General features: G+C 72.9%; 62 protein-coding genes (2 of these 62 running past the window's edge). 39 read left to right on the top strand and 23 right to left on the bottom strand.

Features of this window, described 5'->3' with window-relative positions; genetic code table 11:
* Positions 1-238: the start of an amidohydrolase gene (locus QHG49_RS30145; protein WP_301491968.1), read on the bottom strand. The gene continues 1376 nt to the left of window position 1, outside the view; only the first 238 of its 1614 coding nucleotides appear in the window; it begins with the start codon at positions 236-238; its stop codon lies off the left edge, out of view.
* An 80-nt stretch (positions 239-318) separates the two neighbouring features.
* Positions 319-987 (bottom strand): TetR/AcrR family transcriptional regulator, encoded by a 669-nt coding sequence (locus QHG49_RS30140; RefSeq protein WP_301491965.1) that lies wholly within the window; start codon positions 985-987, stop codon positions 319-321.
* Between the two features lie 94 nt (positions 988-1081).
* On the opposite strand from QHG49_RS30140, the gene QHG49_RS30135 reads away from it, so the two are divergent.
* From QHG49_RS30135 to QHG49_RS30125, 3 genes are all read left to right on the top strand, one after another.
* Positions 1082-2542: a cytosine permease gene (locus QHG49_RS30135; protein ID WP_301491964.1), complete on the top strand. Its 1461-nt coding sequence runs from the start codon at positions 1082-1084 to the stop codon at positions 2540-2542.
* Between the two features lie 40 nt (positions 2543-2582).
* Positions 2583-2942 (top strand): DUF779 domain-containing protein, encoded by a 360-nt coding sequence (locus QHG49_RS30130; RefSeq protein WP_145486100.1) that lies wholly within the window; start codon positions 2583-2585, stop codon positions 2940-2942.
* A 75-nt stretch (positions 2943-3017) separates the two neighbouring features.
* Positions 3018-4256 carry a phosphodiester glycosidase family protein gene (locus QHG49_RS30125; protein ID WP_159699180.1) on the top strand — a complete coding sequence of 413 codons (1239 nt, stop codon included), beginning with the start codon at positions 3018-3020 and terminating at the stop codon, positions 4254-4256.
* A 5-nt stretch (positions 4257-4261) separates the two neighbouring features.
* Here QHG49_RS30125 and QHG49_RS30120 read toward each other — a convergent pair whose 3' ends face one another.
* The 5 genes from QHG49_RS30120 to QHG49_RS30100 form a co-directional block, all read right to left on the bottom strand.
* Entirely contained in the window at positions 4262-4456 is a 195-nt protein-coding gene (locus QHG49_RS30120) for a hypothetical protein (RefSeq protein WP_111585455.1), read from the bottom strand.
* A gap of 139 nt (positions 4457-4595) precedes the next feature.
* The gene (locus tag QHG49_RS30115) at positions 4596-5669 is read right to left on the bottom strand and encodes an acyl-CoA dehydrogenase family protein (protein WP_301491960.1); all 1074 of its coding nucleotides are present in this window, start codon (positions 5667-5669) and stop codon (positions 4596-4598) included.
* Positions 5666-6847 carry an acyl-CoA dehydrogenase family protein gene (locus QHG49_RS30110; protein ID WP_159699186.1) on the bottom strand — a complete coding sequence of 394 codons (1182 nt, stop codon included), beginning with the start codon at positions 6845-6847 and terminating at the stop codon, positions 5666-5668. Before QHG49_RS30110 ends, QHG49_RS30115 begins: the two co-directional genes overlap by 4 nt.
* A complete protein-coding gene (locus tag QHG49_RS30105; RefSeq protein ID WP_145486104.1) occupies positions 6844-7809 on the bottom strand; it encodes an NADPH:quinone oxidoreductase family protein in 966 nt (321 codons plus the stop codon). Before QHG49_RS30105 ends, QHG49_RS30110 begins: the two co-directional genes overlap by 4 nt.
* Positions 7810-7898: 89 nt before the next feature.
* Positions 7899-8474: a helix-turn-helix domain-containing protein gene (locus QHG49_RS30100; protein ID WP_159699189.1), complete on the bottom strand. Its 576-nt coding sequence runs from the start codon at positions 8472-8474 to the stop codon at positions 7899-7901.
* 186 nt (positions 8475-8660) lie between these two features.
* Here QHG49_RS30100 and QHG49_RS30095 point away from each other — a divergent pair, with 186 nt between their 5' ends.
* The 7 genes from QHG49_RS30095 (at position 8661) to QHG49_RS30065 (ending at position 15789) form a co-directional block, all read left to right on the top strand.
* Positions 8661-10199 carry an ATP-dependent DNA ligase gene (locus tag QHG49_RS30095; RefSeq protein ID WP_159699192.1) on the top strand — a complete coding sequence of 513 codons (1539 nt, stop codon included), beginning with the start codon at positions 8661-8663 and terminating at the stop codon, positions 10197-10199.
* Positions 10196-10669 (top strand): NUDIX domain-containing protein, encoded by a 474-nt coding sequence (locus tag QHG49_RS30090; protein ID WP_145486107.1) that lies wholly within the window; start codon positions 10196-10198, stop codon positions 10667-10669. The genes QHG49_RS30095 and QHG49_RS30090 overlap by 4 nt, the downstream gene beginning before the upstream one ends.
* 77 nt (positions 10670-10746) lie before the next feature.
* Entirely contained in the window at positions 10747-12132 is a 1386-nt protein-coding gene (locus QHG49_RS30085; RefSeq protein ID WP_301491957.1) for an NADP-dependent succinic semialdehyde dehydrogenase, read from the top strand.
* A 26-nt stretch (positions 12133-12158) separates the two neighbouring features.
* Positions 12159-12392, top strand: a complete 234-nt coding sequence (locus QHG49_RS30080) for a DUF6213 family protein (protein ID WP_145486109.1) — start codon at positions 12159-12161, stop codon at positions 12390-12392.
* Between the two features lie 559 nt (positions 12393-12951).
* Positions 12952-14016, top strand: coding sequence for a type III polyketide synthase (locus tag QHG49_RS30075; protein ID WP_145486111.1), 1065 nt, complete (start codon positions 12952-12954; stop codon positions 14014-14016).
* The gene (locus tag QHG49_RS30070) at positions 14013-15236 is read left to right on the top strand and encodes a cytochrome P450 (RefSeq protein ID WP_159699195.1); all 1224 of its coding nucleotides are present in this window, start codon (positions 14013-14015) and stop codon (positions 15234-15236) included. Before QHG49_RS30075 ends, QHG49_RS30070 begins: the two co-directional genes overlap by 4 nt.
* Positions 15237-15243: 7 nt before the next feature.
* Positions 15244-15789, top strand: coding sequence for a cupin domain-containing protein (locus tag QHG49_RS30065; RefSeq protein WP_086806826.1), 546 nt, complete (start codon positions 15244-15246; stop codon positions 15787-15789).
* Between the two features lie 109 nt (positions 15790-15898).
* Here the strand turns inward: QHG49_RS30065 and QHG49_RS30060 are convergent, their stop codons facing one another.
* The gene (locus QHG49_RS30060; protein WP_159699198.1) at positions 15899-17128 is read right to left on the bottom strand and encodes an acyl-CoA dehydrogenase family protein; all 1230 of its coding nucleotides are present in this window, start codon (positions 17126-17128) and stop codon (positions 15899-15901) included.
* A 171-nt stretch (positions 17129-17299) separates the two neighbouring features.
* On the opposite strand from QHG49_RS30060, the gene QHG49_RS30055 reads away from it, so the two are divergent.
* Positions 17300-17944 (top strand): TetR family transcriptional regulator, encoded by a 645-nt coding sequence (locus QHG49_RS30055; RefSeq protein ID WP_301491951.1) that lies wholly within the window; start codon positions 17300-17302, stop codon positions 17942-17944.
* Between the two features lie 32 nt (positions 17945-17976).
* Here QHG49_RS30055 and def read toward each other — a convergent pair whose 3' ends face one another.
* The gene (gene def / locus QHG49_RS30050; RefSeq protein ID WP_301491950.1) at positions 17977-18516 is read right to left on the bottom strand and encodes a peptide deformylase; all 540 of its coding nucleotides are present in this window, start codon (positions 18514-18516) and stop codon (positions 17977-17979) included.
* A 153-nt stretch (positions 18517-18669) separates the two neighbouring features.
* On the opposite strand from def, the gene QHG49_RS30045 reads away from it, so the two are divergent.
* The 10 genes from QHG49_RS30045 to QHG49_RS30000 all read left to right on the top strand — a co-directional run bounded on the left by QHG49_RS30045 (position 18670) and on the right by QHG49_RS30000 (position 28114).
* A complete protein-coding gene (locus QHG49_RS30045) occupies positions 18670-19908 on the top strand; it encodes a MurT ligase domain-containing protein (protein ID WP_145486116.1) in 1239 nt (412 codons plus the stop codon).
* 20 nt (positions 19909-19928) lie between these two features.
* Positions 19929-20657, top strand: a complete 729-nt coding sequence (locus QHG49_RS30040) for a type 1 glutamine amidotransferase (protein WP_037658850.1) — start codon at positions 19929-19931, stop codon at positions 20655-20657.
* A gap of 339 nt (positions 20658-20996) precedes the next feature.
* Entirely contained in the window at positions 20997-22022 is a 1026-nt protein-coding gene (locus QHG49_RS30035; RefSeq protein WP_145486117.1) for a 6-phosphofructokinase, read from the top strand.
* A gap of 134 nt (positions 22023-22156) precedes the next feature.
* Positions 22157-23107, top strand: coding sequence for a cytochrome c oxidase assembly protein (locus QHG49_RS30030; protein WP_301492962.1), 951 nt, complete (start codon positions 22157-22159; stop codon positions 23105-23107).
* Positions 23108-23265: 158 nt separating this feature from the next.
* The gene (locus QHG49_RS30025) at positions 23266-23445 is read left to right on the top strand and encodes a hypothetical protein (protein ID WP_301491948.1); all 180 of its coding nucleotides are present in this window, start codon (positions 23266-23268) and stop codon (positions 23443-23445) included.
* A 44-nt stretch (positions 23446-23489) separates the two neighbouring features.
* The gene (locus tag QHG49_RS30020) at positions 23490-23975 is read left to right on the top strand and encodes an Lrp/AsnC family transcriptional regulator (RefSeq protein WP_111585437.1); all 486 of its coding nucleotides are present in this window, start codon (positions 23490-23492) and stop codon (positions 23973-23975) included.
* Between the two features lie 177 nt (positions 23976-24152).
* Positions 24153-24962, top strand: coding sequence for a dimethylargininase (ddaH, locus tag QHG49_RS30015; protein WP_159699213.1), 810 nt, complete (start codon positions 24153-24155; stop codon positions 24960-24962).
* Positions 24962-26179, top strand: a complete 1218-nt coding sequence (gene rocD, locus QHG49_RS30010; RefSeq protein WP_159699216.1) for an ornithine--oxo-acid transaminase — start codon at positions 24962-24964, stop codon at positions 26177-26179. Before ddaH ends, rocD begins: the two co-directional genes overlap by 1 nt.
* Positions 26180-26636: 457 nt before the next feature.
* Positions 26637-27281 (top strand): isoprenylcysteine carboxylmethyltransferase family protein, encoded by a 645-nt coding sequence (locus QHG49_RS30005; RefSeq protein ID WP_301491947.1) that lies wholly within the window; start codon positions 26637-26639, stop codon positions 27279-27281.
* 107 nt (positions 27282-27388) lie between these two features.
* Positions 27389-28114, top strand: coding sequence for a 1-acyl-sn-glycerol-3-phosphate acyltransferase (locus QHG49_RS30000; RefSeq protein WP_301491946.1), 726 nt, complete (start codon positions 27389-27391; stop codon positions 28112-28114).
* Positions 28115-28138: 24 nt separating this feature from the next.
* Here QHG49_RS30000 and QHG49_RS29995 read toward each other — a convergent pair whose 3' ends face one another.
* The 7 genes from QHG49_RS29995 to QHG49_RS29965 all read right to left on the bottom strand — a co-directional run bounded on the left by QHG49_RS29995 (position 28139) and on the right by QHG49_RS29965 (position 33336).
* Positions 28139-29050 carry an urease accessory protein UreD gene (locus tag QHG49_RS29995; protein WP_301491945.1) on the bottom strand — a complete coding sequence of 304 codons (912 nt, stop codon included), beginning with the start codon at positions 29048-29050 and terminating at the stop codon, positions 28139-28141.
* Positions 29038-29715, bottom strand: coding sequence for an urease accessory protein UreG (gene ureG, locus QHG49_RS29990; protein WP_159699222.1), 678 nt, complete (start codon positions 29713-29715; stop codon positions 29038-29040). Before ureG ends, QHG49_RS29995 begins: the two co-directional genes overlap by 13 nt.
* A gap of 41 nt (positions 29716-29756) precedes the next feature.
* Positions 29757-30431 carry an urease accessory protein UreF gene (locus QHG49_RS29985; protein ID WP_159699225.1) on the bottom strand — a complete coding sequence of 225 codons (675 nt, stop codon included), beginning with the start codon at positions 30429-30431 and terminating at the stop codon, positions 29757-29759.
* A gap of 19 nt (positions 30432-30450) precedes the next feature.
* The gene (locus tag QHG49_RS29980; protein ID WP_301491944.1) at positions 30451-32172 is read right to left on the bottom strand and encodes an urease subunit alpha; all 1722 of its coding nucleotides are present in this window, start codon (positions 32170-32172) and stop codon (positions 30451-30453) included.
* On the bottom strand, positions 32165-32476 hold the full coding sequence (locus tag QHG49_RS29975) for an urease subunit beta (RefSeq protein ID WP_301491943.1): 312 nt from the start codon (positions 32474-32476) through the stop codon (positions 32165-32167). The genes QHG49_RS29980 and QHG49_RS29975 overlap by 8 nt, the downstream gene beginning before the upstream one ends.
* 11 nt (positions 32477-32487) lie before the next feature.
* Positions 32488-32790, bottom strand: coding sequence for an urease subunit gamma (locus QHG49_RS29970; RefSeq protein WP_301491942.1), 303 nt, complete (start codon positions 32788-32790; stop codon positions 32488-32490).
* A gap of 243 nt (positions 32791-33033) precedes the next feature.
* Positions 33034-33336: a type II toxin-antitoxin system Phd/YefM family antitoxin gene (locus QHG49_RS29965; protein WP_301491941.1), complete on the bottom strand. Its 303-nt coding sequence runs from the start codon at positions 33334-33336 to the stop codon at positions 33034-33036.
* A gap of 88 nt (positions 33337-33424) precedes the next feature.
* Here QHG49_RS29965 and QHG49_RS29960 point away from each other — a divergent pair, with 88 nt between their 5' ends.
* The 3 genes from QHG49_RS29960 (at position 33425) to QHG49_RS29950 (ending at position 35415) form a co-directional block, all read left to right on the top strand.
* The gene (locus tag QHG49_RS29960) at positions 33425-34051 is read left to right on the top strand and encodes an ATP-dependent Clp protease proteolytic subunit (RefSeq protein ID WP_145486130.1); all 627 of its coding nucleotides are present in this window, start codon (positions 33425-33427) and stop codon (positions 34049-34051) included.
* A gap of 7 nt (positions 34052-34058) precedes the next feature.
* On the top strand, positions 34059-34367 hold the full coding sequence (locus QHG49_RS29955) for a hypothetical protein (protein WP_145486131.1): 309 nt from the start codon (positions 34059-34061) through the stop codon (positions 34365-34367).
* 574 nt (positions 34368-34941) lie between these two features.
* The gene (locus tag QHG49_RS29950) at positions 34942-35415 is read left to right on the top strand and encodes a C40 family peptidase (protein WP_301491940.1); all 474 of its coding nucleotides are present in this window, start codon (positions 34942-34944) and stop codon (positions 35413-35415) included.
* A gap of 153 nt (positions 35416-35568) precedes the next feature.
* On the opposite strand, the gene QHG49_RS29945 is transcribed toward QHG49_RS29950, so the two are convergent.
* Positions 35569-36027: an ATP-binding protein gene (locus tag QHG49_RS29945; RefSeq protein ID WP_301491939.1), complete on the bottom strand. Its 459-nt coding sequence runs from the start codon at positions 36025-36027 to the stop codon at positions 35569-35571.
* 213 nt (positions 36028-36240) lie between these two features.
* On the opposite strand from QHG49_RS29945, the gene QHG49_RS29940 reads away from it, so the two are divergent.
* A complete protein-coding gene (locus QHG49_RS29940) occupies positions 36241-37104 on the top strand; it encodes a helix-turn-helix transcriptional regulator (protein WP_159699237.1) in 864 nt (287 codons plus the stop codon).
* A 10-nt stretch (positions 37105-37114) separates the two neighbouring features.
* Positions 37115-37339: a DUF397 domain-containing protein gene (locus QHG49_RS29935; RefSeq protein WP_145486135.1), complete on the top strand. Its 225-nt coding sequence runs from the start codon at positions 37115-37117 to the stop codon at positions 37337-37339.
* A 31-nt stretch (positions 37340-37370) separates the two neighbouring features.
* Here QHG49_RS29935 and QHG49_RS29930 read toward each other — a convergent pair whose 3' ends face one another.
* Complete coding sequence (locus QHG49_RS29930; RefSeq protein WP_301491938.1) at positions 37371-38498, bottom strand: 8-amino-7-oxononanoate synthase; 1128 nt, start codon at positions 38496-38498, stop codon at positions 37371-37373.
* A 147-nt stretch (positions 38499-38645) separates the two neighbouring features.
* Here QHG49_RS29930 and bioB point away from each other — a divergent pair, with 147 nt between their 5' ends.
* From bioB to QHG49_RS29910, 4 genes are all read left to right on the top strand, one after another.
* Positions 38646-39848: a biotin synthase BioB gene (gene bioB / locus QHG49_RS29925; RefSeq protein WP_301491937.1), complete on the top strand. Its 1203-nt coding sequence runs from the start codon at positions 38646-38648 to the stop codon at positions 39846-39848.
* Positions 39841-41130 (top strand): adenosylmethionine--8-amino-7-oxononanoate transaminase, encoded by a 1290-nt coding sequence (locus QHG49_RS29920; protein WP_301491936.1) that lies wholly within the window; start codon positions 39841-39843, stop codon positions 41128-41130. The genes bioB and QHG49_RS29920 overlap by 8 nt, the downstream gene beginning before the upstream one ends.
* A gap of 1 nt (position 41131) precedes the next feature.
* Positions 41132-41848: a dethiobiotin synthase gene (gene bioD, locus QHG49_RS29915; protein ID WP_159699246.1), complete on the top strand. Its 717-nt coding sequence runs from the start codon at positions 41132-41134 to the stop codon at positions 41846-41848.
* 76 nt (positions 41849-41924) lie between these two features.
* Complete coding sequence (locus QHG49_RS29910; RefSeq protein WP_301491935.1) at positions 41925-42611, top strand: class I SAM-dependent methyltransferase; 687 nt, start codon at positions 41925-41927, stop codon at positions 42609-42611.
* On the opposite strand, the gene QHG49_RS29905 is transcribed toward QHG49_RS29910, so the two are convergent.
* Both QHG49_RS29905 and QHG49_RS29900 read right to left on the bottom strand, forming a co-directional pair.
* Positions 42612-42950 carry a fic family toxin-antitoxin system, toxin component gene (locus QHG49_RS29905; protein ID WP_145486248.1) on the bottom strand — a complete coding sequence of 113 codons (339 nt, stop codon included), beginning with the start codon at positions 42948-42950 and terminating at the stop codon, positions 42612-42614.
* Between the two features lie 52 nt (positions 42951-43002).
* Positions 43003-43245: a hypothetical protein gene (locus tag QHG49_RS29900; RefSeq protein ID WP_037658805.1), complete on the bottom strand. Its 243-nt coding sequence runs from the start codon at positions 43243-43245 to the stop codon at positions 43003-43005.
* Positions 43246-43536: 291 nt separating this feature from the next.
* On the opposite strand from QHG49_RS29900, the gene QHG49_RS29895 reads away from it, so the two are divergent.
* From QHG49_RS29895 to QHG49_RS29855, 9 genes are all read left to right on the top strand, one after another.
* Positions 43537-44421, top strand: a complete 885-nt coding sequence (locus QHG49_RS29895) for an LLM class F420-dependent oxidoreductase (protein WP_145486139.1) — start codon at positions 43537-43539, stop codon at positions 44419-44421.
* A gap of 45 nt (positions 44422-44466) precedes the next feature.
* Positions 44467-44829: a GNAT family N-acetyltransferase gene (locus QHG49_RS29890; RefSeq protein ID WP_159699252.1), complete on the top strand. Its 363-nt coding sequence runs from the start codon at positions 44467-44469 to the stop codon at positions 44827-44829.
* Positions 44830-44999: 170 nt separating this feature from the next.
* Complete coding sequence (locus QHG49_RS29885) at positions 45000-46343, top strand: hemolysin family protein (protein WP_301491934.1); 1344 nt, start codon at positions 45000-45002, stop codon at positions 46341-46343.
* Positions 46340-47353 (top strand): hemolysin family protein, encoded by a 1014-nt coding sequence (locus QHG49_RS29880; protein WP_159699258.1) that lies wholly within the window; start codon positions 46340-46342, stop codon positions 47351-47353. Before QHG49_RS29885 ends, QHG49_RS29880 begins: the two co-directional genes overlap by 4 nt.
* A gap of 62 nt (positions 47354-47415) precedes the next feature.
* Entirely contained in the window at positions 47416-48231 is an 816-nt protein-coding gene (locus QHG49_RS29875; protein ID WP_301491932.1) for an SGNH/GDSL hydrolase family protein, read from the top strand.
* A gap of 82 nt (positions 48232-48313) precedes the next feature.
* A complete protein-coding gene (gene purB / locus QHG49_RS29870; RefSeq protein ID WP_145486143.1) occupies positions 48314-49756 on the top strand; it encodes an adenylosuccinate lyase in 1443 nt (480 codons plus the stop codon).
* A gap of 56 nt (positions 49757-49812) precedes the next feature.
* A complete protein-coding gene (gene mug / locus QHG49_RS29865) occupies positions 49813-50301 on the top strand; it encodes a G/U mismatch-specific DNA glycosylase (RefSeq protein ID WP_301491929.1) in 489 nt (162 codons plus the stop codon).
* A 237-nt stretch (positions 50302-50538) separates the two neighbouring features.
* Positions 50539-50697 carry a hypothetical protein gene (locus QHG49_RS29860; protein WP_167532306.1) on the top strand — a complete coding sequence of 53 codons (159 nt, stop codon included), beginning with the start codon at positions 50539-50541 and terminating at the stop codon, positions 50695-50697.
* Entirely contained in the window at positions 50685-51842 is a 1158-nt protein-coding gene (locus QHG49_RS29855; RefSeq protein WP_145486145.1) for an ROK family transcriptional regulator, read from the top strand. Before QHG49_RS29860 ends, QHG49_RS29855 begins: the two co-directional genes overlap by 13 nt.
* A gap of 31 nt (positions 51843-51873) precedes the next feature.
* On the opposite strand, the gene QHG49_RS29850 is transcribed toward QHG49_RS29855, so the two are convergent.
* The 3 genes from QHG49_RS29850 to QHG49_RS29840 form a co-directional block, all read right to left on the bottom strand.
* A complete protein-coding gene (locus QHG49_RS29850; protein WP_301491927.1) occupies positions 51874-52794 on the bottom strand; it encodes an alpha/beta hydrolase in 921 nt (306 codons plus the stop codon).
* A 143-nt stretch (positions 52795-52937) separates the two neighbouring features.
* Positions 52938-53699, bottom strand: a complete 762-nt coding sequence (locus tag QHG49_RS29845) for a GntR family transcriptional regulator (protein WP_086811863.1) — start codon at positions 53697-53699, stop codon at positions 52938-52940.
* A gap of 240 nt (positions 53700-53939) precedes the next feature.
* A protein-coding gene (locus tag QHG49_RS29840) for an RNA polymerase sigma-70 factor (RefSeq protein WP_301491926.1) crosses the window boundary here: on the bottom strand, positions 53940-54195 show its final stretch. It continues 662 nt past the right edge of the window; the window shows 256 of its 918 coding nt (coding positions 663-918); its start codon lies off the right edge, out of view — the gene reads right to left on this strand; the stop codon is at positions 53940-53942.

Below are 54195 nucleotides of genomic sequence, written 5' to 3'. Positions count from 1 at the left end.
CCATGGTGCGCTCGGCGCCGGAGACCGGGTGCAGATGCCCGTCGGTCAGGCCCGGTACGACCACCGCGCCGCGCAGGTCCAGCACGGTGCTGCGGGGCCCGGCGAGCGCGCGGGCCTCCCGGTCGTCGCCGAGCAGCACGATGCGCCCGTCGCGCGCGGCGAGCGCGGTGTGCGGCAGGAGGCCGCCGGTGGCCGGGTCGAGCAGCCGGGCGGAGAGCAGGACGAGGTCGGCGGGCACGGGGGCTCCTTCGCGCTTCGGGCTTCGGAACGTCGGGCTTCGGGCTTCGGGCTTCGGGCTTCAAGGGCAGGCGGGGGGTGTCAGCCGGCACTCACGGCGCGCTCCAACGCGCCCTCCGCCAGGCCGAGTTCACATTCCGCCGTGCGATGCGCCATCCGCCGCACCGCGGCCGGGAGTTCCGGGCTGACGGCGCTGACGGCACTGACGGCGTCGACCGTGTTGACGTCGACGCTGAGCCCGTCGAGGACGACGAGGATCTGGAGCGCGACCGCGAGCGGGTCCTCGGTGCGGAACTCACCGGCGGCCACGCCGTCCTGGACCAGCCCTTCGAGGCGGCCACGCCAGTCGGCCTCCTGGACGAGGACCCGGTCACGCAGCGGGGGCCGGTAGCGGCTGAGGTGGCGGGCGTTGAGCCAGAGCCGGCTGATCGCGTCGTACGCCTCCCCCGAGGTGTGGTCGAGGAAGCGGGCCAGCCGCTCGACCGGGCGGCCGTCATGGGGCCCGGGAGGCAGCAGGCGGTCCAGTTCCCCCGTGGCCGCGCTGCCGAACGCCTCCGCCACCAGCTCCTCGGCCGAGGGGAAGTAGTGGCTGATCAGCCCCGGCCGCACCGCCAGTTCCTCGGCGATCCGGCGCAGGGTGACGCATTCGAGGCCCTCGGCCAGGGCGATCGCGGCGGCCGTGTCCACGATCTCGGCCCGCCGGGCGGCCGGATCCTTGCGGATTCGTTTGCGCTGAACGCTTGACGACATGACGGCGATGCTATTGAGTGACCGACCAATAAGCAACTGGTCGCCCGCCCAATAAGCGACCTGCCTCCCCTTCCCGCCGCTTACGGAGGGCCCCATGGCGTCCACGCTCCCCGACCCGAGTCCCGACGCGCGGACCATGTCCGCCGAGGAGACCGGCCCCGCGCCCCGGGCCGCCGGCGGGGTGGAGTCGCACGGCATCGACCACATACCGGACTCCGAACGCCGGGGCAGGCCGCGGGAGTTGTTCGCGGTGTGGGCCGCCGCCAACGTCAACTACCTGAGCCTGGTGGTCGGCGGGGCACTGGTGCTGATGGGCCTGAGCCTGTGGCAGGCGCTCGCGGTGATCGTCGTGGGCAATCTGTTCTGGCTGCTCACCGGGCTGCTCGCGGTGCCCGGTCCGGCGGCGGGCGCGCCGAGCGAGGTCATCACGCGGACGCTGTACGGGGTGCGCGGCAACCGGGTCAGCAACGCGGTGACCGGCTGGCTGATCTCCGTCTGCTACTTCGCGCTCAACCTGGCCGCCGCGGCCACCGCCGCCTTCTCCCTGGTGGGCGACACCGGACTGCCGGTGAACACGGCGGTGAAGACGCTGGTGGTGGTGCTCATCGCCGCGCTCACCCTCGCCATCAGCGTCTACGGCCATGCCGCGATCGTCCGTCTCTATCTGCCGATCACCCTCGCGCTGACGGCCGTGTTCGCGGTCCTCGCGGTCGTGGTGCTGCGGCACACGGACTTCGGGTACGCGCCGGAGCACCCGCTGACCGGCAACGCGCTGTGGGCGACCGTGCTCTCCGGTGTCGCCCTGATCGCCTCGGGTCCCCTGTCGTACACCACCAGCGCCGACTTCTCCCGCTATCTGCCGCGCGCCACCCCGGCGCGGGCGGTGGCCGGCTGGACGGCGTCCGGCGGGTTCCTGCCGAGCGTGGTGGTGTGCGGGCTCGGCGCGTGTGCGGCGACGGCCGTCGACATGAACGACCCGGAGTCCTCTCTCCAGCCGCTGCTGCCCGCCTGGTTCCGGCCCCTCTTCCTGCTCGCGCTGGTCCTCGGCACCATCGCCCTGAACGCACTGACCGCCTACAGCGCGGGGCTCGCCCTCCAGGCCGTCGGCCTGCGCATCCGCCGCCAGGTCAGCGTCCTGATCGACGGCACGGTGTCCGTCTCGCTCACCCTGTACGCGCTGCTCGTCTCGAACTTCCTGGACACGGTCGGCGATGTGCTCCAGCTGACCGTGGTGCTGCTCGGCCCGAGCACGGCCGTGTACGCCGTCGACATCCTGCTGCGCCGCAACCGGTACGACGGTCCCGCGCTCACCGACGAGAGTCCGGACAGCCCCTTCTGGTTCACCGGAGGCGTCAACCGGCGTGGCGCGCTGGCCCTCTGCCTGGGGGTGGCCGCCTCCGCGCTGTGCGTCGACACGGTCTACACCGGCCCGCTGGCCACCGCCCTCGGCGGGGTGGACCTCGCCCTCCCGGCGGGCCTCGTGGTGTCCGCCGCCGCCTACGCGCTGCCGGCGCGTCCGGGCGCGCGCTCTGGACGGCGCCCGGAGCATCCGTGAGACTGGCCGGGTCGGACGCCCCGGTTGCCAGGACGGTGCCATGGAAGAGGAAGTCCCGCGCGTACAACTCACCGAGCGCGCCCAGGAACTGGTGCGCCGGCTGCGCGCCGAGCACGGACCGCTGATGTTCCATCAGTCCGGCGGCTGCTGCGACGGCAGCGCGCCCATGTGCTATCCGGACGGCGAGTTCCGCACCGGCGGCTCGGACGTGCTGCTCGCCGAACTGGACGTGGCGGGCGTGGCGGAGCCGGTCACCTTCTGGATGTCGCGCAGCCAGTACGAGGTCTGGAGCCATACCCGGCTCATCGTGGACGTCGTCCCGGGCCGGGGCAGCGGTTTCTCCCTGGAGGCACCCGAGGGGGTGCGTTTTCTCACCCGTTCTCGCGTAGTCGGCGCCTAGTCCGCCCGCCGGCCGCCCCCGTCTGCTGCACTGCCCCTGTACACAGGGACAGTTGACGAGACATCAGGGGGCACGGTGACCAGACGTCGCGGGCGTTCGGCAGCGGGCAGAGCGGTTCTCACGGTTGTCACGGCCTTCGGCGTACTGGCCGGCGCGGCCCTCGCGGGGGCGGCACCGGCCGGTGCCGTCGCGGCGGGCACCACCCTCGCGCCGGGCGTCACCTACCGGCAGTTCGACCTCCCCGCCGCCGCGGGCACCACACACGCCCATCTCCTCACGGTCGACCTCGGCGATCCGCGCGTGCGGGTCGGCCTGCTGCACCCGGGAGCGGTGGCCGAGCGCGCCACGGTCTCCCGGATGGCGGACGCGTCCAGGGCGGTCGCGGGCGTCAACGGGGACTTCTTCGACATCACCGAGACCCAGCACCCGGGCGTGGACCCCACCGGCGCGAGCGTCGGCCCGGCGGTGGCGAACGGCCGGGTCCTCAAGGCCGCGGTCCCCGACGGCCAGCGGTTCGGACCCGCGCTCCCCCCGGGCACGGACACCGAGGACGTCCTCGGCGTGGGCACCGACCACCGGGCCCGCCTGGACCGCCTCACCCTGTCCGGCTCGGTGACCACCCCGGCGGGGAGGCTGCCGCTGAAGGGCCTCAACCAGTACGCGCTGCCGGTGAATTCGGTCGGCGCCTACACCTCCGGATGGGGCGGCGCCTCGCGCGAGCGCGCGGTCTGCGGCACCGACACGGACCGGGCCGCGGCATGCGCTTCCGAGACGTACGAGGCGACGGTGCGCCGCGGCCGGGTGGTCTCCGTCGCCGACGCGCCGGGCAGCGGCGCGATCCCGGCGGGCACCACGGTCCTGCTGGGGCGCGAGGCGGGCGCCCGGGAGCTGCGTGGACTCTCGGTCGGGGACCCGGTGTCCGTGACCCACCGGCTGGTCGCGGCCACCTCCCGGGTCGCCTACGCCTGCGCGCTCGGCGGCTTCCCGGTGCTGCGCGACGGCCGGCCGCTCGCCGGGCTGAACGACACCACCTCGGCGGTGCGCACCGTGGTGGGCTTCGCCGACGGCGGCCGGCGGCTGCTGCTCCTGGCCCTGGACGGCGCCGTCGCCTACCGGACCGGCCTGACGGTCGCCGAAGAGGCCACCGCCATGCGGTCGTTGGGCGCCACCGACGCGTTCAACCTGGACGGCGGCGGCTCCACCGAGATGGTCACCCGCGGCAGCGGCGCGGGCGCCGTGACGGTCCGCAACCATCCGAGCGGCGGCGCGGAGCGGCCCGTGGCGAACGGGCTCGGCGTCTTCGCCACGGGCTGACCGGCTCAGGGCCGCAGGCTGCTCACCAGGGCGGCCGTCGCGTCGAGCCCGTTGTGGATGGTCGGCGCCATGCTCGAACACGCCAGATAGAAGCCGAGCATCATGCAGACCAAGGCGTGGGAGACCTTCAGCGAACCATTGCGCATGAAGATCACGGCCAGGATCAGGAGCAGCAGCACCACAGAGATGGAAATCGCCATCGGGAACCTCCTCCGCCACGCCCATGAGCGGCGTTCGGCCGCAAGTGTGGCGTAGCGGAGGGTTCCACCGGGCAGCTGACATGTCCTCCGATCGTGTGATGTTTCCGGCGTTATGGCCCCACCACGGCCTATTACGGCCTTACGGGGCCCGCAGATCGACCAGTTCGGCCAGGGCCTCGCGGTGGGCACCCGCGGTGCCGTAGGCGAGGGAGCCCGCCTTGGCCCGCTTCAGGCACAGGTGCACGGGGTGCTCCCAGGTCATGCCGAGCCCGCCGTGCAGCTGGAGCGCCTCCTCGGCGGCGCGGACGGCGACGGGGGCGGCGTACGCCTGGGCGACGGCCACCGTGATGTCGGTGTCCTCGCCGGTGGCCAGCGCGTCGGCGGCGGCGCGCGCGGCGGCCCGCAGGTTCACCACCTCCAGCCACAGCTGGGCGAGCCGGTGCTTGAGCGCCTGGAACCCGCCGACCGGCCGGTTGAACTGCTTGCGCTCCTTGAGATAGCGCACCGTCTCGGTCAACGCCCATTCGGCGAGGCCCAGTTGCTCGGAGGCGAGCAGCCCGGCGGCGGCCCGCAGGGCGCGTCGTACGGCGGGCTCGGCGTCACCGACCCGGCGGCCGGGCACCCCGTCGAGGGTGACGGCGGCGAGCGGCCGGGTGAGGTCCAGAGAGGTCTGGGGAGCGCGGGTGACGGCGTCGGCGGCCACCGCGTACAGACCGCCGTCGTCGGCCGGGACGAGCAGCACATCGGCGGCGGCCGCGTCCGCGATGCCGGTCAACTCGCCGTGCAGGGTGCCGTTCTCGAGTCGTACGACCGGCACCTCGGCGCCCGGACCGAGGTGCAGCCCGACGGCGAGCACGCCGATGGTGCGACCGGTCGCGAGCTTCTCCAGCAGTTCCTCGTCGCCGCAGGCGAGCAGGGCCTCGGTGGCCACGACCGCGCTGGTGAGGTACGGCACCGGGGCGACCGCCCGGCCCAGCTCCTCCAGTACGACGGCGGCTTCGCGATGGGTGGCGCCCTGGCCGCCGAGCGCCTCGGGGATCAGCAGCCCGGCCAGGCCCATGTTCTGCGCGAGGGACTTCCACAGGCCGGGGTCGTGCGGGGCCGCCGACTCGGCGCGCGCGATGACCCCGGCCGCGGCGCAGTGGTCGGTGAGCAGGTCCCGTACGGCGGCCCGCAGTGCCTCTTCCTCCTCCGAGTACAGCAGGTCGGTCATCGGGCCAGGTCCTTCCAGGCGACGTCCTTGTCGGTGCGCGGCTCGGCGGGCAGCCCGAGGACGCGCTCGGCGACGATGTTCAGCAGGATCTCGCTGGTCCCGCCCTCGATGCTGTTGCCCTTGGCCCGCAGATAGCGGTATCCGGCGTCCCGGCCGGTGAAGTCCACCAGTTCCGGGCGGCGCATCGTCCAGTCGTCGTACAACAGGCCCTCTGCGCCCCGGAGTTCCACCTCCAGGCCGCTGATCTCCTGGTTGAGGCGGGCGAAGGCGAGCTTCATGCCGGCGCCCTCGGGGCCGGGCTGGCCGACGGTGAGCTGCTGGCGCAGGCGTTCGCCGGTGAGCCGGGCGACCTCGGCCTCCACCCACAGCTTCAGCAGCCGCTGGTGCAGATCGTGGGTGCGCAGCTCCGGGCGTTCCCGCCAGGTCTTCGAGACCGGGCCGATCATGCCGCCCTCGCGGGGCAGCCGCATACCGCCGATGGCGACGCGTTCGTTGTTGAGCGTGGTCTGCGCGACCCGCCAGCCCTCGCCGACCGCGCCGAGGCGGCGGCTGTCGGGGATGCGGACGTCGGTGAGGAAGACCTCGTTGAACTCGGCCTCACCGGTGATCTGCCGCAGCGGCCGGACCTCGACGCCGGGGTCGGTCATGTCGCACACGAAGTAGGTGATGCCCTGGTGCTTGGGCACGTCCGGGTCGGTGCGGGCGATCAGGATGGCCCAGCGGGCGAGATGGGCGCTGGAGGTCCACACCTTCTGCCCGTTGACCACCCAGTCGTCGCCCGCCCGGACGGCCCGGGTGCCGAGCGCGGCCAGGTCGGAGCCGGCGCCGGGCTCGCTGAACAGCTGGCACCAGACCTCCTCGCCCGTCCACAGGGGCCGCAGCAGCCGGCGCCGCTGCTCCTCGGTGCCGTACTGGAGGATCGTCGGGGCGGCCATGCCGAGGCCGATGCCGATCCGCCGGGGGTCGTTGTCGGGGGCGCCCGCCGCCTCCAGCTCGGCGTCCACGACGGCCTGGAGGGAGCGGGGGGCGCCGAGGCCGCCCAGGCCCTCGGGGTAGTGCACCCAGGCGAGGCCCGCGTCGAAGCGGGCGCGCAGGAAGTCCAGCCGCTCCGTCCCCCCGGGCGGGTGCGCGGCGAGGAACTCCCGGGTACGGTCGCGCAGTTCACCGGCGTCGCTCACGCCGCCACCTCCGTCGTCACGGCGATCCGGCCGGTGCTGCGGCCGTCCGCCACCTTCTGCACGGCCGCCGCCGCACCCGCCAGCGGCACCCGCTCGCTCACCAGCGGCTTGATCGCGCCGCGCGCGGCCAGCTCGGTCAGCTGCTCGTGGCAGTGCTGGACCAGCTTGGGGTTCTTGGTGTTGTACAGCCCCCAATGCAGGCCCAGGATCGCGTAGTTCTTCACCAGGGCGTGGTTGAGCGCCGGGGTCGGGACGGTGCCGCCGGCGAAGCCGACGACCACGATCCGGCCCTCGAAGGCGACCAGCTTGGCGGACTGCGCGTAGGCCTCGCCGCCGACGGGGTCGTAGATCACATCGGCGCCGCGCCCGCCGGTGGCCGCCTTCACGGTGGCGATGACGTCCTCGGTACGCCGGTCCACGACCAGGTCGCAGCCCAGTTCCCGTGCGACCGCCGCCTTGCCGGCGCCGCCGACCACGCCGATCACGGTGGCCCCGGCCGCCTTGCCGAGCTGCACCGCCGCGCTGCCGACGCCGCCGGCCGCGGCATGCACCAGCAGGGTCTCGCCCGCTTCGAGGCGGGCCCTGCGGTGCAGCCCGAACCAGCCCGTCTGGTAGCCGATGTGCAGCGCGGCGGCCTCCGCGTCGTCCAGCGCCTCGGGCGCGGGCAGCAGGGCGGCGGCGTCCGCGAGGGCGTACTCGGCGAAACCGCCGTGGGGCAGCGCGGGGGTGGCGAGCACCCGGCGGCCGTCCTCGGTCTCGCCGCAGATCTCCACGCCCGGCGTGAACGGCAGCGGCGGCCGCACCTGGTACTGCCCCCGGCACAGCAGCGCGTCGGGGAAGTTCACATTGGCCGCCCGCACCCGCAGCAGCACCTGGCCGTCGCCCGGGACGGGCCGCCCGGTCTCGGTGAGGCGCATCACCTCGCTCGGCTCGCCGTTCTCGTGCACCTGCCATGCCTGCATACGGGGCCTCCACGCGACCGCATCGTCCGACCGGATCCGCTCGCATACTAAGCGGTCGCTTGCCTATCGGGGAACACCCCCCGGGAGGCTCATGCGCGCGCGGCGGGGCGCGCCCGCACATGCATCCGCTCTCCCTGCGGCCCGAACAGGCTCAGAAACTCCACCGGCCCCTCCCCCGCGGACCCGAACCAGTGCGGGACGCGGGTGTCGAACTCGGCCGCCTCCCCGGCCGCCAGCACCACATCGTGCTCACCGAGCACCAGCCGCAGCCGCCCGGACAGCACGTACAGCCACTCGTACCCCTCGTGGCTGCGCGGCTCCGGCTCCTCGGTGCGCCTGGGTTCGAGCACCTTGTACGCCTGGAGGCCGCCGGGCTGGCGGGTCAGCGGCCAGAACGTACGGCCGTGGCGCCGCAGCGGCTCGGCACGCACCCGGGGGTCGCCGACGGGCGGCGCGCCGACCAGTTCGTCCAGCGGGACCTGGTGGGCCTGGGCGATCGGCAGCAGCAGCTCCAGGCTGGGCCGTCGCAGGCCGGACTCCAGCCGCGACAGGGTGCTCACGGAGATGCCGGTGGCCCGGGACAGGGCGGCCAGCGTCACCTCCCGCTCCTTGCGGATCCGGCGCAGCCGGGGACCCACCTCGGCCAGGACATCGTCGGTACTCATACGGGCATTGCAGATTCAGCACGCCGAGTTGTCAATCCCGCAAATCCCGGGGCCGCACGCATGTGCGCCTCAAAGGGGCGCGGGGAAGTGCGCGACCAGCCACAACGGGCCCGCGGCGGACAACGGAACCCAAGGCCATCGCGCCCGCACCGCGCGACCGGCGGAGCCCTGCGGCACTCTGGGGGCATGTTGCTCAGTCGGCTCGCGGAGGTTTCGGGGGAGGTGGCGGCGACGGCGGCCAGGTCGCGGAAGGTCGCGTTGCTCGCCGAGCTGTTCCGGGAGGCGGAGGCGGAGGACGTGCCCGTCGTCATCCCGTATCTCGCGGGGCGGCTGCCGCAGGGGCGGCTCGGGGTGGGGTGGAAGGTGCTGGGGCGGCGGGTGCCGGCGGCGCCCGAGGCCACGCTCACCGTCCACGAGGTCGACGCGGCCCTCACCGAGCTGGGCCGGGTGTCCGGGGCCGGTTCCCAGGCCGAGCGCGCCCGGCTCGTCGGCGCGCTGATGGGCGCCGCCACCGAGGCCGAGCAGCGCTTTCTGCTCGGCCTGCTCACCGGTGAGGTCCGCCAGGGCGCCCTGGACGCCGTCGCGGTGGAGGGCCTCGCCCGGGCGACCGGCGCGGCGGCGCAGGACGTCCGCCGGGCGGTGATGCTGTCCGGCTCCCTCCAGACCGTCGCCGAGGCCCTGCTGGGCGAGGGACCCGGCGCGCTCGACCGGTTCCGGCTCACCGTCGGCCGGCCCGTGCTGCCGATGCTGGCGCACAGCGCGAGCTCCGTCGCCGAGGCCGTGGAGAAACTGGGCGCCTGTGCGGTGGAGGAGAAGCTGGACGGCATCCGGGTGCAGGTGCACCGGGACGGCGGCACGGTCCGCGTGCACACCCGCACCCTGGACGACATCACCGCCCGGCTGCCCGAAGTGACCGCCGCCGCACTGGAGTTGGACGGCGACCGGTTCATCCTGGACGGTGAGGTGATCTCCTTCGACGCGGCCGGACGGCCCCGGTCCTTCCAGGAGACGGCGGGCCGCGTCGGCTCCCGCACGGACGTGGCGCGGGCGGCCGGACAGGTCCCGGTCTCCCCTGTCTTCTTCGACGTCCTCGCGGCGGACGACCGCGATCTGCTCGACCTGCCCTTCGCCGAGCGGCACGCGCACCTGGCCCGGCTGGTGCCCGAGCCGATGCGGGTCCGGCGCACGCTGGCCGAGGGCCCCGGGGACGTCCCGGCGGCGCAGCGCTTCCTCGCCGACACCCTGGCCCGCGGCCATGAGGGCGTGGTGGTGAAGTCGCTGGCCGCCCCCTACAGCGCGGGCCGCCGCGGCGCGGCCTGGCTCAAGGTCAAGCCGGTGCACACCCTCGACCTGGTGGTGCTGGCCGCCGAATGGGGCCACGGCAGACGCACCGGCAAGCTGTCCAACCTGCACCTCGGCGCCCGTACCGCCGACGGCGGCTTCGCGATGCTCGGCAAGACCTTCAAGGGCATGACGGACGCGCTGCTCGCCTGGCAGACCGAGCGCCTGCTCGGGCTCGCGGTCGGGGACGACGGCGGGACGGTCCGGGTGCGCCCGGAACTCGTCGTGGAGATCGCCTACGACGGCCTCCAGCGCTCCTCCCGCTACCCGGCCGGCGTCACCCTGCGCTTCGCCCGCGTGATCCGCTACCGCGAGGACAAGAGCCCCGCCGAGGCCGATACCGTGGAGGCCCTGCTCGCCGCCCACCCGGAGGTCACACCGTGACGGTGCGTACGACGAAACGCAGTGCGGGACTGCTGGTGTACCGGCGCGCCGACGACGGGCTCGAAGTGCTGCTCGGCCATATGGGCGGCCCGCTGTGGGCGAAGAAGGAGGCCGGCGCCTGGACCGTGCCCAAGGGCGAGTACGAGGCCGACGAGCCCCCGTGGGAGGCGGCCCTGCGGGAGTTCCAGGAGGAGCTGGGCTTCGCGCCGCCCGACGGGGAGGCCGTACCGCTCGGCGAGGTGGTGCAGCGCAACGGCAAGGTCGTCACGGCCTGGGCGCTGGCCGGGGACCCGGACCTGACCGGCTTCAGCCCCGGCACCTTCACCATGGAGTGGCCGCCGCGCTCGGGGCGGCAGACGGAGTTCCCGGAGCTGGACCGGGTGGCCTGGCTCGGCCTGGCGAAGGCCCGCGAGGTGATCGTCACGGCGCAGGCCGCGTTTCTCGACCGGCTGGCGGAGCACTCGGACTGAACAGGTGACCTGGCGTTGCGCCCCGGCGGGCCGCGCGCGAAGGTCGAAGCACAGCCCGCTCCCAGGGGAGGTCAGCCATGCCCATCGCGACGGTGAACCCGGCGAACGGCGAGACGCTCAAGACGTACGAGGCCATGGGCGAGGAGGAGCTGGAACGCCGGCTCCAGCTCGCCGAGGCCACGTTCCGCACGTACCGGACGACCTCGTTCGCCGAGCGCGCCCGGCTGCTGAACCGGGCCGCCGACCTGCTGGAGGAGGACCAGCAGGAGATCGGCAGGGTCATGACCACCGAGATGGGCAAGCCGGTCAAGCAGGCCCGCGCGGAGGCCGTCAAGTGCGCCAAGACCATGCGCTGGTACGCGGAGCACGCCGAGGCCCTGCTCGCCGACGAGGAGCCCGCCGAGGCGGACGTCCGCGACTCCGGGGCGGCCCGGGTGCGGGTCCGCTACCGCCCGCTGGGCCCGGTGCTCGCGGTGATGCCCTGGAACTTCCCGCTCTGGCAGGTGATCCGGTTCGCCGCGCCCGCGCTGATGGCGGGCAACGTGGGCCTGCTCAAGCACGCCTCCAACGTGCCGCAGACGGCCCTGTACCTGGAGGACCTCTTCCACCGGGCGGGCTTCACCGAGGGCTGTTTCCAGACGCTGCTGGTCGGCTCCGCCGCGGTGGACGACCTGCTGCGCGACGAGCGGATCAAGGCGGCCACCCTCACGGGCAGCGAGCCCGCCGGGCGCGCGGTCGCCGCCACCGCCGGGAAGATGATCAAGAAGACGGTCCTGGAGCTGGGCGGCAGCGACCCGTTCGTGGTCATGCCCTCCGCCGACGTCGACCGGGCCGCCGAGGTCGCGGTGACCGCGCGCGTGCAGAACAACGGGCAGTCCTGCATCGCCGCCAAGCGGTTCATCGTGCACCGCGATGTCTACGACGCCTTCGCCGAGCGGTTCGTGGCGGGCATGAAGGCGCTCAAGGTCGGCGACCCGCTGGAGGAGGACACCGAGGTCGGACCGCTCTCCAGCGAGCAGGGCCGCACGGACCTGGAGGAGCTGGTCGACGACGCGAAGCGCTCCGGGGCCGAGGTGCTGTGCGGTGGCGCCCGCCCCGACGGGCCCGGCTGGTACTACCCGCCGACCGTGCTCGCCGGGATCACCCGCGAGATGCGCGTCCACCGCGAGGAGGCGTTCGGACCGGTCGCCACGCTGTACCGGGCCGACGACCTGGACGAGGCGCTGCTCATCGCCAACGACTCCCCGTTCGGGCTGAGTTCGAATGTGTGGACGCGCGAGGAGAGCGAAGTCGAGCGGTTCGCGCGGGACCTGGAGGCCGGGGCGGTGTACGTCAACGGGATGACCGCCTCCCATCCGGCGTTCCCCTTCGGCGGTGTGAAGCGCTCGGGGTACGGACGTGAGCTGTCCGGGCACGGAATGCGGGAGTTCTGCAACATCACCACGGTTTGGCAGAGTGCGTGAGGTATGCGCGGCTACCATCTTCTTTTGTGAACCGCGAAGTGACTCTGCCTCTGATCGTCGACGCCCACGGGACCCTTCAGGTGGCCGCCGCCGATGTGAGCAAGTTGTTGCGGACCGTGGGCGGGCGCTGGCTGCGGCTGGTCGAGACCGGGGAACAGGGGCTGGACGAGGACACGGTGGCCGAGCTGACGATCGAACTCGCCAAGCTGGCCGACCGTATCGACGTCGCGTGCATCGCGCACAGCAGCGGGGCGCCGTAGGCGTTCACAGCAGCCGCCCCGCGCCGAGGAGTTGACCCTCAGGGCCACGACCACGCCCGCCGGGAGCGCGTGGAGGGCGAGCCGGGCGACGTACGTCCCGGGCATGACGGGCAGCCGAGCCGGGGGGCGTACCCGCGCGCGTTCCGCCGTGCCCCCGCACGCCTCGGCCAGGGCGGCGAGGCTCCCGGCGGCCAGGTGTTCGAAGGCGGCCCGGTCGGTGGTGATCACCCACCGTTGCTCCAGGGCCGACATGGCGAGGGTCTCGACCGGTTCTCAGCCGCGTTCGGCGAGCGGCGCGGCCCGGTCGGCCGCGGGGCCCGGGGCGAGGCCTCGGCGGCCGTCCCCAGCAGGGCTTTCGCGGTAACGGTCGGCGTGGATATTTCCCTCGTCCGGCCTCGGAAGTCCTCCTTCGAGCCTGTCCCGGGGTCCCCGGTTCGGAGTAACCCAGCGCGAGATCGTGGTCCTGACGGGTGACGGTGGGTGGAGCACCTCCTGAGGTGAACCACCTTCTGACCGGTGGGTGAAGGCCCGCCGGACACGCGGAAAGCAGGGACGGTTCATGGCGACTTTGTGCAGACCCTCGGTGTCGGTCCCGGAGCACGTGATCACGATGGAGGAGACGCTGGAGCTGGCGCGCTCCCGCCACGCGGACCACCCTCAACTGGCGCTGGCACTGAGGCTCATCGAGAACACCGGCGTGAAGACCCGGCACATCGTGCAGCCCATCGAGGAGACCCTCAAGCACCCCGGCTTCGAGGACCGCAACAAGCTCTACGAGCACGAGGCCAAGGCCCGGGTGCCCGCGGTGATCCAGCGGGCGCTGGACGACGCCGAACTCCTGACCACCGACATCGACGTGATCATCTACGTGTCGTGCACGGGCTTCATGATGCCCTCGCTCACGGCCTGGCTGATCAACGAGATGGACTTCGACAGCACCACTCGTCAGCTGCCCATCGCCCAGCTGGGCTGCGCGGCCGGCGGCGCGGCGATCAACCGGGCCCACGACTTCTGCACGGCGTACCCCAACGCCAACGCGCTGATCGTGGCCTGCGAGTTCTGCTCGCTGTGCTACCAGCCCACCGACCTCGGCGTCGGCTCGCTGCTGTCCAACGGCCTGTTCGGTGACGGCATCGCCGCCGCCGTGGTGCGCGGACGCGGCGGCCGGGGCGTCAAGCTGGAGCGCAACGGCTCCTACCTGATCCCGAAGACCGAGGACTGGATCGCCTACGACGTCCGGGCCACCGGCTTCCACTTCCTGCTGGACAAGCGGGTGCCGACCACCATGGAGCCGCTCGCCCCGGCGCTCAAGGACCTGGCGGGCAACCACGGCTGGGACGCGGCCGACCTGGACTTCTACATCATCCACGCCGGCGGCCCCCGCATCCTCGACGACCTCAGCAAGTTCCTGGAGGTCGAGCCGAACGCGTTCCGGTTCAGCCGGTCCACGCTCACCGAGTACGGCAACATCGCGAGCGCCGTCGTGCTGGACGCGCTGCGCCGGCTGTTCGACGAGGGCGGCGCCGAGGAGCGGGCGCGCGGGCTGCTCGCCGGCTTCGGCCCCGGCATCACCGCCGAGATGACGGTCGGCCGCTGGAGCGACGGCGACGGGGGCGGGCGATGACGGAGACCGAGGAGGCGACGCTCACCGAGGCCGTGCCGCCGGTCCGCCACTGGCCGGCGCTCGACCTCGACGGAACCGACTTCGACCCGGTGCTCGCCGAGCTGATGCGCGAGGGCCCGGTCACCCGGATCCAGCTGCCCAACGGCGAGGGCTGGGCGTGGCTGATCACCCGGCACGACGATGTGCGCATGGTGACCAACGACCCGCGCTTCGGCCGCGAGGCGGTCATGGACAAGCCGGTCACCCGGCTCGCCCCGCACTTCATCCCGGACCGCGGCGCGGTCGGCTTCCTGGACCCGCCCGACCACACGCGGCTGCGCCGCTCGGTCACCGCGGCCTTCACCGCCAAGGGCGTGGAGCGGGTGCGGGAGAAGGCGCGCGGCATGCTGGACGAGCAGATCGACCAGCTCCTGAAGGACGGCCCGCCGGCCGATCTGACGGCGGCGATCCTCAGCCCGTTCCCGATCGCGGTGATCTGCGAGCTGATGGGCGTCCCGGCCGCCGACCGGCACGACATGCACGAGTGGACCCAGCTGATCCTGTCCTCCGCGCACGGCAAGGAGGTCAGCGAGCGGGCCAAGCGCGAGATGAGCGCGTACTTCTCCGGCCTCGTCGGGGCGCGCGCGGGCAGCACGGCCGAGGACGTCACCTCGCTGCTGGGCGCCGCCGTGAGCGAGGGCGAGGTCACCCTGGAGGAGGCCGTCGGACTCGCCGTCCTCCTCCAGATCGGCGGCGAGGCGGTCACCAACAACAGCGGGCAGATGTTCTATCTGCTGCTGACCCGCCCCGAACTGGCCGAACGGCTGCGCCGCGAACCGGAGATCCGCCCGAAGGCGATCGACGAGCTGCTGCGGTACATCCCGCACCGCAACGCGGTCGGCCTGTCCCGGATCGCCCTGGAGGACGTGGAGATCAGGGGCGTGCGCATCCGCGCGGGCGACGCGGTCTACGTGTCGTACCTGGCCGCGAACCGCGACCCGGAGGTCTTCCCCGACCCGGAGGAGATCGACTTCTCCCGGTGTCCCAACCCGCATGTGTCGTTCGGCTTCGGGCCGCACTACTGCCCGGGCGGACAGCTCGCCCGGCTGGAGTCCGAGCTGCTGGTCGACGCGCTGCTGGACCGGATCCCGGGGCTGAAGCTGGCCGTGCCGGCCGAGGAGGTGCCCTTCAAGAAGGGCGCGCTGATCCGCGGTCCCGAGGCCCTGCCCGTGATGTGGTGATCCGGCGATGACGACGGTCGAAGGGCTGACATCGGCATCGGTCGACGGGCTGCTCGTGCCGCCGGGCCAGGGCCGGGTGGTGGAGACGCCCGCACAGCGGGTCACGTTCAAGGTCACCGGCACGCACTCGCGGATGGCCTCCACCTTCGAGGTGGAGGTCCCTCCGGGCTTCGACGTCGGCGCCCATGTGCACACCCGCAGCGAGGAGTTGTTCTACGTCCTGGAGGGCGAGCTGGACGTGCTCGCCTTCGAGCCCCGCATCCGCACCCCCGACAGCTGGAAGGGGTGGGAGTCGAGTTCGGGCAACCGGGTGGTCCGGGCGACCCCGGGCACGGTGATCGTCGTACCGCCGGGCTGTCCGCACGCCTTCGCGAACCCCACGGACACCCCCGCCAAGATGTTCTTCCAGGCGAGCCCGCCGCCCGATCACGAGCGCTATTTCGAGGAACTCCTCGAAATCCTCCGCGACGGCGGCCCGCCCGACCAGGAGGCGATAGAGGCGTTGCGGCTGAAGTACGACATCGAACAGCTGACGCCTTTGAAACACCGCTGAGCCGGGTGCCCCGAAGGGGCGCGGGGAACTGCGCGATCAGCCACCGTCAACGGGCGGCCGATATCGCGCGGTTCCCCTTTTCCGGCGCTGCCGGACAACCGCCGGATGGCTACCGGATGGGCATTCCGGAAAGCGTCCGCGCGATGACGAGCCGCTGGATCTCGCTCGTCCCCTCGAAAATCGTGTAAATGGCCGCGTCGCGGTGCATGCGCTCCACCGGGTATTCCCGGGTGTACCCGTTCCCGCCCAGGATCTGGATCGCCTGCGCGGTCACCTTCTTCGCGGTCTCGCTGGCGAACAGCTTCGACATCGAGCCCTCGGCGGCCGTGAACCGCTTGCCGCTGATGGCCATCCAGGACGCCCGCCACACCAGCAGCCGCGCCGCGTCGATCTGCGTGCGCATATCGGCGAGCTGGAAGGCGACGCCCTGGTTGTCGATGATGGGCCGCCCGAACTGCTCCCGCGTCCGGGCGTATTCGAGCGCGACCTCATAGGCGGCGCGGGCGGTGCCGACGGCCATCGCGCCCACCGCGGGCCGGGACGCCTCGAACGTGGCCATCGCCGCGTTCTTCACCCTCTCCCCGCCGGCCGCCTTCGCCTTCTCCCGGGCGCGGGCCAGCCGCTCGTCCAGCTTCTCCTTGCCGCCGAGCAGGCAGGAACCGGGAACCCGCACGTCCTCGAGGACGACCTCGGCGGTGTGCGAGGCGCGGATGCCGTGCTTCTTGAACTTCTGGCCCTGCGCGAGACCCCGCGTGCCCGGCGGAATGATGAAGGAGGCGTGGCCCTTGGAGCCCAGCTCGGGGTCGACGACGGCGACGACGACATGGACGTTGGCGATGCCGCCGTTGGTCGCCCAGGTCTTCGTGCCGTTGATCACCCACTCGTCCTTGGCCTCGTCGTACACCGCGCGCGTGCGCATGGAGGCCACGTCGGAGCCGGCGTCGGGTTCGGAGGAGCAGAACGCGGCGACCTTGACGTCGGTGGCGTCGCCGTACATCTGCGGGATCCAGGTGCCGATCTGCTCCTCGGTGCCGTTGGCGAGGACGCCCACCGCGGCCAGGCCGGTGCCCACGATGGACAGGGCTATCCCCGCGTCACCCCAGAACAGCTCCTCCATGGCCATCGGAATGCCGAGGCCGGTGGGGTCGAAGTACTGCTGCGCGTAGAAGTCGAGGGAGTAGATGCCGACCTTCGCGGCCTCCTGGATGACCGGCCAGGGGGTCTCCTCGCGCTCGTCCCACTCGGCGGCCGCGGGCCGGATCACATCGGCGGCGAAGCCATGGAGCCAGTCCCGGACTTCCTTCTGCTCGTCGTTCAGCTCCATGGTGAACTCGGCCATGTCCCCTCCAGCGGCGGTACGATGTGTTACTTGCGGTAACCAGAGTCTGTTACTGGCGGGTAGGAAAAGTCAACCTGGACTGACCCCTCGGTATCCCGTTCGATGTCAGCGGCCCGGTCAGTGTTAGTTTGCGCAGGCGTCACCGAATCAGCACGGGTGGGGAGAGCACTCATGGACACCACACAGCGGACCGATCAGCAGCGGTCCGCCGACCGCCGACGGCGCGAGCTGCTGGAGGCCGCCGACCGGGTGGTGCTCCGCGACGGCCCGCAGGCGTCGATGAACGCGATCGCCGCCGAGGCGGGGATCACCAAGCCCATCCTCTACCGGCACTTCGGCGACAAGGGCGGACTCTACGCCGCGCTCGCCAAGCGGCACACCGACGCCCTGCTGTCCTCCCTGCGGGCCGCGCTCGACGCCCCGGCGGAGCGGCGCGAGCGGGTGGAGTCCACACTGGACACCTACCTCGCCGCCATCGAGGCCCGGCCCCAGGTGTACCGGTTCCTGATGCACCCCTCCGAGGGCAGCACCGGCGGCGACCAGGGCTTCGACGTCGGCAAGCACAGCGCCCCGCTGCTGCGGCGGATGGGCGAGGACCTGGCCCAGGTCATCGAGGAGCGGGTGGACCTCGGCCCCGGCAGCCAGCGGCTCGCCCGGGTCTGGGGGCACGGGATCGTCGGCATGATGCACGCGGCCGGCGACTGGTGGCTCGGCGAACGTCCCTGCCCCCGCGCCGAGTTGGTGCGCTCGCTGGCCGACCTGCTGTGGGGGCGGCTCGCGGCCGCCGGGGACCGGGTGGGCGGCCCCGGGTTCTGAGCCGCCGCGTCCGCCCGGAAGCCGGAGGAGGGTCACCGGCTCCAGGCGGCCCGCCCGATCTGCCGCTCCAGCCGCCGCCCGCGCCACCCCGTGACACGGTCCGCGTACACCCGGCCCGCCAGGTGGTCGCACTCGTGCTGGAGGCAGCGCGCGAAGAAGCCCGTGCCCTGGACGGTGACGGGCGCGCCGGTGACCGTGAAACCCTCGACCACGGCATGGTCGTACCGCTCCGTGCCCGCCTCCAGACCCGGCAGGGACAGGCAGCCCTCGGGACCCCGCAGCACGATCCCGTCCGTCGCCACCAGGCGGGGATTCACCACATGTCCGAGATGCCGGACATCGTCGTCGTCCGGGCAGTCGTAGACGAACACCCGCAGCGGCACCCCGATCTGATTCGCGGCCAGGCCCACCCCCTGGGCCGCGTACATCGTGGCGAACAGATCCTCCACGAGCGTCGCCAGGCCGGGGCCGAAGTCGGTGACGTCCGCGCAGCGTTCGCGCAGGCAGGGGTCGCCGAGCAGGGTGAGGGGCCGGACGCGCCCGTGGACGCCCGGAATGGAACCGTGTCGCATGGCGGCAAGGGTACGGTTCGTTCAGCTCATGCCCGCCGCAGTGGGTGCGGACCGGGATTCGGGTGTGCGAATGGATCTCGATAGGCTGAGGGTTCACACCACGTTGCCGGATGGCCCCAGGCGCGGCGCGTACGCAAGGAGGATCGAGAACTGATGGCAGGCAACTCGGACCCGCTCACGCCGCGGGCCAAGCTGGCCGTGACCGCGGGCAAGGCGGTCGCGGCGGCATCGCGGGCCGCCGGACGTGGCAGCGGATCGGTGATCGGGGGCAAGATCGCGCTCAGACTCGACCCCGACCTCCTGGCGCGGCTGGCCCAGAACCTGGACGTCATCCTGGTGTCCGCCACCAACGGCAAGACCACCACCACCCGGCTCATCGCGGAGGCGCTGCGCGCCGCGGGCCCGGTCGTGTCGAACGCGCTCGGCGCCAACATGCCGGCCGGTATCACCTCCGCCCTCGCGGGCGGCTCGGACGCCAAGTTCGGCGTCATAGAGGTCGACGAGAAGTACCTGGCCGGGGTGGCCCGGGACACCGACCCGAAGTGCATCGCGCTGCTGAACCTCTCCCGCGACCAGCTCGACCGCGCCGCCGAGACCCGGATGCTCGCCGAGAACTGGCGCGAGGGCCTGGCCGGCTCCAAGGCGGTCGTCATCGCCAACTGCGACGACCCGCTCGTCGTATGGGCCGCCTCCTCGTCCCCGAACGTGGTCTGGGTCGCGGCCGGGCAGATGTGGAAGGACGACGCCTGGTCCTGCCCGTCCTGCGGTGGCGTGATGCAGCGCCCCGGCGACGACTGGTACTGCGGCGAGTGCGGCTTCCGCCGGCCCACGCCCACCTGGGCGCTGTCCGGGGACCACGTCCTCGACCCGCACGGCTCCGCCTGGCCGATCCACCTCCAGCTGCCGGGCCGCGCCAACAAGGCCAACGCGGCCAGCTCAGCGGCCGTCGCCGCCGTCTTCGGGGTGCCGCCGCAGGTCGCCCTGGAGCGGATGTACCAGGTGCAGGCGGTGGCCGGCCGGTACGACGTCGTGCAGTTCCAGAACCGCGATCTGCGCCTGCTGCTGGCCAAGAACCCGGCCGGCTGGCTGGAGACCTTCTCGCTGATCGACCCGCCGCCCACCCCGGTGATCCTGTCCGTGAACGCCCGCGGGGCCGACGGCACCGACACCTCCTGGCTGTGGGACGTCGACTACACCCGGCTCACCGGTCACCCGATCTTCGTGCTCGGTGACCGCAAGCTGGACCTCGCGGTGCGCCTGGAGGTCGCGAACCAGCACTTCCAGGTCTGCGAGAACCTCGACCAGGCCGTGCAGCTGTGCCCGCCCGGCCGGATCGAGGTCATCGCGAACTACACCGCGTTCCAGGACCTGCGCCGCCGCGTCGGCAACTGATCTTCGAAGGGGATCACCTCATGAGCGACAACCAACTGCGGCTGGTGTGGATCTACCCGGACCTGCTGAGCACGTACGGCGACCAGGGCAACGCCCTCGTCGTCGAGCGCCGGGCCCGGCAGCGCGGCCTGGACGTGGCCCGGCTCGACGTGCGCAGCGACCAGCCGATCCCGACCTCCGGCGACATCTACCTGATCGGCGGCGGCGAGGACCGTCCGCAGCGGCTCGCCGCCGAGCGGCTGCGCCGTGACGGGCACCTCCAGCGGGCGGTGCAGAACGGCGCCATCGTCTTCTCCGTGTGCGCCGGCTACCAGATCCTCGGCCACGAGTTCATCAACGACCTCGGCCAGCGCGAGCCGGGCCTCGGCCTGCTCGACGTGGTCTCGGTGCGCGGCGAGGGCGAGCGGTGCGTCGGCGACGTGCTCGGCGACATCGACCCGCAGCTCGGCCTGCCCCCGCTGACCGGCTTCGAGAACCACCAGGGCGTCACCCACCTCGGCCCGACCGCCCGCCCCTTCGCGCGGACCAAGATCGGCCGGGGCAACGGCACCGGGGACGGCACGGAGGGCGCGTACAACGGGACCGTCTTCGGCACGTACATGCACGGGCCGGTCCTCGCCCGCAACCCGCTGATCGCCGACCTGCTGCTGAAGCTGGCGCTCGACGTCAACGCGCTGCCGCCGATCGACGACCGCTGGTACGACGCCCTGCGCGAGGAGCGCATCGCGGCGGCGCAGCAGCCGGCGTAGGCACGGTCGCGCAGGAGCCCGGTGCTCGCACAGCCCACGCCCGTACGGCTGTGCGAGCACCGGGCTCACGGCTGTGCGAGCACCGGGCCTATGGCTTTACGGACACCGGGTTCCGCCGGTCGCGGTCACCGGCGTAAGCCTCGTGTCAGAGGCCTCTCAGCGGGTTCCGGCAGGCTTGTGGTGGGCCCGCCTGACGGCTCGTCCGCTCATCTGGGCGGGCGCGTCCAGCAGGCGGACGCCCACTGCGGAGCCACCCCCTCACGCCGGTAGGGTGGCCGGGAATCCGCCGGACAACGTGGTCCGGTCTCCCGGCCCACGTTCGAGAAGGTAATTCGGGCTATGCGCATTGGTGTCCTCACGTCCGGCGGCGACTGCCCCGGTCTGAACGCCGTCATCCGGTCCGTCGTGCACCGTGCGGTCGCCGACCACGGCGACGAGGTCATCGGTTTCCGGGACGGCTGGAAGGGCCTCCTGGAGTGCGACGCCGTGAAGCTCGACCTCGACGCCGTCGGCGGCATCCTGGCCCGCGGCGGCACCATCCTCGGCTCCTCCCGGGTCCGCCCCGAGCATCTGCGCGACGGGGTCGAGCGGGCCAAGGGACATGTCGCGGAGCTGGGTCTGGACGCGATCATCCCGATCGGCGGCGAGGGCACCCTCAAGGCGGCCCGGCTGCTGTCGGACAACGGCCTGCCCATCGTGGGCGTCCCCAAGACGATCGACAATGACATCGCTGTCACCGATGTCACCTTCGGCTTCGACACCGCCGTGACCGTGGCGACCGAGGCCCTGGACCGGCTGAAGACCACCGCCGAGTCCCACCAGCGGGTGCTGATCGTAGAGGTCATGGGACGGCACACTGGCTGGATCGCCCTGCACTCCGGCATGGCGGCCGGCGCCCACGCCGTCGTCGTACCGGAACGGCCCTTCGACATCGAGGAGTTGACCCGCAAGGTCGGCGCGCGGTTCGCGGCGGGCAAGCGGTTCGCCATCGTGGTCGCCGCCGAGGGCGCCAAGCCCCGGGCCGGCTCCATGGAGTTCGACGAGGGCGGCAAGGACGTCTACGGCCACGAGCGCTTCGCCGGCATCGCGCGCCAGCTCTCCGTCGAGCTGGAGCAGCGCCTCGGCAAGGAGGCCCGGCCGGTCATCCTCGGGCATGTGCAGCGCGGCGGCACGCCGACCGCCTACGACAGGGTGCTGGCCACCCGCTTCGGCTGGCACGCGGTCGAGGCGGTGCACCGGGGCGAGTTCGGGATGATGACGGCGCTGCGCGGCACCGACATCGTGATGGTGTCGCTGGCCGAGGCCGTGGAGACGCTGAAGACGGTCCCGGTGGAGCGGTACGACGAGGCGGAGTGCGTGCTGTAGTCCGGCCTTTGGTACGGCCCTGAACTACCTGCCCCCGGTCATCGGCATGATCGGGGGCGGTCCTACTCTTATGGGCGGACAGAAACGTACAACCCCCATGAATCAGGAGCCGCCGCATGGATCACATGGGACACATGGATCACAGCGGGCACGGCATGACGATGGATCTGCCGCCGTTCACGCTGGGGCGGGGGCTCGCCTTCTCGGCCGAGCCCTTCTTCCTGATCACCTGCCTGCTCGGACTCGGCCTGTACGCGTGGGGGGTCGTACGGCTGCGCCGGCGCGGCGACACCTGGCCGGTGGCCCGCACCGTCTCGTACGTCACCGGCGTGCTGACCATCATGCTGGTGATGTGCACCAGGCTGAACGACTACGGGATGGTCATGTTCAGCGTGCACATGGTGCAGCACATGGTCATCAGCATGCTGTCGCCGATCCTGATCCTGCTCGGCGCCCCGGTCACCCTGGCGCTGCGCGCGCTGCCGACCGCGGGCCGGGGCCGCAAGGGGCCGCGCGAACTGCTGCTGATGCTGCTGCACAGCCGGTACATGCGGGTCATCACCCACCCGCTGTTCACCATCCCGATGTTCATCGCGAGCCTGTACGTGCTCTACTTCACCCCGCTGTTCGACTTCCTGATGGGATCGAGGACCGGGCACATCGCGATGATGGTGCACTTCCTCGCCGTCGGTGTCGTCTTCTTCTGGCCGATCATCGGCGTGGACCCGGGCCCGCACCGGCCGGGTCATCTGATGCGGATGCTGGAGCTGTTCGCGGGCATGCCGTTCCACGCGTTCTTCGGCATCGCTCTGATGATGGCGTCGACGCCGATGGTGAACACCTTCCTGCACCCGCCCGCCTCGCTCGGCGTCGATCCCCTCTCCGACCAGAACGCGGCCGGCGGCATCGCCTGGGCGTTCAGCGAGGTCCCGTCCGTGCTGGTGCTGATCGCGCTGCTGTTCCAGTGGTACGGCTCCGAAAAGCGCCAGGCCAAGCGCAAGGACCGGCAGGCGGACCGGGACGGCGACAAGGAGCTGGCGGACTACAACGCGTACCTGGCATCCCTGAACGCACGCCAGGGCTGAACCGGCCGCGCCCCGGAGGCCGGATCCCGGGGTATCCCCTACGGGCGGGCCGCCGGGGCACCATGGTCGGACGGACCAGGAGTCGGACGGACCGGGAAGGGGAAGGTCCAGGAGCCGAAAGGTCCGGGAGTCGGACGGTTCAGGAGGAGGGTCTCGCGATGACCGGTTCCACCCATGGCTCCGCCCATCGCTCCGTCAGGACGATGGGCGCGCTCACGGCCGGCGCCCTCGTCGCCGTGACCGCCTACACGGTCGTGCTCGGCGGCGACGGCTGGCTGTGGTTCGGCTGGGTGGTGCTGGGGCTGCTGACCCTCGCCATGGCCGTCACCCAGTCGTAGCCGCCTCGGCGTCCCGGACGCTCCTGGCTGATTACATTGCCCGCATGAGCAGCAGGACCGCGTCCTTCGACGAACTCGACCGCAAGATCATCACCGCGCTGATGGCGAACGCCAGGACCAGCTTCGCCGAAATCGGCGCCGCGATCGGGCTGTCCGCGACGGCGGTCAAGCGGCGCGTGGACCGGCTGCGCGAGACCGGGGTGATCACGGGGTTCACGGCGACGGTGGAGCCCTCCGCGCTCGGCTGGCGCACGGAGGCGTACGTCGAGGTCTACTGCGAGGGCGCGGCCCCGCCCCGGCGGCTCGCGGAGGTCGTCCGCAACCACCCGGAGATCACGGCGGCGATGACGGTGACCGGTGGCGCGGACGCCCTGCTGCATGTCCGGGCGCGGGACGTGGACCACTTCGAGGAGGTGCTGGAGCGGATCCGCACGGTGCCCTTCATCCGCAAGACGATAAGCGTGATGGTGCTCTCCCATCTCATCCCCGACAGCCCGGAGGCGGGTGCCACCCAGGCGGCCCCCGAATGACCCGGAGATGACCTGCGGAGGGTGATCGGAAGTATGCGCAGCAGGGCTGCGTGATCGAGCCCCACAACGCAGCGATGTTGCAGGTCCACGCAGCTTTTTGCGCTTGTCGCGCGTCCTCGTTCCTTCCTACCGTGGAGCCACCCGACAGTGACAGACGGAAACCGGAGGGAACCCTCTGTGTCCGAAAGCCGTGAAGCGCGCCCTCGGCGCTTCCTCGTCTGTGAACCCAGACATTTCGCGGTGCAGTACGCGATCAATCCCTGGATGAACCCCGACCGGCCGGTCGACGTGGATCTGGCGCGCGAGCAGTGGCAGGAGCTGATCCGCGTCTACCGCGCCCACGGCCATACCGTCGACTCCGTCGAGCCGGTGCCGGGCCTGCCCGACATGGTGTTCGCGGCCAACGCGGCCTGTGTGGTGGGGGGCCGTGTCTTCGGCTCGCTGTTCCACGCGCCGGAGCGGCGCCCCGAGTCGCTGCACTACGACACCTGGTTCAAGGCGGCGGGCTACACCGTGTACCGCCCCGAGGCGGTGTCCGAGGGCGAGGGCGACCTGGTGTGGACGGGCCGGTACGTACTGGCCGGGACCGGGTTCCGCACCACCCGGGAGGCGCATCGCGAGGCGCAGGAGTTCCTGGGGCACCCGGTGATCGGTCTGACACTGGTGGATCCGTACTTCTACCATCTGGACACGGCGCTGTTCGTGCTGGACGACGCCAATGTCTGCTACTACCCGGAGGCGTTCTCGCCGGGCAGCCGCGAGGTGCTGCGGCGCCTGTTCCCCGACGCGGTGGAGGCCACCCGCGAGGACGCGATGTCCTGGGGCCTGAACTCGGTGTCCGACGGCCGGCACGTGTTCATCGCGCCCCAGGCGGAGGCGCTGTCCGCGCGTCTCGCCGACCACGGTTACGTCCCCGTCCCCGTCGACCTGTCGGAGTTCCACAAGGCCGGCGGTGGCATCAAGTGCTGCACCCAGGAGATCCGCTGATGACCGCACCCGCGCACACCCGTACGTCCGCCGACCTGATCCGGGCGGAGGGGCCGGTCCTGGCGCACAACTACCACCCGCTCCCGGTGGTCGTGGCACGGGCCGAGGGCACCTGGGTGGAGGACGTCGAGGGCCGCCGCTACCTGGACATGCTCTCCGGGTACTCGGCGCTCAATTTCGGCCATCGTCACCCGGCGCTGATCGAGGCCGCCCACCGCCAGCTGGACCAGCTCACCCTCACCTCCCGGGCGTTCCACAACGACCGGCTCGCCGAGTTCGCCGAGCGGCTCGCCGCGCTGACCGGCCTGGACATGGTGCTGCCGATGAACACCGGCGCGGAGGCGGTGGAGAGCGGCATCAAGGTGGCCCGCAAGTGGGCCTACGACGTCAAGGGCGTCCCCGCCGACCGGGCCACGATCGTGGTCGCGGCGGACAACTTCCACGGCCGTACGACGACGATCGTGAGCTTCTCCACCGACGAGACGGCACGCGCGGGTTTCGGCCCGTTCACGCCGGGCTTCACGATCGTGCCGTACAACGATCTGGCCGCGCTGGAGGAGGCCGTCGACGAGAACACGGCGGCGGTGCTGATCGAGCCCATCCAGGGCGAGGCCGGGGTGGTCATCCCGGACGACGGCTATCTGACCGGCGTGCGTGAGCTGACCCGGCGCAAGGGCTGTCTGTTCATCGCGGACGAGATCCAGTCGGGCCTCGGGCGTACGGGCCGTACGCTCGCCGTCGACCACGAGGACGTGGTGCCGGACGTGCTGCTGCTCGGCAAGGCGCTCGGCGGCGGCATCGTGCCCGTGTCGGCGGTGGTGGCCCGGCGCGAGGTGCTGGGTGTGCTGCACCCGGGTGAGCACGGCTCGACGTTCGGCGGCAACCCGCTCGCGGCGGCGGTCGGCATCGCGGTGCTCGAACTGCTGGAGACCGGCGAGTTCCAGCGGCGGGCCGCCGAGCTGGGCGTGCTCCTGCGGGACGGCCTGACCGAACTGGTCGGCAAGGGCGTGCTGGGCTTCCGCTCCCGCGGTCTGTGGGCGGGCGTCGACATCGACCCGTCGATCGGCACCGGGCGCGAGATCAGCGAGCGCCTGATGCGGGAGGGGATCCTGGCCAAGGACACCCACGGCTCCACGATCCGCCTGGCCCCGCCACTGACGATCACAGCGGAGGAACTGCGCTCCGCGCTGGGGACGCTGGAGGGGGTGCTTGGCTAGGGGGCGGCGGGGGGCTGCCCGAGGGGGCCGGGGGCAGGGGGCAGCCCCCAGGGGGTTTCAGGGGGGATGTTCAGGGGGCCGGGCCGGTGCTAGGGAGGCCGGTGCCGGGGGCGGCAGCCAGACCGTGGGCCCTTCAACTGGTCAACTGGCCCTCTGGGTCCGCCCCCGGCGACCAGTGCCATGAGCCCCCTCCCGGTATTGGCCCCCCCCTGGTCCGGGGTCCCCCAGGGGGCCAGTACTGGAGGGGCGGTGGTCCCAAGGGGCCAATCCCCGAGGGGCCAGTCGCAGGAGGCCGGTCCCTCCGAGCGAGCGGGCGCGGGGAGACGGGCGCAAGCCCCGCCGAGCGCGCGACCCGGCCCCCGGGGTCGGTTCGGGGGATCTCCATCTGTGGGTGGAGAGCTCTCCATCGACCCGTGGGTGCTGGTGAGCGGTGGGCGGCGGGGCGGAGCCTTGGGGCATGAACTTGCTGCGTCCGGCGCTTGCCGCCCTCACCGGTGTCTGCTTTCTGGTCTTCGCCGCCGCCTGGCTGCTCGGTGCCGCCTACTTCGGCATCAGAAACCACGGCGGCGTCCGCGGCTGGCTGCGCGCGTCCCGCGCCTCCGCGGCACGCCGGGTCTTACTGATCGCGGGGGTGGCCCTGTTCCTCCTCGTGGTCCGGCACACCCGGGGCTTCTGGGAGCACCTCCAGTTCTGGCAGCCCGAGCTGGCCCTGCTCGGCGCCCTGCTCGCCCTCGCCTCCACCGCCCTGCTGCTGTGGGCCCGCTGGGTGCTGGGCGCGATGTGGGACAGCGTCCCCTCCGTCCAGCAGAACCACGAGCTGCGCACGGACGGCCCGTACCGACTGGTCCGCCACCCCATCTACACCGGCATCCTCGGCCTGGTCACCGGCTCGATGCTGGCCGGCGGCTTCGGCGTCTGGACCGCCTTCCTGGCCGCCGCGATCCCCTGGCTGCTGCGCCGGGTCCGTACCGAGGACGCCCTGATGGCAGGCGAGTTCGGGCCGGCCTACGACGCCTACCGGTCCCGGGTCCCGGCCCTCATACCCCGGCTTCGCCCTGCCCACCCGCGTCCGCACGGTGTCAGTGACGGCGGGCGCCCGTAACCGGGAGGCGATTGCGTCAAGCTCTCCGGTCCGGTTGCCCCCGGCGGCAAGTGGCAGCACGCTGTCCTCGCGACCGAGCCGAGCCGCCGGAGTGAGGAGCGCCCCCCTTGTTCTACTACCTGCTCAAGTACGTGCTGCTGGGTCCCCTGCTCAGACTGGTCTTCCGGCCCCGTATCGAGGGCCTGGACCATGTGCCCGCGACGGGTCCCGCGATCATCGCCGGAAACCATCTCTCCTTCTCCGACCACTTCCTGATGCCGGCGATCCTCAAGCGGCGCATCACCTTCCTCGCCAAGGCCGAGTACTTCACCGGGCCCGGGGTCAAGGGCCGGCTCACCGCGTTCTTCTTCCGCAGCGCCGGACAGATCCCGGTGGACCGCTCGGGCAAGGAGGCGGGGCAGGCCGCGATCCGCGAGGGCCTCGGGGTGCTGGACAAGGGCGAACTGCTGGGCATCTACCCGGAGGGGACCCGCTCGCACGACGGCCGGCTGTACAAGGGCAAGGTCGGGGTCGCCGTGATGGCCCTGAAGGCGGGCGTCCCGGTGGTCCCCTGCGCGATGATCGGCACCTTCGAGGCCCAGCCGCCCGGCAGGAGGCTCCCCCGCGTCCGCCCCGTCACCATCCGCTTCGGCAAGCCCCTCGACTTCTCCCGCTTCGCGGGTATGGAGCAGCAGAAGGCGGTCCTGCGGGCCGTCACCGACGAGATCATGTACGCCATCCTGACCCTGTCCGAGCAGGAGTACGTCGATCAGTACGCCGCCGTCGCCAAGGCCGAGCAGCCCTCGGAGAGGGGCGCGAGGGAGCGCAGGTTCCCGAAGGCACCGCTCGGCTGACGCTCGGCCCTCTCCCCCGGCGCCTCACTCCAGCAGGGCCCGCCCCTCGTCCAGCACCCGGCGCAGCCGCAGCGCGTCCGGGGCGAGGGCGGTGACCAGGGCGGCCGGTCCGGGCAGCGGCATCAGGGCGGCGTGCTCGCCCAGCATCCGGGGCGCGGGCGGTCGCTCGGCGAACTCGGGGCGTACGACGAGGAGCTGGCCCACGGCCCGGTGGCCCGCGAGGGCGGCGGGGCCGTCCCAGCCGCCGGGGGCGCCGGGGCCGCAGGACAGCTGCTGGTCGAGGACGGTGCGGCCGGCGACGCGCAGGGTGAGGCGGCTGGTGAGCAGACCGGGCCGCTCCCCCGCCCGGCCGAGCACCTGCTCCTCGCGGAGCACCAGCCGGGCACCGGCGGCGACTTCGGCGAGGGTGGTGACGCGCAGGTCGCTGCCGGTGGCCGAGATCAGCTGCTCGGGCAGCCAGTGCAGTTCGGCGTCCTCGGCCACGTCGAGCCGGACGTCGTAGCGGGCCTCGCCGGGGGCCTGGCCGGGCAGGGCGAGGGTGGCGGCGGCGGAGCCGATCCGCAGCCGGGCGTCCTTCTCCACCCGGGCGCTCAGGGTGAACCGGTCACCGCCGAGGGGACCGCTCATCGCACCGACGACCATCACCCGTGCCTCGACCCCGCTCCCCCGGGTGCGACGCGGCGCCAACGGGCCCGAGCCGTCCAGCACGGGCAGCACGGTCCCGCCACGCCCGTCGGCACGGGCCACGATCCGGGCGTCGGCGCGGACGCCGGCGGTGGCCGTGCCGACGCCCCCGGTCCCGAACCCGGCGGCAGCCGCACGCGGGGCGTCCGTCCCCGCCCCGGCGGGATCCGGGCCCGGGGCCTCGGGCCCGGCGCCCTTCGAGGCCGTGCCCCGGGTGTCGGGCCGGACGCCGGTGAGGGTCATGCCGTCCACGCGGTGAGCCGCTGGCGGACCCAGGCGGCCACGTCGGCGACGCCGCTGTCGCCGCGCAGGGACTGGAGGACGACGGGGAGTTCGGCGCGCTGGGCCTTGGCGTCGGCGGCCATCCGGGCGAGGTCGGAGCCGACGTAGGGGGCGAGGTCGGTCTTGTTGACGATCAGCAGGTCGGCGGTGGTGACGCCGGGGCCGCCCTTGCGCGGGATGTCGTCGCCGCCGGCCACGTCGATGACGAATATCTGGGCGTCCACCAGGCCCTTGGAGAAGGTCGCGGTGAGGTTGTCGCCGCCGGACTCCACCAGGATCAGATCCAGCGGTCCGACGGTCTCCTCCAGGTCCTCGACGGCCTCCAGGTTGGCGGAGATGTCGTCCCGGATCGCGGTGTGCGGACAGGCGCCCGTCTCCACGGCGGTGATCCGCTCGGGCGGCAGCACGGCCTCCCGCAGCAGGAACTCGGCGTCCTCGCGGGTGTAGATGTCATTGGTGACGACGGCGAGCGACAGCTCGTCCCGCAGTTCCCGGCAGAGCGCGGCCACGGTCGCGGTCTTCCCGGATCCCACGGGCCCGCCGAGCCCGATGCGCAGGGCACGGCGCGTTCCGTCCGGGCGGTGGGCGTCGGCGCTCACGGCGGCGGGGCCGTGGTGGGAGTGGTCGAGGTGCATGTGCGGCTCCTGGAGGCCAAGGGCTTGGGCGAAGGGGAAGGTCAGGACGCGAACAGCCGGGCCGGCCAGGAGGCGTGGGCCTCGGCCATGATCTCCAGCAGCGGGCCGGACGCCGCGGGCAGCGCGTGGGGCCCTTCCGCGGCGGCTCTGCCCGCCGCGTCGACCGCCGTCCGCGCGACCGTGTCCAGCTCGGGGGCCAGCCGGGCCAGTACGCCGGTCGCGTCGAAGGGGTCGAGGCTGAGCAGTCGTACGGTCGCGGTCGCCGGGCCGCTCACGCTCTCGTACAGGGCGCAGTACGCCGCGTCCGCGGGCCCGAGTCCGGCCGCCCGGGCGGCGATTCCGAGGACCACGGGCTGGTGGGCGCCCTTGGGGAAGCACCGGGCGAGCTCGTCGAGTTCCGCGCAGGGCCAGCTCGCCCGCGCGGCGCGCAGCAGCTGGCGGCCGAGGCGGCGGGCGGCGAGCCGGAGCGCCGGGGAGGGCGTGCGGGCGTCCGCCGCCGTGTCCAGTTCCCGGGGGTCCAGGCCGAGCGTGGCCGCCGCCGCGAGCGCGCCCGCGACCAGTCCGGCCGTGTGCAGCCGGCCCCGGCAGAAGTCCTCCAGGTCGGCGGCGCAGGTGATGCGCCCCGCCTTGACGGCGGCCTCGGCCCCGCCGGAGTGGGCGTGCCCTCCGGCGGGGAAGCGGCCGTCGGCCAGAACGAGCAGTGCCGCGTGTGTCATCACGGTGCCGTCGCTGCCGTCAGAAGAGGAAGTAGCGCTGGGCCATGGGCAGTTCGGCGGCCGGGGTCGCCTCGACCAGCTCGCCGTCGATGTGCACGGCGAAGCTGTCGGGGTCGATGCGGACGTCGGGGCGGGCGTCGTTCTCCCGCATGTCGGCCTTGGTGAGCGCGCGGGTGGAGTCGATCGCCACGAACCGTTTGCCGAGCCCGAGCCGTTCCGGCAGCCCGTCCTCCAGGGCGAGGGAGGAGACGAAGTTGACGGAGTTGGCGGCCGGGGCGCGGCCGATCGCGCCGTACATCGGGCGGGGCAGGATCGGCTGCGGGGTGGGGATGGAGGCGTTGGCGTCGCCCATCTGCGCGTAGGCGATCTGGCCGCCCTTGAGCACGAGGAGCGGTTTCACCCCGAAGAACGCGGGCTCCCACAGCACGAGGTCGGCGAGCTTGCCCCGCTCCACGGATCCGGTCTCGGTGGCGAGGCCCTGGGCGAGCGCGGGGTTGATCGTGTATTTGGCGACATAGCGCCGTACCCGGTGGTTGTCCGCGCGGCCGTCGCCGGGCAGCGCGCCCCGGCGCCGCTTCATGACATGGGCGGTCTGCCAGGTCCGCAGGATCACCTCGCCGACCCGGCCCATGGCCTGGGAGTCGGAGGAGATGATCGAGATCGCGCCGAGGTCGTGGAGGATGTCCTCCGCGCCGATGGTGGAGGGCCGGATCCGGGACTCGGCGAAGGCGAGGTCCTCGGGGACGGCCGGGTTGAGATGGTGGCAGACCATCAGCATGTCGAGGTGTTCCTCGGCGGTGTTGACGGTGAACGGCCGGGTCGGATTGGTGGAGCTGGGCAGCACGTTGGGCTGCGAGACCACGGTCATGATGTCGGGCGCGTGCCCGCCGCCGGCGCCCTCGGTGTGGTACGAGTGGATGCCCCGGCCCCGGATCGCGGCGAGGGTGTCGCCGACGAACCCGGCCTCGTTCAGGGTGTCGGTGTGGATGGCGACCTGGATGCCGGTGCGGTCGGCGACGGTGAGGGCGGCGTCGATGACGGCGGGGGTGGAGCCCCAGTCCTCGTGCAGTTTGAGGCCGACGGCGCCGCCGCGGATCTGGGAGAGCATCGCCTCGTGGCTGACGGTGTTGCCCTTGCCGAGGAAGCCGATGTTCAGGGGGTAGGACTCCATCGCCTCCAGCATCCGGGCGAGGTGCCAGGGGCCGGGCGTGACGGTGGTGGCCTTGGAGCCCTCGGCGGGGCCGGTGCCGCCGCCGACCAGGGTGGTGATGCCGGAGGCCAGCGCCTCGTCGGCGACCTGGGGGCAGATGAAGTGGACATGCGCGTCGATGGCGCCGGCCGTGAGGATCCGCCCGTTGCCCGCGATGATCTCGGTCTCGGGCCCGATCACCAGGCCGGGGTGGACGCCGTCCATGGTGTCGGGGTTGCCGGCCTTGCCGAGGGCGGTGATACGGCCGTCGCGGATACCGATGTCGGCCTTGACGATGCCCCAGTGGTCCACGACGACGGCGCCGGTGATCACGGTGTCGGGGGTGCCGTCGGCGCGGGTGGCCCGGGACTGGCCCATGGACTCGCGGATGACCTTGCCGCCGCCGAAGACCGCCTCGTCCCCGGCGCGGCCGGGTCCGCCCGAGCGGTCCTCCTCGATCTCGATCAGCAGATCGGTGTCGGCGAGCCGGATGCGGTCGCCGGTGGTCGGTCCGAACAGGTCGGCGTAGGCGGCGCGGGAGACCTCAGGCATCGAGGGCACCTCCGGTCTCGCCGCGCAGCCCCGGCACGATCCGGGCGCCGGTGAGGGGGACGAGTTCGACGTCGACGGGGATGCCGGGCTCGAAGCGCACGGCGGTGCCGGCGGCGACATTCAGCCGCCTGCCGCGCGCGGCGGCGCGGTCGAACTCCAGTCCGGGGTTGGCCTCGGCGAAGTGGTAGTGGGAGCCGATCTGGACGGGCCGGTCGGCGGCGTTGAGGACGGTGAGCCGGGTGACGGCGCGGCCCTCGTTGACGCGCACGGGGTCGTCGTCGAAGAGGATCTCTCCGGGAATCATCGCGGCCCCCTTCAGATGATCGGCTCGTGCACGGTGACGAGCTTGGTGCCGTCCGGGAAGGTCGCCTCGACCTGCACGTCCTGGATCATCTCCGCGATGCCGTCCATCACGTCGTCCCTGGTGAGGAGCTTGCGGCCGGTGGACATCAGCTCGGCGACGGTACGGCCGTCGCGCGCGCCCTCCAGGATGTGCGCGGTAATGAGGGCGACCGCCTCGGGGTGGTTGAGCCGAAGACCGCGGGCCCTGCGCTTCTCGGCCACGTCGGCCGCCACATGGATGAGCAGCCGCTCTTGTTCGTGCGGGGTCAGTTGCACGTCCCACCTCACAGTCCTCGCTCCGGACCGTGCGGGGTCCGGGTGCCGCAGCCACCGCGACGGGAGTCAGGTGTAACACACGGACGAATGGGGACCGACCGTGATCAATAGGGGCACAAAAACCCTCCGGTGGCATGGATCCGCAGGCTAGTTCGCCGGAGTTTCAACGACGTTAACCAGCCTTTGGGCGGCTCATGACCGCCCTATGGCACCGGCGATAACCGCGGGGCGACCAGGCGGTGTTCAGGAAACGCCCGGCCCCCGGTACTCCGCCGCGATGCCGAAGCGCCGGCGTTCGCGCGGAGCGGACGGCACCTCGTGGACGGCGGACTCCCGGATGCGGGACACCGAGCTGGCCACCTGTCCCTCGCCCGGCTCCTCGGCGGCGTCCAGGGCGTCGAGTCGTGCCAGGTCGGCGGCCGAGACCAGCGCGGCCAGCGGCTTGCCGTGCCGGGTCACGACGACGCGCTCGCCGCCGTACACCACCCGGTTGATCAGGTCGGCGAGCTCAGCCCTGGCTTGCGTCACCGGAATCTCGTAGGCCATACCCCCATCATAACGTCAGGTACGTCCTGTACATTCTGTACAGAAGTCGGAGATCGCCGGTCTCCGCCGTGAGGAGGGGTGTGCCCAGATGTCCCGACCGTCCGCCCGCTACGTCCTGCCCGAGTTCACCGAGCGCACCAGCGTCGGGGAGCGGCGGCTCGATCCCTACTCGAAGCTGTTCGAGAACCGGGTGGTCTTCCTCGGGACGCCCCTGGACGAGGCGGCGGCCAGTGATGTGATCACCCAGTTCATGCACCTCGAACACCTGGACCCGGACCGGGACATCACGCTCTACCTGAACTGCCCGGGCGGCTCGTTCCACGCGATGACGGCGGTCTACGACACGATGCGGTACGTCACCTGTGAGGTGCAGACGTACTGCCTGGGCCAGGCCGCCTCGGTCGGCGCCGTGCTGCTGGCCGCCGGCACCCCCGGCAAGCGGTTCACCCTGCCCGGCGCGCGCGTGGTGCTCTCCCAGCCCGAGCTGCCCGAGCCGGCCCAGGGCCAGCCGAGCGATCTGCTCATCCAGGCCGAGGAACTGGTCCGGCTGCGCACCCTGATGGAGGAGATGCTGGTCCGGCACACCGGGCGCACCGAGGAGCAGGTCCACCGGGACCTGGAGCGCGATCTCATGCTGGACGCGCCGGGCGCGCGGTCGTACGGGCTGGTGGACGGCGTGGTGCCCGGCCGCCGGGACCTCCCCGGCGAGCGGTGAGCCGGCCGTGCTGCCCGAGGAGCTGCCGCCGCTGCCGGCGCTGACGCACGCGGAGGGCGAGGTGGTCGACCACTATCTGGCGGTGGTCGACCTGCTCGGCAGGATCAACCCGGCGCACGACGGTGACACCTATCGCGGGCTGCGCGCCGCGCAGGCGCTGGTGCGCAGGGCGGAAGAGCTGCGCGACGCGCTGGAGCTGATGCACGACCGGGGCGAGCGGGAGGTGCACGGGAGCACGTTGGCACGGGCGCTGCGGGTGCTCGACGGCGAGCGCCGGGCCGCTCGCGTCGCGCTCCCGCCGGACGCCGTGGGCTGATCCGGACGGCCGCCGGACCCGGTGGGCGCGGAGTGTCCGCTCGGCCGCCGGGTCCGGGCGCGAAACGGCCCGAACGACGTACCGCCGACCGGTGTATATCCGGATCCGTTTCCGGTTCTCCCGAGTTGCGCGCGGGCCGTGTCCGTGCGCGGTGCCCGGGCGCCTTTTCCCAGGTCCGGGGCTACGCACGGGAACTGACGCAGCATCGAACAGAGCAGCTTCCACCCGAACGGGCGAGTGGTGAGTAACGCCACAAATCCCCGATTCCGTTGGGATTTTCGGACAGCTGTAGGTCAAGATCCCTGTCTGACGACAAGCCCCCGCCACCGCGGCGGGGCGGTCCGGGCGGACGCCGAGTCCTGCCGCCGCCCGGATGACCGGTCGACAGGAGTGGATCGGCAGGAGTGGAGGACCCAGGCAAGGCGGGTCCCCGGAACGGCCGGCAGTCCGCGTGAGCGGACGGACGGGCGCTTCGGGCGGCCCTTGGGGTGAAGCCGTGGCAACGCGGCCGGGCTACTTCGCCAGCCCGAATCCGACAGGTCATCCTTCACAGGCGGCTGACGAAGGGTTGCGCATGACTGCGCTCAATCGTGTCCCGTCGCTGATGGCCCGAGCCGGTACGGCCTCGGCCCTCACCCTGGCCGCCGTGGGCGGCTCGATCGCGGTGCCTGGCCTCTCCACCGATGCCTCGGCCGCGACGATGGCGACGAAGGCCCTGAACATCGCGGCGTCCAAGAAGGGCGCCCCGTATCAGTGGGGGGGCACCGGGCCGCGACGGTTCGACTGCTCCGGGCTGACGCTCTATTCGTTCAAGAAGGCCGGGAAGAAGCTGCCGCGGACCGCCGCCCAGCAGTACAACAAGACCCACCACATCTCCTCCGGCAGCCGCAGAGCCGGTGACCTGGTGTTCTTCCACTACGGCTCGAACGTCTACCACGTGGGCATCTACGCCGGTCACAACAAGATCTGGCACGCGCCGAAGACCGGTTCCGTGGTGCGGCTGGAGAAGATCTGGACCAAGAGCGTCTGGTACGGCCGGGTCAGCTGACCCGCCCGCGCACGGGGGAGCGACTCCAGCCACCGGGCCGCTCCTTGTGCCTCCTCCCCTCACCCCGCGCCGCCTCCAGCCCCCGGGCGGCCCGGGCCGGGTCCCGCGCAGCCGCCGGATGAACGTTTCGCGGCTCCGCGCCGGGCTCCCCCGCTACGCCTCCTGCTGACCCGCCGTCGCCACCGGTTCGACCGGGGCGGTCCAGGGCAGTTCGATGGAGACCGTCTTGCCGCCCTCTCGGGTGGGGCGGACGCGGAGCCTGCCGCCGCACTCGGCGGTGAGCCAGCGAATGATGACCATCCCGCGGCCGTTGTCCTGCTGCACGGCCGCGGGCAGTCTCTTCGGGAAGCGCGGATGACTGTCCGTGACGCCGATGCGCAGCCGTTCGTCGCGCTCCAGCGCGATGTCGACCGTGAAGGTCGGGGACTGCCCGAAGGTGTGCTGGACGGCGTTGGTGGCCAGTTCGGAGACGATGAGCCGCACCGTGTCGGCCGCCTCGGTGTCCGACGGCAGGCCCCACTCCGCCAGGGTCCCCACCACGTACGACCTCGCGGCGGCGACCGAGGCGGGATCGCTCGGCAGGGTGACGGATGCTTCCAGGTGGTCTGCCATGGCGACGTCGTCCCTTTCCCACGGGACCGGAGTCCTGCATGGAGCGGATGGTTCGAGTACGGTCCCGGACTGGTGCTTCCTCGCCAGACTGCCACCACCGGACCGGTCACGGGGAGCGATCCACCGAGATGTGCATATATCTGTCGCTCGATGCGGTGAACTCTGCGACGGGAGACCGTATTCGGGCGGCCCATAAGGAGTAAGGAGGAGCCCATGCAGAACGGTCCGGCAGTGCGCCGCCGCAAATTGGGTGCCGAACTGCGCACGCTGCGCACCGGTGCGGGGCTCACCAGTGGGGAGGCGGCGCGTCTGGTCGGCTGGCACCAGTCGAAGGTGAGCCGGATCGAGACGGGCGCCAGTGGTGTGAAACCGGCCGATCTTCGCTTACTCCTGGACGCCTACACCGTGCGCGACGCCCAGCTGCGCGAGCTGCTGCTGATGCTGGCGGGCTCCGAGGACGGAGACGGCGAGCGCAACCGCTGGTGGCACGCCTACCGCGGGGTGCTCCCGCCGACGTACCGGGACTTCATCAGCCTGGAGTCGCAGGCCCGCGCGATGCGCACACTGGAGACGACCGTCGTGCCCGGCCTGCTCCAGACGGCCGAGTACGCCCGTGCGGTGACCCGGGCGGCCGTCAAGGACCTGGACGAGGAGCGCCTGGACGCGCTGGTGGAGGTGCGGCTGGCCCGGCAGGACGTGCTGCGCTCGGACCCGCCGCTGGAGCTGTGCGCGGTCCTGGACGAGGCGGTGCTGCGCCGAGAGGTCGGCGGCCCCGGGGTGATGGCGCGCCAGCTGGAGCGGCTCATGGAGGCCGCCCGGCTGCCCCAAGTGCAGCTCCAGGTACTGCCGTTCGGGGCGGGGGCGCATGTCGGCCTCACCGGGCCTTTCGTTATTTTCTCATTTCCGAGCACTTCTGATCTCGATGTTGTTGTTCTCGACCAGTTGACGAGTAGCCTCTACCTCGAACGGAAAGAAGACCTCCGGGCGTACTCGGAGGCCTTCCAGACCCTTCAGAGCCACGCTCTCTCCCCCCACGATTCGCTGGACTACATCGCCGGGATAGGTGACGGCGCGTAAGGAGGCACCATTGTCAGCTCTGCCTCGGAGCGTCCCTGCCAGTACCGACCTGTACGACGTGCGCTGGCTGCGCAGCAGTTACAGCACGGGCGCCAACAACTGCGTGGAGACGGCACGGCCGCGCCGCGGACCCTGGTCCGGGCTGCTCGCCGTGCGCGACTCGAAGGACCCCGCCGGGCCCGCGCTGCTCTTCCGCGCGGACAGCTGGACCGGCTTCGTGGCCGCGCTCCGCTGAAACCCTCCGGACCGGTCCGCCCCCGGCCGGCTCATGGCCGCGTCTCGCCGATCACCCGCACCGCGTGGGCGATCTCGGCCCCGGAGAGGTCCGCGCGGGCGGTCAGCCGCAGCCGTGAGATGCCGTCGGGCACGGAGGGAGGACGGAAGCAGCCCACGGCCAGGCCCGCCGTACGGCAGTCGGCCGCCCAGCGCACCGCCTGCTCCGGGGACGGGGCCCGTACGGAGACCACCGCGGCGTCCGGACGCACCGCCTCCAGACCCGCGGCGGTCAGCCGCAGGTGCAGCTCCCCCGCCACCTCGCGGGCCCGCGCCGCCCGTTCGGGCTCCCGGCCGAGCAGCCGCAGGGCCGCGAGGGCCGCACCGGCCGCCGCGGGCGCGAGCCCGGTGTCGAAGATGAACGTGCGGGCCGCGTTGACCAGGTGGTCGATCACCCGCGCCGGACCCAGCACCACCCCGCCCTGGCTGCCGAGCGACTTGGACAGCGTGGCCGTGGCCACCACGTCCGGGGCGCCCGCCAGTCCGGTCGCCTGCGCCGCGCCCCGGCCGCCGTCGCCCAGCACGCCGAGTCCGTGGGCGTCGTCCACCACGAGCCCCGCGCCGCGCTCCCGGCACGCCTCGGCCAGCTGTGCGAGCGGCGCCCGGTCCCCGTCGACCGAGAACACGGTGTCCGAGACCACGATCGCCGCCCCCTCGTGGGTGGCGAGGGCCTTGCGCACCGCCTGCGGGTCGGCGTGCCCGACGACCTGGGTCTCGCCCCGGGCGAGCCGGCAGCCGTCGATGAGCGAGGCGTGGTTGCCCGCGTCGGAGACGACCAGCGAGCCGTGCGGGCCGAGCGCGGTGACCGCGGCCAGGTTCGCGGCGTACCCGGAGGAGAAGACCAGGGCCGCCTCGAAGCCGCAGAACGCGGCCAGTTCCCGCTCCAGTTCGGCGTGCAGCTCGGTGGTGCCGGTGACCAGCCGGGAGCCGGTGGCGCCGCCGCCCCAGGTCCGGGCGGCCCGGGCCGCGCCCTCGGTCACCTCGGGGTGCCGGGCGAGGCCCAGGTAGTCGTTGCTCGCCAGATCCAGCAGCGGGGAGGCGGCGGGGCGCGGGCTGAGGCGCCGTACGAGTCCGGCCCGGTGGCGCGCCCGGGCCTGCTCCTCGATCCAGCCGAACGCCATGAGTCCTCCGGAGGTTTTGTAGGTAGCGCACAGACCCTAGCTGGCCCGCTCGCCACCGACCGTGTGGCAATACCCACACGGTGAACGGTGTTCCTTGTGTGAACTCTCCTTGGCCCGGGGCGGTCCCGTAAGACAGGATCGGGCCTCATGGACCTGCTGAACACGCTGGTGGACAAGGGGCTTCGGCGCGAGCTGCCGACCCGCGAGGAAGCGCTCGCCGTGCTGGCCACCTCCGACGACGACCTGCTCGATGTGGTGGCCGCGGCCGGCAAGGTGCGCCGGCACTGGTTCGGCCGGCGCGTGAAACTGAACTACCTGGTCAACCTCAAGTCCGGCCTGTGCCCCGAGGACTGCTCGTACTGCTCCCAGCGGCTCGGCTCCGAGGCGGGCATCCTCAAGTACACCTGGCTCAAGCCCGACGAGGCGTCCCAGGCGGCCGCCGCGGGGCTCGCGGGCGGCGCCAAGCGCGTCTGCCTGGTGGCGAGCGGGCGCGGCCCGACGGACCGGGACGTGGACCGGGTCTCGCAGACCATCAAGGCCATCAAGGACGGCAACGAGGGCGTCGAGGTGTGCGCCTGTCTCGGGCTGCTCTCCGACGGCCAGGCCGAACGGCTGCGCGAGGCCGGCGCGGACGCCTACAACCACAACCTGAACACCTCGGAATCGACCTACGGGGAGATCACCACCACCCACACGTACGCCGATCGGGTGGACACGGTGCAGAAGGCGCACGCCGCCGGTCTCTCGCCGTGCTCCGGTCTGATCGCCGGCATGGGCGAGAGCGACGAGGACCTGGTGGACGTCGTCTTCTCGCTGCGCGAGCTGGACCCGGACTCCGTTCCGGTGAACTTCCTGATCCCGTTCGAGGGCACCCCGCTGGCCAAGGAGTGGAACCTCACCCCGCAGCGCTGTCTGCGGATCCTGGCGATGGTCCGCTTCGTGTGCCCGGACGTCGAGGTGCGCATCGCGGGGGGCCGTGAGGTGCATCTGCGCACGATGCAGCCGCTCGCGCTGAACCTCGCCAACTCCATCTTCCTCGGCGACTACCTGACCAGCGAGGGCCAGGCGGGCAAGGCCGACCTGGAGATGATCGCCGACGCCGGTTTCGAGGTGGAGGGCGCCGATCAGATCACCCTGCCGGAGCACCGGGCGGGCGGCGGTGGCTGCCACCAGGGCGCCGACGCCGGCTGCCACGACTCCGCCGCGGGTGGCTGCCACGAGGGCGCGGGGGTCTGCGGTTCGGCCCCCGCGGAGCCGGCCGCCGAGCCGGTGGCCGCGAACGAGCCCCGTACCGACCTGGTCGCCGTCCGCCGCCGGGGCGCCGGAACGGATCTCGCGCCCAATGCCTGACCTGCCCCACCTGAGTGTCCCCGAGCTGCTGGAGCTGGACCGGCGGCACGTCTGGCATCCGTACGGCCCGATGCCCGGGCGTGCCGAACCGCTCGTCGTGGAGTCGGCGAGCGGGGTCCGGCTGCGGCTCGCGGACGGCTCGGGCGAGCTGGTGGACGGCATGTCGTCGTGGTGGTCGGCGATCCACGGCTACAACCACCCGGTGCTCAACGAGGCGGCGCGGCGGCAGCTGGGGCGCATGAGCCATGTGATGTTCGGCGGGCTCACCCATGAACCCGCCGTCCGGCTGGCGAAGCTCCTTGTCGACATGTCGCCCGAGGGCCTTGAGCATGTGTTCCTGGCCGACTCCGGTTCGGTGTCGGTCGAGGTGGCCGTCAAGATGTGCCTCCAGTACTGGCGTTCGCTCGGGCGGCCCGGCAAGCAACGGCTGCTGACCTGGCGGGGCGGCTACCACGGGGACACCTGGCAGCCGATGTCGGTGTGCGACCCCGAGGGCGGGATGCACGAGCTGTGGTCCGGCGTGCTGCCGCGCCAGGTCTTCGCGGACGCGCCGCCGGCCGGGTACGAGGAGTCGTACGCGGAGCAGCTGCGCGAGCTGATCGGGCGGCACGCGGACGAGCTGGCCGCGGTGATCGTGGAGCCGGTGGTGCAGGGCGCGGGCGGGATGCGCTTCCACTCCCCCGCCTATCTGCGGGTGCTGCGCGAGGCGTGCGACGCGCACGACGTGCTGCTGGTGTTCGACGAGATCGCGACCGGTTTCGGGCGTACGGGCGCGCTGTTCGCGGCGGATCACGCGGCCGTCACCCCGGATGTGATGTGCGTGGGCAAGGCGCTGACCGGCGGCTATCTGACGATGGCGGCCACGCTGTGCACCTCGCGGGTGGCCGAGGGGATCTCCCGGGGCGAGGTGCCGGTGCTGGCGCACGGGCCGACGTTCATGGGCAATCCGCTGGCCGCCGCCGTGGCCTGCGCCTCGCTGGAGCTGCTCATGGGGCAGGACTGGCGGGCGGAGGTCAAGCGGATCGAGGCGGGCCTGACGGCGGGTCTCGCCCCGGCGGCCGAGCTGCCGGGCGTGCGGGACGTACGAGTGCTGGGCGCCATCGGGGTCGTCCAGCTGGACCACGAGGTCGACATGGCCGCGGCCACCCGTGCGGCCGTCGGGGAGGGCGTGTGGCTGCGCCCGTTCCGCGATCTGGTGTACACGATGCCGCCGTACGTCACCTCGGACGAGGACGTGGCGAGGATCGCGCGCGCGGTGTGCGCGGCGGCGCGGGAGGGATGAAATGCCGGTACTGGTGATCACGGGGACGGGCACGGAGGTCGGCAAGACCGTCACCACGGCCGCCGTCGCCGCGGCGGCGCTCGCGGCCGGGCGTTCGGTGGCCGTCCTCAAGGCCGCCCAGACGGGGGTACGGCCCGACGAGCGCGGGGACGCCGACGAGGTGGCCCGGCTCGCCGGTGCCGTCACGGCGGAGGAGGTCGCCCGCTATCCCGAGCCGTTGGCGCCGGGCACGGCGGCGCGGCGGGCCGGTATGGCGCCGGTGCATCCGCAGGAGGTCGCCGAGCGGGCCGCCAAGCTGGCCGCCGACCACGATCTGGTGCTGGTCGAGGGGGCGGGCGGGCTGCTCGTACGGTTCGACGCGGCGGGCGGCACGCTGGCCGACGCGGCGCGGTCGCTGGGCGCGCCGGTGCTGATCGTGGCCCAGGCGGGCCTGGGCACGCTGAACGCCACCGAGCTGACGGCGCGCGAACTGCGCCGCCACGGTCTGGAGCCGCTCGGCGTGGTGATCGGCAGCTGGCCGGCCGATCCCGATCTGGCCACCCGCTGCAATGTCGCCGATCTGCCCGAGGTCTCCGCCGCGCCCCTGCTGGGCGCCCTGCCCTCGGGCGCGGGCGCCCTGTCCCCGGCCGGCTTCAGGGCGGCGGCCCCGGGCTGGCTGTCCCCGCGGCTGGACGGCACGTGGGACGCGGAGGCGTTCCGCGCGCGGGAAGGGGCCTGACCGGGGCGCCGAGGGGGCTCGCCGGGGCGGACCGCGGGGATACTTCCCCCAGGTTTGTGATGTCCGGGAGATCGGTATGCGGCTGGGGTCCGAGGCGCCGGGGCCGGGGGCCGTGCGGCATCCGGTGTTCGCGCGGGACTACGCGCGGGTCGGCGCCGGGGCGGACGCGCGGCTCGGGTTCGCCGGGGTGCGGGGGCGGCTGCTCGCCGGGCTGTCCGGCCGGGTGATCGAGGTCGGCGCGGGCAACGGGCCCGGCTTCGCCCGCTGTCCCGCCGCCGTCGCACGGGTCGTGGCCGTCGGACCGGAGCCGCTGCTGGGCCGGTTGGCGCGGGAGTCGGCGCGCCGCGCACCGGTGCCGGTCGACGTGGTGCCCGGCGCGGCGGAGGCGCTGCCCGTCGCGAGCGGGGCGTTCGACGCGGTCGTGCTGTCCCTGGTGCTGTGCGGTGTGCGCGATGTGGCGCGGGCGCTGGGTGAGGCGCGGCGGGTGCTCAGGCCGGGCGGGCAGGTGCGGTTCTTCGAGCACGGGCGCGGCGGCGGGCGGGCGATGCGGCTGACCCGGCGCGCCCTGGACCGCACGGTGTGGCCCGCGCTCGCCGGGGGCTGCCATCCGGCCCGGGACCCGGTGGCCGCGTTGCGCTGCGCCGGGTTCGCACTCGGGCCGTACCGCGAGCTGACGCTGCCGGGGGGCGGGCCGCGGCTGCCGGCCTCGTACTGCGTGCTCGGGACCGCCTGGCGCCCGGACGACGGACCGGGCGGCCGCTGATCACAGGCTCCAGCGGCGCAGTTCCCCGGCGATGTCGTCGATGCTCGCCGCGCCGTCCTTGACCAGCCGGGCGAGGTCGCGCACCTGTTCCGGCGTGGTGGCCACCTTGGCGCCGCTGGCGACCAGGTAGGCGTAGGCGACCGCGGAGGCGAACAGCGCGTTGGAGCGTTCCAGCGCCGGTACGTGGATGAGCAGCTGGAGGAGGGCGGCGGCGCGTGTGTACGGCGTCTCGTACACCGGCACGCCGAATATCTCCGCCCGGTGCCGGGCGACGGCGGCGATCAGCGCGCCCCAGTCGGTGACCTGCGGGTCCCCGGGCGTCTTCTGTTCGGCGAGCATGAGCAGCCAGGCGAGGTCGATGCTCAGGCCGTTCGGGGTGTCGCTCAAGGGATCAGCTGCGTCCTTCGCCCGGAGCGGTGCCGCGCGCCTCGGTGAACTCCTCGGCGAACACGGACTCGTACTGCTTCATGAAGTCGGCGGCGGCCTCCACGAAGGTGCGGCCGGCCTCACCGGTGTCCTGTCTGACCAGTTCCTCGATGTAGCGGTTGACGCTCATCCCGCGGGCCAGCGCGCGCTCGCGCGCCGCGCGGGCGGTGCCCTCGTCCACGCGCACGTTCAGCTGGGTCTTCGCCATACCTCGACGCTAGCGCCCGAGTGCTAGCAGGGGCAAGCCGGGGGCGGGGGCACACAAGCGGGGGCGGGGGCAGAAGGGGGCGCACGGGCGCGTCCCACCGGGGCGCACCGGAACACCGCCCGCGGCCCGGCCGTACGTCGGCGCGGGCCGGACGCCGCGCTGTACGTGACGCGGCGCCCGGCACCGCGCCGAAGGACCCGCGGCCACGAGCGAGCGCCTGCCGGATGCGCCGGCAGCGGCTGTGATGGAATGCCGGTCGAAGGTCGATTCGCCGACGGTTGAGGAGACTTGATGCCGCGCCCGTTCCGCTTCGGGGTCAACATGCTCACGCCCGCGTCCGCGGCCGAGTGGCGCGCGAAGTGCCGTCGCGCCGAGGAGCTGGGCTACGACGTGATCCTCGTCCCCGACCATCTCGGCCGGGTTGCGCCGTTCCCCGCGCTGGTCGCGGCGGCGCAGGCGACCGAGCGGGCCCGGGTCGGCACGCTCGTGCTCAACGCGGGTTTCTTCAACCCGACGTTGCTGGCCCGGGAGGTCGCCACCACGGACGCGCTCACCGGCGGGCGGCTCGAACTCGGCCTGGGCACCGGCTATGTGCGGGAGGAGCACGAGGCGGCGGGGCTGCCCTTCGGCTCCCCGGGCGAGCGGGTGGACCATCTGCGGCGCACCGTCGAGGAGTTGGAACGGCTGCTCGGCTCCGCGGAGTACCGGCCGCGGCCGGAGCAGGCCCGGGTGCCGCTGCTGATCGGCGGCAACGGCGACCGGATGCTGCGGCTGACCGCCGAGCACGCCGATATCGCGGCCTTCTCGGGCGTCCGGACGGGGAACACGACGTCACTGGAACCGCTCACCGCCGACGAGCTGGACGAACGGGTCGGGCGCTACCGGGAGCTGGCGGCCGGCCGGGCGGAGCCCGCCGAGCTGAATTTGCTGGTCCAGCAGGTCGCCGTCACCGACGATCCCGGGGCGGCGCTGGGGCCGGTGCTGGAGCGGCGGCCGGAACAGACCCTGGACGCCCTGCTGGCGCTGCCCGTCATGCTGGCGGGACCGCTGGAGGACGTCGTGGCGAAGGTCAGGGCGCAGCGCGAGCGGTACGGATTCACCAACCTGACCGTTCTGGAGCCCCAGATGGAGGCGTTCGCGCCGGTGATCGAGCGGCTGCGCGCCGAGTCCGCATGAGGGAAACCCCCGCGCGCGGGGCCCGGCCGCGGTCAGGGTGGCCGCATGAACGAGCTGCGCACACGTCCCGCCGTACCCGATGGCCTCGACGGCGTGCCGGCCTTCTGGCGGACGGCCGCCGAGGGCACCAGCATCAGCGACGACCGCGCCGGGGTGGAGCGTCTGGCGGCGCGCGACGCCCGGGCGCTGATCCTGGCCGAGCGGGGCGGTGAGCCGGTCGGCACCGTGATCGCGGGCTTCGACGGCTGGCGCTGCCATCCGTACCGGCTCGCGGTGGCTCCCGGGCGCCGGCACCAGGGCATCGCCACGGCCGCGCGTACCCCGCCCGCTCGTTTCGCACCAGCGAGTGCGGCCGGGTACGGGCCCGAGGAGCAGTGGCGGCGCTGGGTGAAGCCGCTCACCGGCTGAGACGGGGTTGTCCACAGGCTCTCCGGCACTGCTTTGCCCATCCTTTACCCTGGACGGAGCACTCGTTCCTCTGTGAAAGGTAGTGAGCGTCTTCCCATGGGCGAGCCCCCCGGCCCGCGACACCGCGCGTCCCGCCGTTCCCTGTCCGATCATGGGACGGGGGTGACCCGATGACCGAAGTGCTGCTTCTTCTGGTGGCGATCCTGCTGTCGCTGGCCTGCGGCGCGTTCGTGGCCGCGGAGTTCTCGCTGACCACGGTCGAGCGCGGCGAGCTGGAGCGGGCCGCGCAGCGCGGCGAGCGGGGTGCCGCGGGCGCCCTGAAGGCCGTCCGGAACCTGACGTTCCAGCTGTCCGGCGCCCAGCTCGGCATCACCGTCACCAACCTGGTCGTCGGCATGCTCGCCGAGCCCTCGGTCGCCAAGCTGCTCGCCGGACCGTTCCGGGCCATGGGTCTGTCGGTCGGCGGGGCGCAGTCGGTGGCGCTGGTGCTCGGCACCGCGCTGTCCACGGTGTTCCTGATGGTCGTCGGCGAGCTGGTGCCCAAGAACTGGGCGATCTCCTCGCCGCTGGCCGTCGCCAAGCGGGTGGGCACCCCGCAGCGCTGGTTCAGCGCCGCCTTCCGGCCCTTCATCGCCCAGCTGAACAACACGGCGAACCATGTCGTACGGCGGCTCGGTCTCGAACCCGCCGAGGAGCTGGCCTCCGCGCGCGGGCCGCAGGAGCTGGCCGCGCTCGCCCGGCACTCCGCCAAGCAGGGCGCCCTGGAGGCGGACACCGCCGAGCTGTTCGTACGGACGCTGAACCTGGCCGACCTGACCGCGGAGAACGTGATGACCCCACGCGTCCAGGTCATCGCCCTGGACGAGCAGGCGACCTGCGAGGACGTGGCGAACGCGACCCGGGCGACGGGCCTGTCCCGCTTCCCGGTCTTCCGGGGCAACCTCGACTCCGTCGTCGGCACCGTGCACATCAAGGACGTCCTCGCGGTGCCCGCCGAGCACCGCCGCCACCGCCGTATCTCGCATCTGATGCGCGAGCCGCTGCTGGTGCCCGAGTCCCTCACCGTCGACCGGCTCCTCGACCGGCTCTCCGGCCGCCGCACCATGGCCGTCGTCATCGACGAGTACGGCGGCACGGCGGGCGTGGCCACCCTGGAGGACATCGTCGAGGAGGTCGTCGGCGAGGTCCGCGACGAACACGACCCGCACGAGACGCCCGACATCGCCCCGGCCGGCGCGGACGAGAGCGGCCGGGCCCTGTACTCGGCCGACGGCGCCGCCCGCACCGACCAGCTCGCGCGCGTCGGACTGCGGGTGCCCGACGGGCCGTACGAGACCCTGGCCGGTCTGGTCGCCACCGAGCTGGGCCGGATACCCGAGGCGGGCGACCGGGTCGAGCTCGCGGGCTGGCGCCTCGACGTGGTGGACGCCGCCGGGCGGCGCGCCGCCCGGGTGCTGCTGCACGCGCCGCTGGACGACGAGCGCGACGACAAGACGGCGGAGGGGGCGCGATGATCGCCGTACAGCTGCTGATCGGTCTGGCCACCCTCGTGGTCAACGCGTTCTTCGTGGCCGGTGAGTTCGCGCTGATCTCGGTGCGCCGCTCGCAGATCGAGCCGCTCGCGCAGGAGGGCGACCGGCGGGCCAGGAGCGTGCTGTGGGGCCTGGAGCACGTCTCGGCGCTGCTGGCCACCGCCCAGCTCGGCATCACGCTGTGCACGCTGGTCCTCGGTGTGGTCGCCGAGCCGGCCATCGCGCATCTGCTGGAGCCGGTGTTCCACGCGGTGGGCGTGCCGCTGGGCGTGGGCCATGCGGTGTCGTTCGTGATCGCGCTGACCCTGGCGACCTATCTGCACATGCTGCTGGGCGAGATGGTGCCCAAGAACATCTCGCTCGCGGAGCCGGTGCGCGCCGCGCTGCTGCTCGGGCCGCCGTTGGTCGCGCTGTCCCGGGCGCTGCGCCCGGTGATCTTCACGGTGAACACGTTCGCCAACACGCTGCTGCGACTGATGCGGGTGGAGGCCAGGGGCGAGGTCGCGGCGACCTTCACGGACGCCGAACTCGCCGAGATCGTCAAGGACGCGAGCGAGGCGGGCCTGATCGACGACCGGGCGCAGGAGCGGCTGCACGACGCCCTGGAGCTGGGCAGCCGCCCGGTGCGGGACGTCGTGGTGCCCCTGGAGCGGGTGGTGTACGCACAGGTGGGCGTCACCCCGGAGCAGCTGGAGCGGCTGTCGGCCGAGTCGGGCTTCTCCCGCTTCCCGGTGGTCGATCCGGGCCGCCGCATCCTCGGGTATCTGCACGTCAAGGACGCGCTGGACGCCCTGCCCCAGGACCTGCCGTTCGAGCCGCGCGACATGCGGCCCATCGCCCGGGTGAAGGCGGACACCCCGCTGGACGACGTGCTCACCGCGATGCGGGGCAGCCGCAACCACATCGCGGCCGTCCTCGGCGACGACGGACGCCTCGCCGGGCTCGTGACCATGGAGGACGTGCTGCGGGAGCTGTTCGGGCAGCCGGTCTGACCGCACCGCCCCCCCTACCGACCGACCGCTGGGTATGGAGCCGGGATACCATCGCTGTCGCCATGCAGACGAATCCCACGCCTCCCCCGTACACCAGCCTGGTCGCGATCGGCGACTCCTTCACCGAGGGCATGTCGGACCTGCTGCCCGACGGCTCCTACCGGGGCTGGGCGGACGTCCTCGCCGCACGGTTGGCGGCGAGCGCCCCCGGCTTCCGGTACGCCAATCTCGCCGTGCGCGGCAAGCTGATCGGGCAGATCGTCGACGAGCAGGTGGACGCGGCCGCCGCCATGAACGCCGACGTGGTGACCCTGGTCGGCGGGCTCAACGACACCCTGCGGCCCAAGTGCGACATGGGCCGGGTGCGCGGGCTGCTCACCGAGGCCGTGGAGCGGCTGGCCCCCTCCTGCGAGCGGCTGGTGCTGATGCGCAGCCCCGGCCGCCAGGGCCCGGTCCTGGAGCGGTTCCGGCCGCGCATGGAGGAGCTGTTCGCCACCGTGGACGAGCTGGCCGCGAAGCACGGCGCCCTCGTCGTCGACCTGTACGGCGCCCCCGCGCTCGCCGACCCCCGGCTGTGGGACGTGGACCGGCTGCACCTGACGGCCGACGGGCACCGCCGGGTGGCCGAGGCGGTCTGGCAGACGCTCGGCTACCCGCCGGAGGACACCGAGTGGCATGTGCCGATGCCGGCCACCGCGCCGCCGGCCTGGCTCGACCGCCGGGCGGCGGACGTCCGCTTCGCCCGGCGGCATCTGCTGCCCTGGATAGGCAGACGACTGACCGGCCGCTCCTCCGGCGACGGCCTGCCGGCCAAGCGCCCGGAACTGCTGCCGTACGCGACACCCGAGGCCCGGGAGGCGTACGAGGGCCGGGCATGACCGGGGGCGGCCCGCTCTCGTAGCTTCCGACGAACGGGGGCGTGGCGCTGGCCTGCATAAATCGCCAGTAGACTCTGGACACGTGACTTCAGCGCCCGTCAAGCCCCGTATCCCGAACGTCCTCGCCGGACGCTACGCCTCCGCCGAGCTCGCCACGCTCTGGTCGCCCGAGCAGAAGGTGAGGCTGGAGCGGCAGCTCTGGCTCGCCGTGCTGCGGGCCCAGAAGGACCTCGGCATCGAGGTGCCGGACGAGGCGATCGCCGACTACGAGCGTGTCCTCGACACCGTCGACCTGGCCTCGATCGCCGAGCGCGAGAAGGTCACCCGGCACGATGTGAAGGCGCGGATCGAGGAGTTCAACGCCCTCGCCGGGCACGAGCACGTGCACAAGGGCATGACCTCCCGTGACCTCACGGAGAACGTCGAGCAGCTGCAGATCAGGCTCTCCCTGGAGCTGATGCGCGACCGCAGCGTGTCCGTCCTCGCCCGCCTGGGCAAGCTGGCCGGCGAGTACGCCGAGCTGGTCATGGCCGGCCGCTCGCACAACGTGGCCGCGCAGGCCACCACCCTCGGCAAGCGCTTCGCGACCGCCGCCGACGAGCTGCTCGTGGCCTACGGCCGGATCGAGGAGCTGCTCGCCCGCTACCCGCTGCGTGGCATCAAGGGCCCGGTCGGCACCGCGCAGGACATGCTGGACCTGCTCGGCGGCGACGCGGCCAAGCTCGCCGAGCTGGAGCAGCGGATCGCCTCCCACCTGGGCTTCTCCCAGGCGTTCACCTCGGTCGGCCAGGTCTACCCGCGCTCGCTGGACTACGAGGCCGTCACCGCGCTGGTGCAGCTGGCGGCGGCGCCGTCCTCGCTGGCCAGGACGATCCGGCTGATGGCCGGCAACGAGCTGGTCACCGAGGGCTTCAAGCCCGGCCAGGTCGGCTCCTCGGCGATGCCGCACAAGATGAACACCCGCTCCTGCGAGCGCGTCAACGGCCTGATGGTGATCCTGCGCGGCTACGCCTCGATGACCGGCGAGCTGGCGGGCGACCAGTGGAACGAGGGCGACGTGTCCTGCTCCGTGGTGCGCCGGGTCGCACTCCCGGACGCATTCTTCGCGCTGGACGGGCTGCTGGAGACCTTCCTGACCGTACTCGACGAGTTCGGCGCGTTCCCGGCGGTCATCGCCCGTGAGCTGGACCGCTACCTGCCGTTCCTCGCCACCACCAAGGTGCTGATGGGCGCGGTGCGCGCCGGGGTCGGCCGCGAGGTCGCGCACGAGGCGATCAAGGAGAACGCCGTCGCCACCGCCCTCGCCATGCGCGAGCAGGGCGCCGAGCGCAACGATCTGCTGGACAAGCTCGCCGCCGACGAGCGGCTGCCGCTGGACCGCGAGCAGCTGGCCGCGCTGATGGCCGACAAGCTGTCCTTCACCGGCGCCGCGGCCGACCAGGTCGGCGTGGTCGTCGGCCGGATCGAGGAGATCGTCAAGCAGCGCCCGGAGGCCGCCGGCTACACCCCCGGAGCGATCCTCTGACCCCCCGTCCCACGAAGGCGGACCTGGAGGCCGCCCGCGACCGTCTCGTCCCGGACGTGGTCGCGGGCGGCCTCCGCGTGCTGTTCTGCGGCATCAACCCGGGCCTGATGACGGCGGCCACCGGCCACCACTTCGCCCGCCCCGGGAACCGGTTCTGGCCGGTGCTGCACCTGTCCGGCTTCACTCCGCACCTGCTGAAACCGGCCGAGCAGCGGGACCTGCTGTCGTACGGCCTCGGCATCACCAACGTCGTCGCCCGCGCCACCGCCCGGGCGGACGAGCTGACCGCCGAGGAGTACGCCGAGGGCGGCCGGCTGCTGACCGAGAAGGTACGGCAGCTCGCGCCGCGCTGGCTCGCCGTGGTCGGTGTGACCGCCTACCGCGCCGCCTTCGCCGACCGCACCGCCCGAACAGGCCCCCAGCAGTGGACCATCGGCGGCACCCGGATCTGGGTCCTCCCCAACCCCAGCGGCCTGAACGCCCATTGGACGGCGGCGACGATGGCGGAGGAGTACGGGCGGCTGCGGGTGGCGGCCGAGGAGTAGCTCGGGCGTCCTTGCGGCTGGAGGAGTAGCTCGGGTGTCCCCGCGGCTGACGGGCCGCCGTCCCTGTGCGGGACGACCTGGCCCGCGCGGTCGGGGAGGAAGTCGGCGAGGCCCCCGGCGAACAGGGCCGTCAAGGTGAGCTGGCGGCCGCAGCCGTCGGCACCGCGCGGCCCCTCAGCCCAGGTCGGGCCGCCCGCGCCGAAAACGGTCTCGCCGGCCAGCAGCGTCACCGCGCCCGTGAGCACGCCGACGGCGAGCGCGGGCAGGGTGATCGCGGCGGCCTCGGCGGCGAACCGGCGGGGCCGGTCGAGCCCGGCGCTCGCCGGGGCGGGGCGGGACGAGTACGATCCGGCCAACACGCCCGCGAGCTGGGAGGACGGACGGTGGGCCAGCTGACCGGCGGCGATCCCTCGCTGCTGCGAAGGATCAATTCCGCGGTGGTGCTGCACGCGCTGCGGGCCACGGACTGTGCGACGCTCACCGAGATCGCCCGGGTCACCGGGCTGTCCCGGCCCACGGTCGAGGGCGTGGTGGAGGGCCTGATCGAGGCGGGGCTCGTGGTGGAGCGGGCCGCGGACGAGGGGATCGCGCGCCGGCAGGGGCGCCCGGCCCGCCGGTTCCGGTTCCGGGCCGAGGCGGGGCATCTGCTGGGCCTGGAGATCGGCCCGCACCGGGTCGCGGCGCTGCTGTCCGACCTGGACGGGCGGGTGCTGGGCCGGCAGGCCAAGGCGGTCACCGAGACGGCACCCGCGGACGAGCGTCTGGACCGGCTGCGGGGCACGGTCGCCGAGCTGCTGCGGCGCTGCGGGGTCCCCCGGGACTCGCTGCGCGCGGTGGGCGTGGGCACGCCCGGCATCGTGGCGGCCGACGGCACGGTCCGGCTGAGCACGGCGCTGCCGCAGTGGACGGGGCTGAATCTCGGTGAGCGGCTGAGCCGTTCCTTCAAGTGTCCGGTGCTGGTGGAGAACGACGCCAACGCGGCGGCGGTCGCCGAGCACTGGAAGGGCGCGGCGGACGGGACCGACGACGTGGTGTTCGTGCTCGCCGGGCTGAGCCCCGGGGCGGGCGCGCTGATCGGCGGCCGGCTGCACCGCGGCTTCGGCGGGGCGGCCGGGGAGATCGGGGCGCTGCATCTGCTGGGCCGGGAGGTCACCCCGGAGACGCTGCTGTCCACCACCGACGAGCCGTTGCACCCGCTGGACGAGCAGGCGGTGGCCCATGTGTTCGCGCTGGCGCGGGAGGGCGATCTGCGGGCGCGGGCGGCCGTGGAGCGGTTCATCCAGCGGCTGGTGCACGATGTGGCCGCGCTGGTGCTGGCCCTCGATCCGGAGCTGGTGGTGGTCGGCGGCTGGGCGGCCGGACTGGACGGCGTCCTGGAACCGCTGCGCCGCGAACTGGCCCGCTACTGCCTGCGGCCGCCCCGGGTGGCGCTGTCCTCCCTGGGCGAGGCGGCCGTGGCCACGGGGGCGCTGCGGCTGGCCCTCGACCATGTGGAGGAGCAGTTGTTCGCGGTGGACGGCACGGTGACGGCGCGCCGCTGACGGGAACCGTACGGCCCCTCCCCCGGCCCCGCTACGGTGCCGCGACGCCCGCCTCGGCCAGCAACTGGTCCGCCACGAGGCGGGCGCCCGGGTCGCCGACGAGGATCGTGTAGTGGTTGGTGCCGGGGACGCGGCGGGTGCGGACCCGCCCGGGGCCGAGCTTCGCGGCGGCGAGGCGGTCCTCGTCGTACAGGCCCTGCGGCTCGTCCATCAGGCCACGTTCCGCCCAGAGCAGGCGGGCGGCCAGCGGCAGGCGGTGGATCGCGTCGGCGACCTCGCCGCCGAGCTGGTCGATGCCGTCGACGCGGACCGCTTCGAGCGCGCAGGAGGAGCGCAACCCGGGTTCCTCGCCGACGAGATCGCGCTGGATGTAGGCGTCCACCCAGGGCGACCAGGCGGCGGCGAAGCCCGGGTGACGCTGCCAGAAGGCCCGGTAGGCGTCCCGGTCCTCGAAGGTCATGGACAGGCGGGCCATGGCCGGGCCGAGCACGGCGGCGATCAGCTCGTCGGGCGCCACATCGGTCGGCACGGGGAAGGTCACGCCGCCGTCGACGAGCAGCAGGGCGGAGGGCAGAGCGGGGTGGCGTACGGCGGTCAGCGCGGCGGTGAAGGCGCCCATGGAGTGGCCGGTGAGCACCACCGGACCGGGCGCCAGCCGCGCGGCCACGGCGGCCATGTCGTCGGCGTGCGCGGCGATGCCGTACGGGCCGGGCAACTCGGCGCTGCGGGCGCGGCCGCGCAGGTCGGGGGCGAGCAGGGTGACGCGGCCGGCCAGATGGTGGGCGACCCTAGCCCAGGACAGGCCGTTGGCGGTGATGCCGTGCAGGGCCAGCACCACGGGAGCGGCGGGGTCGGCGGCGGGCCAGCGCAGTACGGCCAGATCGCCGCCGCGCACGGGGACCCGCAGCTCCTCGTGCGCCGGTACCCCTGCTGCGGGCTGGATGCGGCTCATGGCTGACCGGCCTCCTCGCGGTGCGTGCCGGGCGACATCATAGGAGCGTCACGCGGCCGGGCGGCAGGGCCCCGGACCCGTCTCCCCGGCACCGGGACGTGGTGCCGGCCGCCACTGCCGGGTCAGGCGGCCCGCCGCGGGGTTCAGGAGGCGCGCTGGGCCGGGTCGTGGTGGATCTCGACGCCCGCGCTGTCGCCGAAGGTCAGCCGGCAGGTGTCGGCGCGGTAGGTCGCCACGGAGAGGGCGGCGGTGCGGCCCTGGGCGGTGAAGCGGGTGGTGACGACCAGGACGGGCGAACCGGGGAGCCGGTCCAGTTCCCGGGCGTCGTCGGCGCGGGCCGAGCCCAGTTCGACGGCGCGGTCCTGGCCCTCCAGGTCCAGGTGGTGCAGCTCCCGCAGCACCGCACGCGCGCGGGCCGCGCCGGAGGGCGCGTCGATCGCGGTGAGGCCGGGCACCGAGGCGGCCGGGATGTGCAGGAGTTCGGTGGCGACCAGCTGGCCGCCCGACATCCGGGAGCGGCGCACGGTGTGCACGGGCTCGTCCGCGCCGGTCTCCAGGGCGGCGGCGACGGCCGCGGCCGGGATCTCCTGGACGCAGTCGACGGCCTGCCAGGCGTCCCCGGCGGCGCCGGGCCAGGCGTGCTGCTCGCCGCCGACGGCCACGCCCACGCGCGGCGGTGCGACGGTGGTGCCGACGCCCCGGCGGCGCTGCAACCGGCCCTCCAGCTCCAGCTGTTCGAGGGCCTGACGGAGCGTCGCGCGGGCCACGCCGAAGCGGGCGGCCAGATCGCGCTCGTTGGGCAGGATCTCGCCGACCGAGAACTCGGAGTCGAGCGCCTCGCTGAGCACGGTCCTGAGATGCCAGTACTTCGGTTCCTGCACCGAATCCAGCTGCGTGGTCCCCACCCTGTCCTCCGCAAGAGCCGTGGTGCGGCGGTTTTTAGCGCCCTTGTTTATTAAAGGTTGTTGCACTTCTCTGCCGACCATAGGGCGGCCGACACCCTTGGTCAAGACCAATCCTCCTTCCCCGGGCGAACGCGGAGGAGGGCCGCAGCGGAGCGTTCACGAGGCGTTCGTACGCGGTGATCCGGGTGACATCGCGGCAAAGCCCCCGTCGCGGGACGGGGGCTCGGTTCCGCACGCGGTTCAGCGCTCGGCCAGGTGGCGCAGTTTGTCGGGGTTGCGCTGGATGTAGACCGAGGTCACGCGGCCCTCCCTGGCGTCCAGTTGGAAGAGGCTGTCGGGTCTGCCGCCGGACAGCACCAGGACGGCCGGGCCGCCGTTGACCTCCAGCGGCCGCAGTGTGGCGGCGGATCCCACGGCGGGGGCGACGGCGGCCAGGAAGCGGGCCACCTTGTCCGCGCTGCGCATGATCCGCAGGGCCGCCTTGACCTTGCCGCCG

The sequence above is a fragment of the Streptomyces sp. WP-1 genome (assembly GCF_030450125.1).
GTDB lineage: Bacteria > Actinomycetota > Actinomycetes > Streptomycetales > Streptomycetaceae > Streptomyces > Streptomyces incarnatus.
This window is presented reverse-complemented; position numbering and strand designations above follow the sequence as displayed.

Excerpts from the sequence above, each read along its gene's own strand:
- QHG49_RS30140 (WP_301491965.1), bottom strand. The coding sequence starts at position 987 with ATGTCGTCAAGCGTTCAGCGCAAACGAATCCGCAAGGATCCGGCCGCC.
- QHG49_RS30135 (WP_301491964.1), top strand. The coding sequence starts at position 1,082 with ATGGCGTCCACGCTCCCCGACCCGAGTCCCGACGCGCGGACCATGTCC.
- QHG49_RS30130 (WP_145486100.1), top strand. The coding sequence starts at position 2,583 with ATGGAAGAGGAAGTCCCGCGCGTACAACTCACCGAGCGCGCCCAGGAA.
- QHG49_RS30120 (WP_111585455.1), bottom strand. The coding sequence starts at position 4,456 with ATGGCGATTTCCATCTCTGTGGTGCTGCTGCTCCTGATCCTGGCCGTG.
- QHG49_RS30115 (WP_301491960.1), bottom strand. The coding sequence starts at position 5,669 with ATGACCGACCTGCTGTACTCGGAGGAGGAAGAGGCACTGCGGGCCGCC.
- QHG49_RS30105 (WP_145486104.1), bottom strand. The coding sequence starts at position 7,809 with ATGCAGGCATGGCAGGTGCACGAGAACGGCGAGCCGAGCGAGGTGATG.
- QHG49_RS30100 (WP_159699189.1), bottom strand. The coding sequence starts at position 8,474 with ATGAGTACCGACGATGTCCTGGCCGAGGTGGGTCCCCGGCTGCGCCGG.
- QHG49_RS30095 (WP_159699192.1), top strand. The coding sequence starts at position 8,661 with ATGTTGCTCAGTCGGCTCGCGGAGGTTTCGGGGGAGGTGGCGGCGACG.
- QHG49_RS30085 (WP_301491957.1), top strand. The coding sequence starts at position 10,747 with ATGCCCATCGCGACGGTGAACCCGGCGAACGGCGAGACGCTCAAGACG.
- QHG49_RS30075 (WP_145486111.1), top strand. The coding sequence starts at position 12,952 with ATGGCGACTTTGTGCAGACCCTCGGTGTCGGTCCCGGAGCACGTGATC.
- QHG49_RS30070 (WP_159699195.1), top strand. The coding sequence starts at position 14,013 with ATGACGGAGACCGAGGAGGCGACGCTCACCGAGGCCGTGCCGCCGGTC.
- QHG49_RS30065 (WP_086806826.1), top strand. The coding sequence starts at position 15,244 with ATGACGACGGTCGAAGGGCTGACATCGGCATCGGTCGACGGGCTGCTC.
- QHG49_RS30060 (WP_159699198.1), bottom strand. The coding sequence starts at position 17,128 with ATGGCCGAGTTCACCATGGAGCTGAACGACGAGCAGAAGGAAGTCCGG.
- QHG49_RS30055 (WP_301491951.1), top strand. The coding sequence starts at position 17,300 with ATGGACACCACACAGCGGACCGATCAGCAGCGGTCCGCCGACCGCCGA.
- def (WP_301491950.1), bottom strand. The coding sequence starts at position 18,516 with ATGCGACACGGTTCCATTCCGGGCGTCCACGGGCGCGTCCGGCCCCTC.
- QHG49_RS30045 (WP_145486116.1), top strand. The coding sequence starts at position 18,670 with ATGGCAGGCAACTCGGACCCGCTCACGCCGCGGGCCAAGCTGGCCGTG.
- QHG49_RS30040 (WP_037658850.1), top strand. The coding sequence starts at position 19,929 with ATGAGCGACAACCAACTGCGGCTGGTGTGGATCTACCCGGACCTGCTG.
- QHG49_RS30035 (WP_145486117.1), top strand. The coding sequence starts at position 20,997 with ATGCGCATTGGTGTCCTCACGTCCGGCGGCGACTGCCCCGGTCTGAAC.
- QHG49_RS30030 (WP_301492962.1), top strand. The coding sequence starts at position 22,157 with ATGGATCACAGCGGGCACGGCATGACGATGGATCTGCCGCCGTTCACG.
- QHG49_RS30025 (WP_301491948.1), top strand. The coding sequence starts at position 23,266 with ATGACCGGTTCCACCCATGGCTCCGCCCATCGCTCCGTCAGGACGATG.
- QHG49_RS30020 (WP_111585437.1), top strand. The coding sequence starts at position 23,490 with ATGAGCAGCAGGACCGCGTCCTTCGACGAACTCGACCGCAAGATCATC.
- rocD (WP_159699216.1), top strand. The coding sequence starts at position 24,962 with ATGACCGCACCCGCGCACACCCGTACGTCCGCCGACCTGATCCGGGCG.
- QHG49_RS30005 (WP_301491947.1), top strand. The coding sequence starts at position 26,637 with ATGAACTTGCTGCGTCCGGCGCTTGCCGCCCTCACCGGTGTCTGCTTT.
- ureG (WP_159699222.1), bottom strand. The coding sequence starts at position 29,715 with ATGCACCTCGACCACTCCCACCACGGCCCCGCCGCCGTGAGCGCCGAC.
- QHG49_RS29985 (WP_159699225.1), bottom strand. The coding sequence starts at position 30,431 with ATGACACACGCGGCACTGCTCGTTCTGGCCGACGGCCGCTTCCCCGCC.
- QHG49_RS29980 (WP_301491944.1), bottom strand. The coding sequence starts at position 32,172 with ATGCCTGAGGTCTCCCGCGCCGCCTACGCCGACCTGTTCGGACCGACC.
- QHG49_RS29975 (WP_301491943.1), bottom strand. The coding sequence starts at position 32,476 with ATGATTCCCGGAGAGATCCTCTTCGACGACGACCCCGTGCGCGTCAAC.
- QHG49_RS29965 (WP_301491941.1), bottom strand. The coding sequence starts at position 33,336 with ATGGCCTACGAGATTCCGGTGACGCAAGCCAGGGCTGAGCTCGCCGAC.
- QHG49_RS29960 (WP_145486130.1), top strand. The coding sequence starts at position 33,425 with ATGTCCCGACCGTCCGCCCGCTACGTCCTGCCCGAGTTCACCGAGCGC.
- QHG49_RS29950 (WP_301491940.1), top strand. The coding sequence starts at position 34,942 with ATGACTGCGCTCAATCGTGTCCCGTCGCTGATGGCCCGAGCCGGTACG.
- QHG49_RS29945 (WP_301491939.1), bottom strand. The coding sequence starts at position 36,027 with ATGGCAGACCACCTGGAAGCATCCGTCACCCTGCCGAGCGATCCCGCC.
- QHG49_RS29940 (WP_159699237.1), top strand. The coding sequence starts at position 36,241 with ATGCAGAACGGTCCGGCAGTGCGCCGCCGCAAATTGGGTGCCGAACTG.
- QHG49_RS29930 (WP_301491938.1), bottom strand. The coding sequence starts at position 38,498 with ATGGCGTTCGGCTGGATCGAGGAGCAGGCCCGGGCGCGCCACCGGGCC.
- bioB (WP_301491937.1), top strand. The coding sequence starts at position 38,646 with ATGGACCTGCTGAACACGCTGGTGGACAAGGGGCTTCGGCGCGAGCTG.
- QHG49_RS29920 (WP_301491936.1), top strand. The coding sequence starts at position 39,841 with ATGCCTGACCTGCCCCACCTGAGTGTCCCCGAGCTGCTGGAGCTGGAC.
- bioD (WP_159699246.1), top strand. The coding sequence starts at position 41,132 with ATGCCGGTACTGGTGATCACGGGGACGGGCACGGAGGTCGGCAAGACC.
- QHG49_RS29910 (WP_301491935.1), top strand. The coding sequence starts at position 41,925 with ATGCGGCTGGGGTCCGAGGCGCCGGGGCCGGGGGCCGTGCGGCATCCG.
- QHG49_RS29905 (WP_145486248.1), bottom strand. The coding sequence starts at position 42,950 with ATGCTCGCCGAACAGAAGACGCCCGGGGACCCGCAGGTCACCGACTGG.
- QHG49_RS29900 (WP_037658805.1), bottom strand. The coding sequence starts at position 43,245 with ATGGCGAAGACCCAGCTGAACGTGCGCGTGGACGAGGGCACCGCCCGC.
- QHG49_RS29895 (WP_145486139.1), top strand. The coding sequence starts at position 43,537 with ATGCCGCGCCCGTTCCGCTTCGGGGTCAACATGCTCACGCCCGCGTCC.
- QHG49_RS29890 (WP_159699252.1), top strand. The coding sequence starts at position 44,467 with ATGAACGAGCTGCGCACACGTCCCGCCGTACCCGATGGCCTCGACGGC.
- QHG49_RS29885 (WP_301491934.1), top strand. The coding sequence starts at position 45,000 with ATGACCGAAGTGCTGCTTCTTCTGGTGGCGATCCTGCTGTCGCTGGCC.
- QHG49_RS29880 (WP_159699258.1), top strand. The coding sequence starts at position 46,340 with ATGATCGCCGTACAGCTGCTGATCGGTCTGGCCACCCTCGTGGTCAAC.
- QHG49_RS29875 (WP_301491932.1), top strand. The coding sequence starts at position 47,416 with ATGCAGACGAATCCCACGCCTCCCCCGTACACCAGCCTGGTCGCGATC.
- QHG49_RS29850 (WP_301491927.1), bottom strand. The coding sequence starts at position 52,794 with ATGAGCCGCATCCAGCCCGCAGCAGGGGTACCGGCGCACGAGGAGCTG.